56 protein-coding genes and 1 pseudogene (2 of these 57 cut by a window edge) are annotated in these 57,671 nt (G+C 38.0%); 41 read left to right on the plus strand and 16 right to left on the minus strand.

Translation table 11 applies throughout. From position 1 onward, the window contains the following. From kdpA to ACQKIC_RS15285, 4 genes are all read left to right on the plus strand, one after another. Positions 1-539, plus strand: the final stretch of a protein-coding gene (gene kdpA, locus ACQKIC_RS15270; RefSeq protein ID WP_427591829.1) for a potassium-transporting ATPase subunit KdpA. Its footprint begins 1,135 nt before the window's first position; the window shows 539 of its 1,674 coding nt (coding positions 1,136-1,674); the start codon falls outside the window, past its left edge; its stop codon occupies positions 537-539. A 22-nt stretch (positions 540-561) separates the two neighbouring features. Then, the gene (gene kdpB / locus ACQKIC_RS15275) at positions 562-2,601 is read left to right on the plus strand and encodes a potassium-transporting ATPase subunit KdpB (RefSeq protein ID WP_427591830.1); all 2,040 of its coding nucleotides are present in this window, start codon (positions 562-564) and stop codon (positions 2,599-2,601) included. A gap of 24 nt (positions 2,602-2,625) precedes the next feature. Further along, positions 2,626-3,183 carry a potassium-transporting ATPase subunit KdpC gene (gene kdpC, locus ACQKIC_RS15280; RefSeq protein ID WP_427591831.1) on the plus strand — a complete coding sequence of 186 codons (558 nt, stop codon included), beginning with the start codon at positions 2,626-2,628 and terminating at the stop codon, positions 3,181-3,183. Positions 3,184-3,246: 63 nt separating this feature from the next. Beyond that, positions 3,247-5,571 carry a histidine kinase gene (locus tag ACQKIC_RS15285; protein ID WP_427591832.1) on the plus strand — a complete coding sequence of 775 codons (2,325 nt, stop codon included), beginning with the start codon at positions 3,247-3,249 and terminating at the stop codon, positions 5,569-5,571. A gap of 482 nt (positions 5,572-6,053) precedes the next feature. Here ACQKIC_RS15285 and ACQKIC_RS15290 read toward each other — a convergent pair whose 3' ends face one another. From ACQKIC_RS15290 to ACQKIC_RS15300, 3 genes are read right to left on the minus strand one after another with little or no spacing between them, the layout of a single operon-like run. Continuing rightward, on the minus strand, positions 6,054-6,248 hold the full coding sequence (locus ACQKIC_RS15290) for a recombinase family protein (protein ID WP_427591833.1): 195 nt from the start codon (positions 6,246-6,248) through the stop codon (positions 6,054-6,056). Further along, complete coding sequence (locus tag ACQKIC_RS15295; RefSeq protein ID WP_427591834.1) at positions 6,205-6,333, minus strand: DUF7695 domain-containing protein; 129 nt, start codon at positions 6,331-6,333, stop codon at positions 6,205-6,207. Before ACQKIC_RS15295 ends, ACQKIC_RS15290 begins: the two co-directional genes overlap by 44 nt. Then, positions 6,326-6,565, minus strand: coding sequence for a hypothetical protein (locus ACQKIC_RS15300; protein ID WP_427591835.1), 240 nt, complete (start codon positions 6,563-6,565; stop codon positions 6,326-6,328). Before ACQKIC_RS15300 ends, ACQKIC_RS15295 begins: the two co-directional genes overlap by 8 nt. 167 nt (positions 6,566-6,732) lie before the next feature. Between ACQKIC_RS15300 and ACQKIC_RS15305 the strand changes: the two genes are divergently transcribed. Genes ACQKIC_RS15305 through ACQKIC_RS15320 form a run of 4 tightly spaced genes read left to right on the plus strand, consistent with a single transcriptional unit; the run spans position 6,733 to position 11,310 of the window. Next, positions 6,733-7,731 (plus strand): CBASS cGAMP-activated phospholipase, encoded by a 999-nt coding sequence (locus ACQKIC_RS15305; protein ID WP_427591836.1) that lies wholly within the window; start codon positions 6,733-6,735, stop codon positions 7,729-7,731. Positions 7,732-7,740: 9 nt separating this feature from the next. Continuing rightward, positions 7,741-8,724, plus strand: a complete 984-nt coding sequence (locus ACQKIC_RS15310) for a CBASS cGAMP synthase (protein ID WP_427591837.1) — start codon at positions 7,741-7,743, stop codon at positions 8,722-8,724. Next, positions 8,708-10,486: a ThiF family adenylyltransferase gene (locus tag ACQKIC_RS15315; RefSeq protein ID WP_427591838.1), complete on the plus strand. Its 1,779-nt coding sequence runs from the start codon at positions 8,708-8,710 to the stop codon at positions 10,484-10,486. Before ACQKIC_RS15310 ends, ACQKIC_RS15315 begins: the two co-directional genes overlap by 17 nt. Before the next feature lie 5 nt (positions 10,487-10,491). Next, on the plus strand, positions 10,492-11,310 hold the full coding sequence (locus ACQKIC_RS15320; RefSeq protein WP_427591839.1) for a ribosomal-processing cysteine protease Prp: 819 nt from the start codon (positions 10,492-10,494) through the stop codon (positions 11,308-11,310). Positions 11,311-11,432: 122 nt separating this feature from the next. On the opposite strand, the gene ACQKIC_RS15325 is transcribed toward ACQKIC_RS15320, so the two are convergent. The 3 genes from ACQKIC_RS15325 to ACQKIC_RS15335 form a co-directional block, all read right to left on the minus strand. Continuing rightward, a protein-coding gene (locus ACQKIC_RS15325) for an IS3 family transposase (RefSeq protein ID WP_427591840.1) occupies positions 11,433-12,553 on the minus strand; the annotation gives its coding sequence in 2 pieces (ribosomal slippage) (positions 11,433-12,304 and positions 12,304-12,553; 1,122 coding nt in all). Positions 12,554-13,308: 755 nt separating this feature from the next. Next, the gene (locus ACQKIC_RS15330; RefSeq protein ID WP_427591841.1) at positions 13,309-13,776 is read right to left on the minus strand and encodes a DinB family protein; all 468 of its coding nucleotides are present in this window, start codon (positions 13,774-13,776) and stop codon (positions 13,309-13,311) included. 84 nt (positions 13,777-13,860) lie between these two features. Further along, positions 13,861-15,276 (minus strand): PQQ-dependent sugar dehydrogenase, encoded by a 1,416-nt coding sequence (locus ACQKIC_RS15335; RefSeq protein WP_427591842.1) that lies wholly within the window; start codon positions 15,274-15,276, stop codon positions 13,861-13,863. Positions 15,277-15,482: 206 nt separating this feature from the next. Here ACQKIC_RS15335 and ACQKIC_RS15340 point away from each other — a divergent pair, with 206 nt between their 5' ends. Further along, complete coding sequence (locus ACQKIC_RS15340; RefSeq protein ID WP_427668680.1) at positions 15,483-16,181, plus strand: hypothetical protein; 699 nt, start codon at positions 15,483-15,485, stop codon at positions 16,179-16,181. A gap of 241 nt (positions 16,182-16,422) precedes the next feature. On the opposite strand, the gene ACQKIC_RS15345 is transcribed toward ACQKIC_RS15340, so the two are convergent. Further along, the gene (locus ACQKIC_RS15345) at positions 16,423-17,613 is read right to left on the minus strand and encodes an oxalate decarboxylase family bicupin (protein ID WP_427591844.1); all 1,191 of its coding nucleotides are present in this window, start codon (positions 17,611-17,613) and stop codon (positions 16,423-16,425) included. 154 nt (positions 17,614-17,767) lie between these two features. Then, positions 17,768-18,661 (minus strand): LysR family transcriptional regulator, encoded by an 894-nt coding sequence (locus ACQKIC_RS15350; protein ID WP_402989607.1) that lies wholly within the window; start codon positions 18,659-18,661, stop codon positions 17,768-17,770. A 235-nt stretch (positions 18,662-18,896) separates the two neighbouring features. Here ACQKIC_RS15350 and ACQKIC_RS15355 point away from each other — a divergent pair, with 235 nt between their 5' ends. The 8 genes from ACQKIC_RS15355 (at position 18,897) to ACQKIC_RS15390 (ending at position 29,150) form a co-directional block, all read left to right on the plus strand. Further along, positions 18,897-20,699, plus strand: coding sequence for an assimilatory sulfite reductase (NADPH) flavoprotein subunit (locus ACQKIC_RS15355; protein WP_427591845.1), 1,803 nt, complete (start codon positions 18,897-18,899; stop codon positions 20,697-20,699). Positions 20,700-20,726: 27 nt separating this feature from the next. Next, the gene (gene cysI / locus ACQKIC_RS15360) at positions 20,727-22,457 is read left to right on the plus strand and encodes an assimilatory sulfite reductase (NADPH) hemoprotein subunit (protein WP_427591846.1); all 1,731 of its coding nucleotides are present in this window, start codon (positions 20,727-20,729) and stop codon (positions 22,455-22,457) included. A gap of 1,085 nt (positions 22,458-23,542) precedes the next feature. Further along, the gene (locus ACQKIC_RS15365; protein ID WP_402872526.1) at positions 23,543-24,220 is read left to right on the plus strand and encodes a GntR family transcriptional regulator; all 678 of its coding nucleotides are present in this window, start codon (positions 23,543-23,545) and stop codon (positions 24,218-24,220) included. A gap of 26 nt (positions 24,221-24,246) precedes the next feature. Then, positions 24,247-25,143, plus strand: coding sequence for an isocitrate lyase/PEP mutase family protein (locus tag ACQKIC_RS15370; protein WP_403080169.1), 897 nt, complete (start codon positions 24,247-24,249; stop codon positions 25,141-25,143). Further along, complete coding sequence (locus ACQKIC_RS15375; RefSeq protein ID WP_402872532.1) at positions 25,136-25,585, plus strand: GlcG/HbpS family heme-binding protein; 450 nt, start codon at positions 25,136-25,138, stop codon at positions 25,583-25,585. Before ACQKIC_RS15370 ends, ACQKIC_RS15375 begins: the two co-directional genes overlap by 8 nt. 11 nt (positions 25,586-25,596) lie before the next feature. Continuing rightward, positions 25,597-27,018 (plus strand): FAD-dependent oxidoreductase, encoded by a 1,422-nt coding sequence (locus tag ACQKIC_RS15380; RefSeq protein WP_427591847.1) that lies wholly within the window; start codon positions 25,597-25,599, stop codon positions 27,016-27,018. Positions 27,019-27,031: 13 nt separating this feature from the next. Then, a complete protein-coding gene (locus ACQKIC_RS15385) occupies positions 27,032-27,760 on the plus strand; it encodes an SDR family NAD(P)-dependent oxidoreductase (protein ID WP_427591848.1) in 729 nt (242 codons plus the stop codon). Between the two features lie 76 nt (positions 27,761-27,836). Further along, positions 27,837-29,150 carry an MFS transporter gene (locus ACQKIC_RS15390; protein WP_402872540.1) on the plus strand — a complete coding sequence of 438 codons (1,314 nt, stop codon included), beginning with the start codon at positions 27,837-27,839 and terminating at the stop codon, positions 29,148-29,150. Between the two features lie 335 nt (positions 29,151-29,485). On the opposite strand, the gene ACQKIC_RS15395 is transcribed toward ACQKIC_RS15390, so the two are convergent. Beyond that, positions 29,486-30,013 carry a hypothetical protein gene (locus ACQKIC_RS15395; RefSeq protein ID WP_427591849.1) on the minus strand — a complete coding sequence of 176 codons (528 nt, stop codon included), beginning with the start codon at positions 30,011-30,013 and terminating at the stop codon, positions 29,486-29,488. 57 nt (positions 30,014-30,070) lie between these two features. After that, a complete protein-coding gene (locus ACQKIC_RS15400; RefSeq protein WP_427591850.1) occupies positions 30,071-30,190 on the minus strand; it encodes a hypothetical protein in 120 nt (39 codons plus the stop codon). 623 nt (positions 30,191-30,813) lie between these two features. Between ACQKIC_RS15400 and ACQKIC_RS15405 the strand changes: the two genes are divergently transcribed. Further along, positions 30,814-31,209, plus strand: coding sequence for a MerR family transcriptional regulator (locus ACQKIC_RS15405; protein ID WP_427591851.1), 396 nt, complete (start codon positions 30,814-30,816; stop codon positions 31,207-31,209). Between the two features lie 14 nt (positions 31,210-31,223). Beyond that, positions 31,224-32,042, plus strand: coding sequence for an SDR family oxidoreductase (locus tag ACQKIC_RS15410; RefSeq protein WP_427591852.1), 819 nt, complete (start codon positions 31,224-31,226; stop codon positions 32,040-32,042). 53 nt (positions 32,043-32,095) lie between these two features. Here ACQKIC_RS15410 and tnpA read toward each other — a convergent pair. Further along, positions 32,096-32,357 (minus strand): annotated as a pseudogene (tnpA, locus tag ACQKIC_RS15415) (IS200/IS605 family transposase); the annotation flags it as partial. Between the two features lie 385 nt (positions 32,358-32,742). Here tnpA and ACQKIC_RS15420 point away from each other — a divergent pair. From ACQKIC_RS15420 to ACQKIC_RS15445, 6 genes are read left to right on the plus strand one after another with little or no spacing between them, the layout of a single operon-like run. Further along, a complete protein-coding gene (locus ACQKIC_RS15420; RefSeq protein WP_427591853.1) occupies positions 32,743-33,672 on the plus strand; it encodes a sugar-binding transcriptional regulator in 930 nt (309 codons plus the stop codon). A 21-nt stretch (positions 33,673-33,693) separates the two neighbouring features. Beyond that, the gene (locus tag ACQKIC_RS15425) at positions 33,694-34,728 is read left to right on the plus strand and encodes a galactitol-1-phosphate 5-dehydrogenase (protein WP_427591854.1); all 1,035 of its coding nucleotides are present in this window, start codon (positions 33,694-33,696) and stop codon (positions 34,726-34,728) included. 5 nt (positions 34,729-34,733) lie between these two features. Continuing rightward, complete coding sequence (locus ACQKIC_RS15430) at positions 34,734-36,272, plus strand: FGGY-family carbohydrate kinase (protein WP_427668682.1); 1,539 nt, start codon at positions 34,734-34,736, stop codon at positions 36,270-36,272. Position 36,273: 1 nt separating this feature from the next. Beyond that, positions 36,274-37,737, plus strand: coding sequence for a sugar ABC transporter ATP-binding protein (locus ACQKIC_RS15435; RefSeq protein ID WP_427668684.1), 1,464 nt, complete (start codon positions 36,274-36,276; stop codon positions 37,735-37,737). Positions 37,738-37,755: 18 nt separating this feature from the next. Next, the gene (locus ACQKIC_RS15440; protein WP_427591857.1) at positions 37,756-38,733 is read left to right on the plus strand and encodes an ABC transporter permease; all 978 of its coding nucleotides are present in this window, start codon (positions 37,756-37,758) and stop codon (positions 38,731-38,733) included. Positions 38,734-38,745: 12 nt separating this feature from the next. Then, the gene (locus tag ACQKIC_RS15445) at positions 38,746-39,741 is read left to right on the plus strand and encodes a substrate-binding domain-containing protein (RefSeq protein ID WP_427591858.1); all 996 of its coding nucleotides are present in this window, start codon (positions 38,746-38,748) and stop codon (positions 39,739-39,741) included. A 201-nt stretch (positions 39,742-39,942) separates the two neighbouring features. Here ACQKIC_RS15445 and ACQKIC_RS15450 read toward each other — a convergent pair whose 3' ends face one another. Next, positions 39,943-40,965 (minus strand): hypothetical protein, encoded by a 1,023-nt coding sequence (locus ACQKIC_RS15450; protein WP_427591859.1) that lies wholly within the window; start codon positions 40,963-40,965, stop codon positions 39,943-39,945. 143 nt (positions 40,966-41,108) lie between these two features. Beyond that, positions 41,109-42,014, minus strand: coding sequence for a LysR family transcriptional regulator (locus ACQKIC_RS15455; RefSeq protein WP_427591907.1), 906 nt, complete (start codon positions 42,012-42,014; stop codon positions 41,109-41,111). A 317-nt stretch (positions 42,015-42,331) separates the two neighbouring features. On the opposite strand from ACQKIC_RS15455, the gene ACQKIC_RS15460 reads away from it, so the two are divergent. The 8 genes from ACQKIC_RS15460 to ACQKIC_RS15495 all read left to right on the plus strand — a co-directional run bounded on the left by ACQKIC_RS15460 (position 42,332) and on the right by ACQKIC_RS15495 (position 50,593). Continuing rightward, complete coding sequence (locus ACQKIC_RS15460) at positions 42,332-43,303, plus strand: TAXI family TRAP transporter solute-binding subunit (RefSeq protein ID WP_427591860.1); 972 nt, start codon at positions 42,332-42,334, stop codon at positions 43,301-43,303. Positions 43,304-43,364: 61 nt separating this feature from the next. Next, entirely contained in the window at positions 43,365-43,886 is a 522-nt protein-coding gene (locus ACQKIC_RS15465) for a DUF1850 domain-containing protein (protein ID WP_427591861.1), read from the plus strand. Further along, positions 43,879-45,867 (plus strand): TRAP transporter permease, encoded by a 1,989-nt coding sequence (locus ACQKIC_RS15470; protein ID WP_427591862.1) that lies wholly within the window; start codon positions 43,879-43,881, stop codon positions 45,865-45,867. The genes ACQKIC_RS15465 and ACQKIC_RS15470 overlap by 8 nt, the downstream gene beginning before the upstream one ends. A gap of 264 nt (positions 45,868-46,131) precedes the next feature. Continuing rightward, a complete protein-coding gene (gene ggt / locus ACQKIC_RS15475) occupies positions 46,132-48,204 on the plus strand; it encodes a gamma-glutamyltransferase (protein WP_427591863.1) in 2,073 nt (690 codons plus the stop codon). Positions 48,205-48,425: 221 nt separating this feature from the next. Further along, a complete protein-coding gene (locus ACQKIC_RS15480; protein WP_427591864.1) occupies positions 48,426-48,581 on the plus strand; it encodes a hypothetical protein in 156 nt (51 codons plus the stop codon). 23 nt (positions 48,582-48,604) lie between these two features. Then, a complete protein-coding gene (locus tag ACQKIC_RS15485; RefSeq protein ID WP_427591865.1) occupies positions 48,605-49,273 on the plus strand; it encodes an SOS response-associated peptidase in 669 nt (222 codons plus the stop codon). Positions 49,274-49,713: 440 nt separating this feature from the next. After that, positions 49,714-50,004 (plus strand): hypothetical protein, encoded by a 291-nt coding sequence (locus ACQKIC_RS15490; protein ID WP_427591866.1) that lies wholly within the window; start codon positions 49,714-49,716, stop codon positions 50,002-50,004. Between the two features lie 127 nt (positions 50,005-50,131). Further along, positions 50,132-50,593, plus strand: a complete 462-nt coding sequence (locus ACQKIC_RS15495; RefSeq protein WP_427591867.1) for a hypothetical protein — start codon at positions 50,132-50,134, stop codon at positions 50,591-50,593. 89 nt (positions 50,594-50,682) lie between these two features. Here the strand turns inward: ACQKIC_RS15495 and ACQKIC_RS15500 are convergent, their stop codons facing one another. Beyond that, the gene (locus tag ACQKIC_RS15500; RefSeq protein ID WP_427591908.1) at positions 50,683-50,844 is read right to left on the minus strand and encodes a Spo0E family sporulation regulatory protein-aspartic acid phosphatase; all 162 of its coding nucleotides are present in this window, start codon (positions 50,842-50,844) and stop codon (positions 50,683-50,685) included. A gap of 233 nt (positions 50,845-51,077) precedes the next feature. Between ACQKIC_RS15500 and ACQKIC_RS15505 the strand changes: the two genes are divergently transcribed. Continuing rightward, the gene (locus tag ACQKIC_RS15505; protein ID WP_402872569.1) at positions 51,078-51,350 is read left to right on the plus strand and encodes an HU family DNA-binding protein; all 273 of its coding nucleotides are present in this window, start codon (positions 51,078-51,080) and stop codon (positions 51,348-51,350) included. Between the two features lie 141 nt (positions 51,351-51,491). Here the strand turns inward: ACQKIC_RS15505 and ACQKIC_RS15510 are convergent, their stop codons facing one another. Together ACQKIC_RS15510 and ACQKIC_RS15515 are read right to left on the minus strand one after the other, a co-directional pair. Continuing rightward, the gene (locus ACQKIC_RS15510) at positions 51,492-51,692 is read right to left on the minus strand and encodes a cold-shock protein (protein ID WP_402872572.1); all 201 of its coding nucleotides are present in this window, start codon (positions 51,690-51,692) and stop codon (positions 51,492-51,494) included. Positions 51,693-52,070: 378 nt separating this feature from the next. Further along, positions 52,071-52,796, minus strand: coding sequence for a glycosyltransferase family 2 protein (locus ACQKIC_RS15515; RefSeq protein ID WP_427591909.1), 726 nt, complete (start codon positions 52,794-52,796; stop codon positions 52,071-52,073). 320 nt (positions 52,797-53,116) lie between these two features. On the opposite strand from ACQKIC_RS15515, the gene fbpA reads away from it, so the two are divergent. From fbpA to menB, 7 genes are all read left to right on the plus strand, one after another. Then, the gene (gene fbpA, locus ACQKIC_RS15520) at positions 53,117-53,278 is read left to right on the plus strand and encodes a Fur-regulated basic protein FbpA (protein WP_402872581.1); all 162 of its coding nucleotides are present in this window, start codon (positions 53,117-53,119) and stop codon (positions 53,276-53,278) included. Between the two features lie 61 nt (positions 53,279-53,339). After that, positions 53,340-53,540: a Fur-regulated basic protein FbpA gene (locus ACQKIC_RS15525; protein WP_427591868.1), complete on the plus strand. Its 201-nt coding sequence runs from the start codon at positions 53,340-53,342 to the stop codon at positions 53,538-53,540. A 186-nt stretch (positions 53,541-53,726) separates the two neighbouring features. Further along, positions 53,727-54,158, plus strand: a complete 432-nt coding sequence (locus ACQKIC_RS15530; RefSeq protein ID WP_402989540.1) for a hypothetical protein — start codon at positions 53,727-53,729, stop codon at positions 54,156-54,158. Positions 54,159-54,163: 5 nt separating this feature from the next. Further along, positions 54,164-55,495: a sigma-54 interaction domain-containing protein gene (locus ACQKIC_RS15535; RefSeq protein ID WP_427668686.1), complete on the plus strand. Its 1,332-nt coding sequence runs from the start codon at positions 54,164-54,166 to the stop codon at positions 55,493-55,495. Between the two features lie 399 nt (positions 55,496-55,894). Next, complete coding sequence (locus ACQKIC_RS15540; protein ID WP_427668689.1) at positions 55,895-57,046, plus strand: acyl-CoA dehydrogenase family protein; 1,152 nt, start codon at positions 55,895-55,897, stop codon at positions 57,044-57,046. Next, on the plus strand, positions 57,006-57,491 hold the full coding sequence (locus ACQKIC_RS15545) for a hypothetical protein (protein WP_427668691.1): 486 nt from the start codon (positions 57,006-57,008) through the stop codon (positions 57,489-57,491). The genes ACQKIC_RS15540 and ACQKIC_RS15545 overlap by 41 nt, the downstream gene beginning before the upstream one ends. After that, positions 57,482-57,671: the beginning of a 1,4-dihydroxy-2-naphthoyl-CoA synthase gene (gene menB / locus ACQKIC_RS15550; RefSeq protein WP_402989529.1), read on the plus strand. Its footprint extends 611 nt past the window's final position; only the first 190 of its 801 coding nucleotides appear in the window; it begins with the start codon at positions 57,482-57,484; the stop codon falls past the right edge of the window. The genes ACQKIC_RS15545 and menB overlap by 10 nt, the downstream gene beginning before the upstream one ends.

Raw genomic sequence — 57,671 nt, forward strand, 5'->3', positions numbered from 1 at the left:
TGAACATTCTTGTGTATTCCATATTGGCTGTATTCATTGCTGGACTGATGGTCGGGCGTACACCAGAGTTTTTAGGTAAGAAAATTGAAGGGCCGGAAATGAAATTAATAGCCATGACGATCCTTCTACATCCGTTAATCATTTTGGTACCATCTGCTATTGCACTAACGGCACAGATGGGGACATCGGCCATTTCAAATCCAGGTTTCCATGGGCTCTCTCAAATTGTATATGAGTTTACTTCAGCTGCAGCCAATAACGGTTCTGGTTTCGAGGGCTTAGGGGATAATACACCTTTTTGGAACATTTCCACAGGTTTGGTCATGTTGTTTGGCCGTTATTTTTCCATGATAGCCATGATTGCTGTTGCTGGGTCATTACTTGCTAAAAAACGTGTTCCAGAGACGATGGGTACATTTAAAACAGATAATCCTACATTCCTTGTCATTCTTTTATGTACGGTATTAATTATTGGAGCTTTGACTTTCTTCCCAGTGATTACCCTAGGACCTGTCGCAGAATGGTTAACGATTAGATAAACGATGAAAAGGAGTAGTACAGATGAATACGATGCGTAATGGAAAAGTAAATAATGAAATGCTTTTTGAAGCAATAAAAGATGCTTTCAAAAAAATGAATCCCAGAGCCATGGCACGAAATCCAGTCATGTTTGTGGTGGAAATAGGATTTGTCTTGACCCTTTTTCTAACTATATTTCCCGATTTATTTGGTGGAATATCAGATAGGGGATATACCAGTGCAGTGACTTTCATTTTGCTCCTAACGATCCTGTTTGCCAACTTTGCTGAAGCATTAGCGGAAGGTCGTGGTAAAGCACAAGCGGATAGTCTGAAAAAGACAAAGCTTGATTCAAAAGCAAAGTTAATCCAAAAAGATGGATCTGTAAAGATAATCGATGCCACGGAACTGAAAAAAGGTGACATGGTTTTAGTGGAGGCCAATGATTTAATTCCTAGTGATGGAGATGTCATTGAAGGGGTGGCTGCTGTTGACGAATCGGCCATAACTGGTGAATCCGCGAATGTCATAAAAGAACCGGGTGGAGACTTCAGTTCTGTTACTGGAGGAACAAAAGTAATGAGTGACTATATAAAAATAAAAGTTAGTAGTGATCCGGGGGAGTCATTCCTGGATCGAATGATTGACTTGGTAGAAGGAGCTAAACGGCAAAAAACACCGAATGAAATTGCACTTAGTACACTCCTTGTGAGTTTGACGCTTATCTTTTTGCTTGTTTGCGTGACACTCGTACCTATTGCTTCCTATATTAAAGTGACATTGCCAATCGCAACTTTGGTGGCATTATTGGTATGTTTGATCCCAACAACCATAGGGGGTCTTCTTTCAGCGATAGGCATAGCTGGAATGGACAGAGTGACACAATTCAATGTGATTGCCAAATCGGGCAAATCGGTAGAAGCTGCAGGAGACATCAATACTATCATTCTCGATAAAACAGGCACGATCACACATGGTAACCGGATGGCTCATGCCTTGCTGCCAGTACAGGGTGTGAATCAGAAGGAACTTACTACATTCGCAGCCTATTCATCCTTACATGATGAGACACCGGAAGGCCGCTCTGTTGTCGAATTTGCCAAAAGATCAGGATTACTTGAAAAAGAATTAGAAAAAAGTGACTCGGAAGGCATTGACTTTACGGCAGAAACGAGGATGAGCGGGACAGATTTTTCCGATGGAAGAATCGTCAGAAAAGGTGCCGTCGATTCAATAAAGAACTATATAAAGCAAGAAGGCGGAAACATTCCCAGCGATTTGCAAGACATTAGTGATGAAGTAGCAAGCCAAGGGGGAACGCCCTTAGTAGTCGCAGAAGGAAATCGGATCCTAGGTGTCATTTATTTGAAAGATACCGTTAAAGCAGGTATGAAAGAGCGATTTGATGAATTGAGGAAAATGGGCATCAAAACCGTCATGTGTACCGGAGATAATCCTTTAACGGCCGCGACGATCGCGAAAGAAGCCGGGGTAGACGATTACATTGCAGAGGCAAAGCCGGAAGATAAAATTGCCGTAATTAAGCGTGAACAAGCGGAAGGCAAACTTGTCGCGATGACCGGGGATGGCACGAACGATGCCCCTGCATTGGCACAGGCAGATGTGGGGCTAGCAATGAATACAGGAACAAATGCAGCCAAAGAAGCAGCAAACATGGTGGATCTGGATTCAGATCCTACAAAAATCATTGAAGTCGTGGCGATTGGAAAACAGTTGCTCATGACACGTGGAGCATTAACAACGTTCAGCATTGCCAATGATGTGGCTAAATACTTTGCGATCATACCAGCTATGTTCATGCTGGCTATCCCACAAATGAATACATTAAATATAATGGGATTAGCCACACCGCAAAGTGCGATATTATCAGCATTGATATTCAATGCCATTATTATCCCGCTCCTGATCCCGTTAGCCATGAAGGGTGTAAAATATGTTCCGATGAGCGCTTCAAGATTATTAACTAAGAATTTGTTCCTTTATGGATTAGGCGGAGTGGTCGTTCCTTTCATTGGCATTAAATGTATAGACCTAATACTTGAACTGTTTAAAGTAGCTTAAAATCAAATATAAGGGTGAGAATAGATGTTGAAAAATATACGTGTAGTTTTGGTGCTATTCATGATATGTGGTATGGCTTATCCGTTACTCATAACAGGACTTTCACAAGTGATGATGCCTGCACAAGCTGAAGGCAGCTTAATTAAAAATGAAAAAGGGAAAATCATCGGGTCAGAATTAATTGGTCAATCTTTTGAAGAGGCTGGCTATTTTCATGGCCGGGTTTCTTCTATAGAATACGACGCTGCAGGTTCAGGGTCGCCAAACTATTCACCATCTAATGAAGAAATGATCAAACGAACCAAAAGTGAAATGTCTGAATTTCTAAAAGCGAATCCTTCTATTAAAAAAGAGGAAATACCTTCTGACTTGATGACAAACTCTGGGTCAGGTCTTGATCCAAATATTTCTCCAAGAGGAGCACTTGTTCAGGTTCCGCGTATCGCAAAAGAGAGGGATATATCTGAACAAAGTTTATATAATCTAGTCGAAGAAAATACGGAAAATCGTTCATTTGGACTTTTCGGCGAACCTCATATTAATGTGTTGAAATTAAATATTGCTTTGGATGATCTAAAATAATCGAGTTTAGGAGAGTTCTATTCACTCTCCTATTAATCTAGAAAGGAATCTGGGGGTAGTTATATGAACGAACACTTTCGAAGGAAAACACCAGATGAAATTCTACAATCTATTTCCGACATCAAAAAAGGCAGACTGAAGATTATACTCGGATCTGTTAGTGGGTCCGGAAAAACCTATCATTTGCTTATGGAAGGAAATGAGTTGAAAGGGCGTGGTATTGACGTAGTTATCGGGATTATTAGTGATGGGTGTAACCAAATGACAATGGAGCAAGTGGGTTGCCTAGAGGCAGTGCCCACAATTGAATGGAAGAGTAATGGACTTATCAGGCAAGATTTACATGTAGATGAAATTCAAAAAAGAAATCCTGAAGTGGTTTTAGTTGACCAGTTAGCTCACAAAAACCGGCCGTCTGCTAAAAATCCGACTAGATTAGAAGATGTTATGGAATTAATAAAAAGTGATATCAGCGTTATCACAACAATAAATATTTATGAATTGAAAGGAGTAAAGAAAGTTGCTGAACACCTACTGAATCTCCCGCTTCATGTAAGTGAGATCCTACCCGAGAATACGTTGACGCTGGCTGACGAAGTACGCCTCCTGGATGTGACACCCGAAGCAATACTTAAACGTCTGCTAGAAGGAAAAATCATGGAAAACAACAAGAAAACAGAAGCCGATATGAAACTATATAATCGAGATAACTTAGCGGTTCTTAGGGAGCTGTCACTCCGTTTTTTGGCTGGAGAAGTAGAAGAAGATCTTACTGAACATAGAGAACAGGAAGGGTTAATGGGACCATCAGGTGCTTCTGAACGAATCTTGGTATGTGTACAATACCATTGGAATGGCTCCATTTTAATTCGAAGAGGCGATCAAATAGCCAAACGATTAGGCGGAGATTTAGTGGTGGTTAGCTTTATTCTAAGTCAGAAAGAGCTATCTAAAGAGGAGTCGTTATTTAAAAGTTCTATACAAAAACTTATCATAAAGCTAAATGGGAAGTTTGAAGAAAGAGCCATAAACGGGGGTGATATTGCAAAAGAAATCGTTGGGTATGCCATGAAGCACTATATAACCCGGATTATCCTGGGTCAATCCAAAAGGACGAGATGGGAAGAAATCATCCATGGTTCTATAGTCAATAAGATATTGGGCCAAACGAAAAACATTGATGTATGTGTTGTAGCGGATAGGACAAAAGGAGAAGGGGAAAGGGTATTGCCTGCCGTTCAGTCAAAAAAAAAGAAAAAGAATCCATACCGAAGACTCTCGTCTGAAGAAATAAAAGAAAAAATACAGGGAGTGAAAAGAGGAACATTAAAGGTGTATATTGGTTCTGCTCCTGGCGTAGGGAAAACATATACCATGCTGAGGGAGGCCAATCAATTAAAGAAAAGTGAAATTGATATTGTGATTGGATTATTGGAGACACATGGTCGTAAAGAAACGGCTTCCCAAGTTGACACGTTAGAAACAATACCCCGGAAACAGGTTCCGTATAAGAACGTCTTGTTAGAGGAAATGGATCTTGACAGAATCATCATCCGTAATCCTGAAGTTGTGCTGGTAGATGAATTGGCTCATACAAATGTGCCAGGAAGTAAAAACCAAAAACGTTATCAAGACGTTATGAACATATTGGAGTCTGGGATATCCGTTATTTCTACTATGAATATTCAACATGTAGAAAGCTTGAATGATAGTGTAGAGCAAATTACAGGGGTTCGCGTACGTGAAACGGTTCCTGACAGGATTCTACAATTGGCCGATGAGCTTGAATTAATTGATGTCTCCCCAAAGGCGCTTAGGCAGCGAATGCAAGAAGGGAATATTTATACCATGGATAAGGTGGAGCAGTCCTTGAATAATTTTTTTAAGACTCGAAATCTTATAGCCTTGAGAGAACTTGCACTCCGTGAATTAGCAGATGATGTAGACGATAGGTTAGAATCATTCAAGCGAAAAGAAGGAGTAAGGGGCCCTTGGAGAAAAGCAGAAGTAATCTTTGTTTGCATTAACCTTAAACCAGACTCTGAGCGTTTGATTAGGAGGGGCTTTCGGATAGCCTATCGACTTAAAGCAAAGTGGTATGTAGTGTATGTGAAGGATCAACGAACATTACCTAATGACAAGCAAATTATATTGGATAAAATAAAGAACCTTACGAAACGATTAGGTGGTACTTTCGAAATGTATTCAACAACCAACAGGCGAATGGTGGTAAGTGAAGTCACTAAACAATTACAAGACAAAAAAGCTACACAAGTCATCATTGGACATTCAACAAAAGAAAGGTGGCAAGAAATCATTCAAGGTTCGATTGTCGCACAACTTTTAAGAGAAGCAAGACACCTCGATGTTTTAATTGTGGCGGATTGAATGGACGTTCACGAGTGATGTATATTCATAGAATGAAGTTCCTGCATTAATGAAACCTAATGAACATTCAACAGGCGGTGTGTTCCCAGACACTTTCTTTCTGATTGCTTGTGTTTGAATGAATATCGCTCCAATTAACTCTAACTGATTTATGTCAAAATATTGAGTTATAGGGAATGGCTATTTGTATTTTAATTGACAGGAATGTATCAAGGTTTACGGTTATTGAAAATTATCTGCTTAGGTAACTACGAGGCAGCTTTCTGTAATATATGAGTCTTCCGATGTCATAAACATGGCAGAATATTATTTTTAGAAGGATTCATACTTTGATTTAAAAATAAATATCACAAGAACGAAGTATAGAGAAACCCCAAACAATGCAGGTTTCTCTTATTCTGATTAAATGGACCAATAGCAAATCGATCTATATTTTCTTTTGCTTTCCCGTCTATTATTAACTCGCATAAAATCCATATCCTCTAGTTTATATCCGTTTTTGCTTTTAAAGCATGCTTCCACTGCTTTGAACGAATGCGTTTACGAGATTTTATTAGCTGCTGAACTAACTCAAAATCTTCATTGCTTATAATGGCCTCATGCGTATTCTCTCGCACAATCCAGTCCTCTTTTTTATTGATAATACGTTTTGTACTTATATTCTGATAAATCCACATAATCCTCTTTTAGTTGATGTGAACGGTAAATGTGCTTTGGATATTTCAATCTCCCATCAATTCCTACAGTTCCGCATTTACACATTATCTTCTAATGTCTCAGGAATTGATAATGAAGAGATTTCATTTTGCACATGCGTTTGTAGTGCATTTTTAGATTGATAATGAAGGTTATAAAAATCCTTAGATAATTCAAAGAGGATTTGAGCGTTAAATTTATCAAATGTAATTGGACCGTTAAAAGCTTTAAAAAAATCTGTTGGAAAGATTTCAAATAAAATTAACTTTAGGTTGTTTTGAAATTCCTGAATCTCCATTAGTGATCTCCTTTAATTTATGTGATTAAAAAGGTTCAATTTCACTGACAGTAATCATTTTAACTTTACTTTAGATAAAATGAGGAAACGTTAGTTCTTTTTTGTTTTGCAATAGATTTATAGTATAATAAATATATACTATTATTCCAAAAAAAGGGTGTTTTGATTTGACGAATGAAGAAAACCTTAAGATTTTATCAATTGATGGGGGAGGTATAAAAGGTTTATATTCAGCCGTTATTTTAGCAGATTTTGAAGAGGTATATGGTAAGTTAAGTAATCATTTCAATTTAATCTGTGGAACGTCAACGGGTGGTATTATTGCATTAGCGATAGCAGCGGGGATACCAGCAAAACAAATAGTCAACCTGTATCTAGAAAATGGGCCTAAGATATTCCCTTACAAATTAAAATGGTTTAGAGCATGGGGAGGGTTTAAACAGGTAGTTATTAACTCGAAATATCCAGAGAAAAACTTAAAAGAAGCACTGACTAATGTATTTGGTAACAAAACATTGGCGGAGTGTGAAACAAATGTATTAATACCTGTTTCTAATATAACAACAGGGCTACCACGTATTATTAAGAATGATCATAGCCCAAATTTAACCTTAGACAATAAACATACGTTAGTAGATATTGCAATGGCCACTACCGCAGCACCTACATATTTCCCAATTCAAAGTATATCAACTATGACAAATCCAGAGCATCAATTTGTTGATGGTGGAATATATGCTAATAACCCATCTTTACATGGTATTCAAGAAGCATATCGATACTTTATTAATAATCCCAACACTAATTATAAAAATTATAGTCTTTTATCTATTCCTACTTTACATGAGAATTTTTCATATAAGAAAAAACTAAAAAAACTTGATCGTCCAGTAATTCTTTGGGGGACCAAGTTAATTCCTTTAATAATGGATTTTCAATCCGTTTCGACGGATTATCATATTAAGTACTTAAATGAAACTTTAAAAGGTGAATATTTAAGGATAGAGACACCTGTGCTAACTAAAAGTGAAAGTAAATTAATAACATTAGATAATGCAAGTAAAAAATCTCTGGAGATATTAATAGAAAAAGGTCAACAGAGTTCAGAAAAATATATAAGAAATAAAGAAATTGAAAAGTTTTTCAAAAACAATAATTTGAGGTGAATGCGTTTTATGGCAGAATGCAATGATTTATTCTTGAAATTTAATGAAGAAATTAAACTCAGTTCAGAAAAGAAGAAGTCTTTACGTACATCGAGAAATTCAATTGGTAAAGATATTCAAAAATACTTTGATGAAACACTTAAAGTGAAGAAGCCAAAATTTTGGGGGCAAGGCTCGTATATGATGAATACAATTATCAAGCCTATTGATGGTGAGTATGATATTGATAGTGGTGTGTACCTAATGCATTTATCAGATACAGAAGAAGAAAATTGGCCAGCGACAAGTACCGTTCATAGTTGGGTTAAAAAAGCAGTAGAAAACTGTACTTCAACACCACCAGAAGATAAAAATACATGCATACGTGTAATTTATAAAGATGATTATCATATAGATTTACCGATTTACATTAAACATAAGGATATGGATCACCCTAAACTAGCACATAAATCGAAGGGCTGGGTTGATAGTGATCCGAAAGAGTTAACTAATTGGTTTAGAGATGAAGTACAAGACAAGAGCGATCAATTGAAACGAATTGTTCGTTATTTCAAGGCGTGGAAAGATTTTAAGGCTAATGGAGATATATTCCCAAGTGGAATGATTTTTACCATTCTTGCTGCTAATAATTATGTCGATGGTTATGAAGAAGATGATGATTCTGCATTCATTGCTGTTGCAAAGGAAATCTATGAAACTTTGGAAGAGAGTTTTACTTTAGAGAGACCAGTATTTCCAAATGAAGAATTGTTGGATGATTGGTCGGATTCTGCAAAAACAAAATTTATGACTAAATTGTCTTCATTAATTACAAACGGTCAAAAGGCTTTAGAGGAAGAAAACAAAGAAAAGGCGTCAGAAACTTGGATAAAAATATTTGGAGATAGATTCCCCAAATATACATCACCAAAGGGAGAAAATAAAATGGATAGAGGTTATGCTTTACAAACGTCGGAACCACCTGTACTAGGAAATTATGGACGGTCTTCATAATTTAAAAGCCATTTATGCAAGCCAAAGAGATATTGCGATAAATTATCTTCAAGAACAATATGATGCAAGAATTCTAGTTTCTGAAAACGTAGATAAGTACCCTGTATCCTTGGCTATTGAAATCCCTCTAAAAACATTAACAATTGGCTTAATTGTTAATATTCCATTTAATTTTCCAGATACTTTCCCAAGGGTTAAATTAGAAGAAAAAACTTTCAAAAAAATCTTTCCGATTCCACATTTAGATAATTCTCAAATTTTATGTTTATTTGATGATGTCGAAGCGAGTCCTAATCCTAAAAATCCACAGGGGCTTTTAGATGCTACGATAAATAGAGCAATAGAGGTTGTAAGAAATGGTATCTCGAAAAAAAACAATCATGATTTCATAGAAGAATTTGATGCGTATTGGCTTCAGGAAAGTGGTAATGGCATATATATATCATTAGTTGAACCAGCAAATGATATGAAAACAGTCTATTTATTATCCTGTGAGTTGACACCCCAAAAAAGAAGAGGTATTTTTGCTGACAGAAAATCAAAAGCAATTACTTGGATTCAAAATGTTGGAGCGAATTATAGAGAAGAAGATATAGTGGAAGTTTTGTATGTACCGCTACAAAAAACAGTACCGTATCCATTCCCAAAAACCAATAAGGATATCTATAAATTATTGAAAGCCGAACAATCGCTTGACATAGAAAGGTATTTTAAATATCTAGATCAAAGCCCGAGACCATCTAAAGTATTATTTTCGATTGAAAGAAACGGTGAGTATATGTGGGGGATTTGGGAACATGATGAACTTTTTAAAGCAAACACTTCTATGTATAAAGGTAGAAAAAGAAGACAAAAGAGCCTTAAAGGTTTTAGAAAACAGACACGTAATAGCAAGGTTGAGTTAATAAGGGATTTTTCTAATCAAGAAATAAATAAGTATTATGTTGAGGATATTAGGTCTAGAAGGTTAAAGGTAAGAGGTGGAGACGGTAACTTGACTAATATTGATAAGAAAGTTGCTGTGATTGGTTGTGGTTCTGTAGGGAGTCATTTAGTTCAAGGGTTATTTGATATCGGAATCCAGCAGGTTCTTCTAATAGACCCCGATACTCTAAGTTTTGAAAATATTAATCGTCATGTTTGCGGTGCTACGAATGTAGGTAATAAAAAGGCGGAGGCTTTAAAAAAGCAATTACGTGGACATTACCCCACTAGTAAGATACATGTTTGTAATGAAGATGTTTTGAAATTTTTAACTTTATATCCAGAGGGCTTAAATTCGTATGATTTAATAATATCGGCTATCAGTAATACACCAGTTGAGCAGCGTCTGAATGAATTGCAATTAAAGGATACAATTACTCCGCCAATATTAAATGTATGGGTAGAACCTTATTTGGCGGCAGGACATGCGCTATGGGTAGATTCTGTTAATGCAATAAATATTAATCAACTTTTTTATCAAGGGAAATATAAATATCAGGTTCTAAGAGATAGCAACCAATATACTAAGAGAGAATTAGGCTGCAGTACTTCGTTTGTTCCTTATGGAGTATTAGAATTGAAGAAATTCATAACAGATGTATTATTATTTATTTGTCACCAGTGGGAAAAAGATGCGAATAATAGTGTTGCATTTACTTGGTTAGGGAGTTTAAAAGAACAACGAAAAAACGCTAGATATTTAGAACCACGTTGGGCTGGAGCAAATGATTTTTCAACAAGAATTATTGCTTTAAAAAATGAAGAAGAAAGCGGATAGTTCATATGATATTTAAATATGGAGACAAGTCTGTTGTATTTACATCAGAAGTAATATCACTTTTTGAAAAGTATAAGCAAATTGAGAAAAAGCAACATGAATCCGGGGGAATCTTACTAGGAAAGATTTATAATGATTTGATTATTATTGACCAAATTTCAGAGCCTTCAAAAGAAGATAGATCAGGTCGTTACTATTTCTATAGAGATGTTAAGAAGGCGCAGATGATTACAGAAAAGGTTTGGCAAGAGTCGAATGGAGAAAGAATTTATTTGGGTGAATGGCATACTCACCCGGAGGATATCCCTACGCCTTCTAGGGATGATAAAAAGTTAATTAAAAATATGTTGCAACATTCCCGTAGGGAAATAGATCTTCTATTCATGGTTATTATAGGACGGGTTAGTCCCTACATTGCTGCTCTTAGTAAAGGAATGAATCATATGAATGTATTAGAGAGAGTAAACGTAGAAAGTGGTTTGCATATTATTTTTTATAAAAATCAAAGTGGACAAATTTATGGTTTTCAAGCAGGCGGTTATTTGAAATTTGCTCCAAATGGCTATGATATTTATAATGCTGCTTTTACACAAATTTTTTTAGGTACAATCAATTCTATACATCATCTTGCAGATGTGAAAAATTATATTCTTGAAAAAGAAACCGCGTTTATAAGATATATTATTCCAGAGATTGAGCATGTAAATGTAAAAGTAAAAACTTTATTAGATGCAATGGAAGTGCAGATAGTAATGTTAATGCAAGAAATGGAAAGTAAGGGTTTAGATAATTATGTTCAGCTAGAGATTAAGTTTAATAAATGAAATAGTGTTGCATAGAGCGTTCGAAAGATTTCTGTATAAACATTAAATTCAATTAAGAAGCGATAAATATTATAAACTTTGTTTTGAAATGTATTTAATTAGTTTGGATTGTCAACACTAAACTAGACAGTTTTCTTAAGGTGCGAAAGTTTGTATTCCACTGGACTTAAATAATCTAAAGTACCATGGATGCGTATGTGGTTAAACCAGTGCACATAGTCTGTAAACTCTCTGTGTAACTCCTCTAAGCTATCAAAATGACGTTTCTTTACGAACTCTGTTTTGATGATTTTGAATGTTGCTTCTGCTACTGCGTTATCATATGGGCAACCTTTCAAACTTAGAGACCGTTTGATTTCAAACGATTCTAGTGCCTCATCAATGACCTGGTTCTTAAACTCTCTTCCTCTGTCCGTATGAAACATTTGTATCCTATGCAGATTACCTTTAATTGATGATAGAGCACGATAAACTAGTAAGGCATCTTTGTTCTCTCCTGTGCTAAATCCAACAATCTCCCGATTATAGAGATCAACAAATACACATATGTAATGCCATTTTTTATGGACTCTCACATAGGTTAGATCACTGACCACAACGTTCCACTCTTCCTCTTGTGTAAATTCACGATTTAATTCATTCGCATCATTACTTTCATTTGGTTTATCTTTATGTGGTTTGAATTGGGCCACCGTATAAGCTGAAACAAGTCCTTGTTCGTTCACAATTCTGCCGATCCTACGCCGAGAAACCACCTTCCCTTGTTTCCATAGCTCATGCTTTATCTTTCTTGTACCATAATTTTGGCGGCTTTGATGGAAAATTTCTATGATATCTGAAGTGATATCCTCTTCATTCTTTCGTTCTTTTACTTCATAATAATACGTACTTCTAGGGAGCTGTAGGACCTTGCACATTGTTGATATCGAGTATTTGTGCAGGTTATTCTTAATCACATTTACTTTCGTCCTAGTATCAGCGCGGCTTGCTTTAAAATATCATTCTCCATTTCTAATTGCCTATTACGTTTTCTAAGTTCCTGTAGTTCTTTCTGGTCGGGGCTAAGGTTCTCCTTTTCTTTGGAGGAACCGGAAGTCTTACTTTGATTAATCCACTTATCAAGTGAAGAAGGGGTTAACTCATACTCTCGAATGATGTCTTTGCGAGGCTTGCCATTATTATATAGCTGCACGATCTGTTGCTTAAATTCTTCGGTAAACGATCGACGTACTTTTTTTGTCATGTAGACTCTCCTCATAACTGATTAGTATAGTTAATTAATTCTACTTGACCTTAAAATTTCTGTCTAACTAAGTGTAGCCAATCCAGTTCTATAGGTTATAGTATAGGTCTAGACTCACTCTTAAAATGACTGAAGATGTCTTATTATGGTATAAGCAAATTTTAGCAAATAAAGAAAATGCCAATTCATTTGATAATTTACTGTTTTAAAATGAAGGTGATTCTACTACATCATCTTAATATTTTGCACCACCCTCAACACTCACCACATGTGGAGTGTGTGAATAACGTTAACAGACTATCTGTTTGAAATTGCTAACATTATACTAACGCAATCCAATGAAAAATGGTTAAAAGTCCTTAAAGATATTACAGTAAGAATTTAATATAACCCTGATTTTTCGCACTCTACGCCACAAATTAAAAATTACACCACTACAACCTACGGGCGGCATGATGTAAAACCCCATGATAATAAAGGGTTAGAAAGTTCATATGAACGATATACAAAACTACGTCGGACATAACCTGAACCGCCGTATACCGAACGGTACTGACGGTGGTGTGAGAGGTCGGAGGCTAAGCGCCTCCTCCTACTCGATTATTCAACTAACGCCCCTGTTTGTTTAAGTACAATGCTTCACAAACACCTTTTGCTCCACAAAAAAAAGTCCCGTCAGTAAACAATAAAGGTGATGTACTTTAGAGCATCGTAATCCGTTAATAAACAGAGAAATAAACTAATATCTATTTGAATTATTTTTTAGAATAAGAGGAAAGACCCCGTCCGATAAGGTTTGCGGAAACAGGCTTTCTTCCCAATTCTCTTGCCCAAATTGATAGTTGTCCTATATGATGAATTTCGTGAACAATGCTATGTCTCATAACTTCGCCCCAAGTATCCGTTACAATTTTTCCATCTGGCAGGGTATCGTAAAATGATTTATTTTCCATACTTACATCCCAGTTATTCACATGAAATTCTGCGTCCAATTTTCGAACCTTATTCAAGCTTTTATAATTATGGAAACTCTCCTGAAAATCAGTTTTCCCCTGTAAGAGACGTATCCAGCTCCACTCGACATCAATAATATGGAAAAGTGTATGTAATATACTTCCCATTCCACCTGTTCGGTTTTGCAAAAGCTCATCTTCACTTAACTCTTCACACCAACGATACCAGTCTTCTCTTACCATCCAGTTATATCTGAAAAGTGTTTTCAATAAAAACCCTCCACAATAAGAAAATAATAAACTGATTTCACAAGCCCTCAATGGCTTCAGGGTGTTTTTGCTTTGATAAGTTCGTCACGGAATAATTTCAAAAATAGTACCTTGGTTAAAATCATTCACTTTCATCGAACCATAAACCCCTAAATATAGTGTAGTTTGATCAAGATTTGTTCCCAAGCTCACATAATAAGCTGATTGGGAACCAAAATTATAATCGGTTTGAATCACGTTATAATCATTTAGTTTACAATCTTCCCTTATACTAGTGTAAGCTAAAACCCCTCTAGCCGGAGATTGACTTTCTTCCTTCCGGGCAAGATCAGTAAACACAACATTTCCTGCTAAGGCGGGGATTTTATCCCCCATATAGGGTTGCACTCCTGTCAGTGCAGTTCCTCCAAATTTATCGGGTCGGGGATCTTTATGAAAATAACTAGTCACAGGTTCAAGACGATTTCCTGAAACTTTTAGTGCCTCATCATAATAAGCCATTGTTTTCTCTTCCAAAGTTGGATTCGCAGAGCAACCCTTTACAATTGGAGTAGGGAGGATACCTTCCCACGCTCGCCAGCCAAAGTTAATCAATCCTTCTTGACCCGCTTCAGATTTCATGAGGAAAGCTCGAACAAGATGGGTAACCGGTATTGGTTTATACGGACCAAATGAAAAAATGGACTCTACCACATCCTGTCCGACATTTCCCGCATATTTGATGTACTGATTATTAAATCTTTGAAATGATATGCCAGGTATATTCCGTACGCCTTTAACAATCATCGTAAGTGTTTCCTGAATAGGTAGGGGAAGTTCATTGAACCGTGTGACGATGGGGGGATTTCGGATGAATGTATTCTTACCTACATCAATTTCAATTATTTTACCTGCGATTTCCATGTCGTTCTGGCTTAAATTGAATGGATCAAAGCCTGACCCACCATCCCCTGTGGTTAAAACGAGTTTTCCTGTTTCAGGTGAAAAGTTTAAGCTATTTACACCATTATGATTAGAAAATGGTCTTCTTATGTTTAGTAATGTCCGTCGTTGTTGAGGTTCACCATTCGAAGGTAAAACCCATTCTTCCAAAGTATCAATATGGTCATATTGAGTTTCTCTATCGTCCCACTTTAGGTTTAACGTCCTTAAATCGCACGGGTTAGGTGAAAAAGAATCAGGAAGAGCACCAGGGCCCTGTGCTCCAGCTACTGAATAATGAAGGTAAAACAGACCTTTATCATAAAATTGGGGATGAAAAGCTAGTCCTAGCAAACCGCGTTCATCATATCCACCTCTAGAAGCACCTAGTTTTACGATACGCAGGCGAATATCAATAAACGTCCGTATAACTCCGTCTCTTATATAAAAAATTTCCCCTACTTGGGTTGCGATGAATATTGTTTCTTTTGAGTCACCCGGGAGTATCGCTGTTTTCAAAACAGTCGGTAAATTTATCTTACTTACAATGGGCCGTAAACCAACCTTCACTCTTTTCAATAAATTTACACTCCTTCTTCGTTTTTCTTTTATTAAGATATGATTAGACCTGTTTTATTAATACCAAATAATGAAGGAGCGAACTAGGAGTTGACCATCTTTTCGTAGCCAGCTAGAAAAAGAGGTTGTCATAATGTACTATGCCTTCATAAATCAGTTATCTATCGTTAAGTTGGATAGATATCCAGTGATTTTTAGATAAAACAGTGAATAGTATAAGGTTAGGTTACTATTTGATGGAGGTGGGATTTCTGAAGAGGGTAAAAAGTATAGCCGTACAGTATTGGCAGCATCCTTTTTTTGAAATCAAACGTGACCTTACGGAATGGTTACCTACCACTAAACTAATACTCACCGCGATATTAAGTTCGTTTGCAGCCATATTTCAATCAGCAGGGGGATATATGCCCGGCATTGGTTTTGTCGTAAGTGCGATGACGACATTACCTATATGTTTAGCAACGATTGTATCGGTCAGATACGGATTTCTTTCTTATTCTGTGACAATCCTTCTGGTATTGTTTATCCAGCCTAGCGAACTACTTATTTTTTCCTTCACAACGGGTATTCTAGGATGGGTACTTGGTGTTTCCTTCTATAAGTCGAAAACAAGGCTTATGGTTGTTTTCTTGTCGGGAGTTACCTTATTTATGGGAATCATAGCGATTCTTTTCATTTTCCGCTTTCCTGTGTTAGGCTCAGGCTTTGGTACGTCTTTTCATTTTCCATCCTTATTTCTCATAGCGGTTTTCAGTATTCTGTATGCATGGATAGCAGCAGAAGCTTGTTCGTTTGTTCTGAAACGATTGGCTCAAACCCTGCCTGATAGAGTGATCAAGCCGGTGAATGATGTTCAGGACAGGAAAATCAAGAAAAAATGTAAAAGTGAAAAAATAGAGCCGTAGCGAACCTGCTTGGGCTCTATTTCCTGTGAAACTTAAGAAAAATGGTTTGGCTATCGAGAATAGACTCCTGGAGTACTTCATTTAACGAAGCAACAGATCCACCTACAAGTAAAGTGAGAAAGTAAAGCATCAGGCGTTCGAGAGAAACAGAGCGTTCTAACAAGAGGAAACAGGGTTCCTTTATTAAAGGGACCCTGTTCAAAGAAGTAATCGTATTTGTTAGATGAAAGGTTTCTTATCATTATTCGAAATCATTGTACGTATATCCAGGGAATTTGACCACTTCCCATTTCTTTTTCCTTAATGCGTCCATCACTTCAGATGCCACATTTAAATTACTTTCCACAATTTCTTTAGGAACCAATGCCATCCACTGTGTTAATGAAATATCGGCATATTTGGGGCTTTTGAATACTTCTAGGTACGTAAGCGTCTCGCTGCCTGTATTTTGGATATAATGTCCAAAGCAGAACGGCATGTACCCAACATCTCCTGCTCTTACATCAAACGTACGAGCTGTTCCATCAGCTGCATACCCGGTCATCCGTCCTTGGCCAGTGAGGAAGTATTGCCATTCATCATTATTCGGATGCCAGTGTAATTCCCTCATGGCTCCCGGTAAGACTTCGACAAGAGCTACAGATATATTTTCCGACACGGGGAAATTGGTGGAATCCGCAACACGGACTGATCCCCCTGGAGATGTAACAGGTTCTTGACCAAGGAGGCTATGCGTAAAATTCCGGGTACCGAAAGGATCTGGAATCGCTACTTGATCGATTGGACCGGGAACTTCCCCTTGATAAATGTACTTTTCCTGCTTCGGGATATCTTTAAATGCACTTTCTGGTACACCAAAATTAGCAGATAGAACTTCTTTAGGGGTATGGGCGAACCAATCTGAGATTGCGAAGGTGTCTAAATCCGAGAAAGCCCCGTTATCAAACACCAATAAAAACTCACACCCTTCCTCCAAACCTTGAATCGAGTGGGGGATGCCAGGTGGGAAATACCATAGGTCGCCAACACCAACGTCTGCAATGAAGTTTTTCCCATTCTGGTCTACAGCGGTTACCCTCGCTCTGCCTGCAAGCATAAAACTCCATTCGACTTCTTTATGCCAATGCAGTTCCCTTACGCCACCTGGCGTTAAACGCATATTAACTCCTGCAAGTGTCGTGGCGACCGGCAATTCACGTATTGTAATCTGTCTTGACCATCCACCGTGCTTTAAAACCATATTCGTGTCGGAGAAGGAAAACCGTAAATTCGGAACAGTTCCCTCATCCGTCACTGGGGGCACAAGCATATCCGGATTTTCCAATGCTCGTAAAATATCACGTGGTCCGAGATCTGTTGCACCAGCACCGTCAGCTCGAATCGGTTCAGGTATTCTATCCGCATAAACTGTAAAATCAATCGGCTTCGTCAATGATTTACCTCCTTAATCCATCCCGTTTAATTGAAATTAAACAGTACTACATGATGTATATTACTCACATTACTTTTCAATGCCAGTAAGAACAGGTTGCATTTGGAAGTTAATACTTATATGACGTTTCCTCCCTTTATATTTCGTTTGATTCTTATTGTGTTGGCCATTTTTGTTTTAACGAACTTATAAAAGTTTGAACGTTTTTCTTATCTTTCATAATAGGAGAGTAAACATAGGAAAGCGTACGTGGAAACGTCTCATTTTTCACCTGTAAGATAGAAAGGATATGATGCTGTACATCTCTTTCTATGACACTACGGGACAGGAGAGAGAGACCCATTCCATTTTTTATAAGTGTTTCTTTAATTCCTTGGTTACTACTGATGGTCAGGAGCGACTTGACTTTCAGCCCGTTTGAACGGATAAGGTGGTTCAGGTATTCACGGGTACCCGATCCTACTTCTCGAGTGACCCATGCCTGATTTTGCAGGTCGGATATCGTTAGATCTTTTTTATTAGCTAGTTCATGTTTGTTGGAGGAAACGATAAATAATTCATCTTGCATGAAGGAGTGCACGGAAAGCTCCTTTTCATTGGTCTGGCCTTCAATCAAGCCTATATCCACTTTGTATAACTGGACGGATTGAACGATTTCTTCCGTATTTCCTATCATGACTTGAAGCTCGAGTTCGGGATAGTCATTTTGCAGATCGATGAGTAAAGAGGGGAGTATATACTCGCCAATTGTAAAACTAGCACCAATCTTTAATTCTCCTTTTATCGTGTTGTGACGCTCCTCGATGTCTCGTCTCGTTTGTTCGTAAATCGTGATCATCTGCTTTGCCCGCTCGTATAAAATTTCTCCGGTTGGGGTGATTTTTATATATTTTGGCGATCGCAGAAGCAATTTTGTCTGAAACTCTTGTTCCAGTTTTTTTATATGTAAACTAACATTGGGCTGTGACATTAGAAGTCTATCGGCAGTTTTTGTGAAATTTTTGACTTCGACAAGGGTTACAAACGTTTTTAATGCATCGTAATACAAATATATCCCACCTAATCATTAGTATTCCTAATAGTTTAAATAACATATATATATTTTACTAATGATTTTACATCTGGTAAAGTTTAACTAGAAATATATAGAATTGAAAAAATGTCGTTTCATTATTGTTATGCTTGTATACTAGAATAAAAGGTTATGCGACTATAACAATAATTATTTGAATATTCGTTATACATAAAATGATAGTTATTATTCTTTTGCGAGGTGGAAATCGTTGCAACTTCAGGTAATGAACAGTCCGTTTAACCAAGAACAAGTAGAACTTCTTAATCGTCTTTTGCCAACTTTGACAGAAACGCAAAAAGTTTGGCTGAACGGTTATTTGTCTGCGACGCAGTCTTTTTCTGCGATAACAGAGGCACCATCACAAGAACTTCTTGTTAGAAAGACAATATCAAAAGAAGTGACCATTCTCTACGGGTCCCAGACAGGCAATGCCCAAAGGATTGCGGAGAACGCGGCTAAGAAGTTAGAGGAAAAAGGCTTTCAAGTAGCCGTTTCCTCCATGAGTGATTTCAAGCCGAATCAGTTGAAGAAAGTCAAAAACCTTCTTATTGCAGTTAGTACACATGGTGAAGGTGACCCGCCGGATAATGCTTTGACGTTTCATGAATTTGTGAATGGAAGACGTGCACCGAAACTGGATGATCTCCATTTTTCCGTGTTGTCGCTTGGTGATAGCTCGTATGAGTTTTTCTGCCAAACGGGCAAGGACTTCGATGAGCGTTTGGAAGAGCTTGGTGGCAAAAGGCTTTATCCTCGCGTTGATTGCGATTTGGATTATGATGAACCTGCAACGGAGTGGCTAGAAGGTGTTATTGCGAGCTTAAGTGAGGCCGGGGAAGCGGCTATTGTTGCTCCTGCTGAGCAATCAGTTGCTGGTGAATCCGTATATTCGAGAAAAAATCCATTCAAAGCCGAAGTTCTGGAAAACTTGAATTTGAATGGCCGAGGTTCAAATAAAGAAACATGTCATCTGGAGTTGTCGCTAGAAGGCTCTGGACTCACATTTGAGCCTGGTGATAGTCTTGGTGTATATCCAGAAAATGATCCTGCTCTTGTAGACCTTATTCTTGAGGAGATCGAGTGGGAGCCTGAAGAAAAGGTGACCGTAAACAAACAGGGAGATGTTCTTTCGCTTAAAGAAGCACTCAGCTCCCATTTGGAGATAACTGTTTTGACTAAATCGCTTCTTGAACAGGCGGCACAGCTTTCAAGCAATGAAAAATTACGGGAGCTAGTGTCACCAGGAAATGAAGAAAAACTAAAAGCCTACCGTCAAGGAAGAGATTTGCTTGATTTAATCCACGACTTTGGTCAATGGGGGGAATCGGCACAGGAGTTCGTCTCCACTCTTCGGAAAATGCCGGCCCGTCTTTATTCGATTGCGAGCTCTTTATCCGCGAATCCAGATGAAGTCCATTTAACAATCGGAACAGTGCGGTACAATACGTATGGACGTGAACGAAATGGAGTTTGTTCTATATTATGTGCGGAACGGTTACAACCAGGTGACACCCTGCCGATCTACATTCAATCTAACCAAAATTTCAAGCTGCCGAGTAATCCAGACACCCCAATCATTATGGTAGGACCAGGTACAGGTGTTGCTCCATTCCGTTCGTTTATGCAAGAACGTGAGGAAGCGGGAATACAAGGTAAATCGTGGATGTTTTTCGGGGATCAGCATTTCGTCACGGATTTCCTTTATCAGACCGAATGGCAAAAGTGGCTGAAATCAGGTGTGTTATCTAAGATGGATGTTGCGTTTTCGCGTGACACCGACGAAAAAATATATGTACAGAACCGCATGCTTGAACATAGTGGCGAGCTATTCAATTGGTTGCAAGAGGGTGCTGCTGTTTATATTTGCGGTGATGAGAAAAATATGGCACATGATGTCCATGAAACCCTTATAGGAATTATCCAAAAAGAAGGCAGCATGAGCTATGAGGAAGCGGTAAGCTATCTTAGCAACATGCAAAAAGAAAAACGCTATCAGCGAGATGTATACTGATTTCGGACGGAAAGGAGATAAAATAATATGGTGGATCCTTTATTAAAATCAATACTAAAAGCACCAGACGGCCCGCCTAGTGACGTCGAGGAGATAAAAGAAAGAAGTAATTACTTGCGTGGAACGCTCATGGAAGTGATGCAAGACCGAATAAGTGCCGGTATTCCCGATGATGATAATCGTTTGATGAAGCATCACGGCAGTTACTTGCAGGATGATCGGGATCTTCGAAATGAACGACAAAAACAAAAGCTTGAACCAGCTTATCAATTCATGCTCCGTGTTCGCATGCCTGGAGGTGTGGCCCAGCCAGCTCAGTGGCTTGTCATGGATGAACTTGCCCAAAAATATGGAAACGGCACGTTAAAGCTGACAACACGTGAAACGTTTCAAATGCATGGCATTTTAAAATGGAATATGAAAAAGACGATACAGGATATTCATGCGTCCATGCTTGATACGATTGCAGCATGCGGTGACGTGAACCGAAACGTCATGTGCAACTCGAATCCCTATCAATCAGAGATACATACGGAAGTATATGAATGGTCAAAAAGGTTGAGTGACTACCTATTGCCTCGAACAAGGGCCTATCATGAAATTTGGCTTGATGAAGAGAAAGTGGTCGGAACACCGGAAGTAGAAGAAGTGGAACCGATGTACGGACCGCTTTATTTACCACGGAAGTTCAAAATTGGAATCGCTGTTCCGCCATCGAATGACATCGATGTATATTCACAAGATTTAGGCTTCATTGCAATCGTTGAAGATACTAAACTTGTAGGATTCAATGTAGCGATAGGCGGGGGCATGGGCATGACCCATGGCGACACTGCGACATATCCTCAGCTTGCCAAGGTAATCGGCTTTTGTACACCAGATCAAATTTTGGATGTGGCGGAAAAGGTCATTACGATTCAACGGGATTATGGGAACCGTTCCGTCCGAAAAAATGCCCGCTTCAAGTATACGGTTGATCGACTTGGCTTGGAAAATGTAAAAGCCGAACTGGAAAACCGTCTTGGCTGGAACTTGGCTGAAGCCAAGGAATACCATTTCGATCATAATGGGGACCGCTATGGCTGGGTGAAAGGCGTGCAAGGTAAGTGGCATTATACCCTGTTTGTCCAAAGCGGCCGTATTGCCGATTTTGATGATTACAAGCTGATGACCGGCTTGCGTGAAATCGCGAAAGTCCATACAGGGGATATCCGGTTAACAGCCAATCAGAATCTGATCATTGCCAACGTCTCCAGCCAAAAAAAGAAAATAATCAATGAACTGATGGAACAATACGGTTTGACGGATGGCAAGCATTATTCAGCACTCCGTCGCAGCTCACTTGCATGCGTAGCTCTTCCTACATGCGGATTGGCGATGGCGGAAGCTGAGCGTTATTTACCGGATTTACTTGAGAAAATCGAGAGCATTGTTGATGAAAATGGTCTACGGGATAAAGAAATCACCATCCGTATGACGGGCTGTCCTAACAGTTGTGCTCGTCCAGCCCTCGCGGAAATAGGCTTTATCGGGAAAGCCCCCGGCAAATACAATATGTATCTCGGAGCGGCCTTTGATGGCAGCCGACTCAGTAAAATGTACCGCGAAAATATTGGCGAAGAAGAAATATTAAGCGAATTGCGTGTACTGCTTTCACGTTACGCAAAAGAACGGCAAGAAGGAGAACACTTTGGAAACTTCGTCGTCCGCACGGGAGTCATAAAAGCAACAACAGACGGTATGAATTTTCATGCATAACCAAATATGTATTTGAGACAGGACTTGTGCCTGTCTCTTTTTTTTGTGATTTTTGTTAAAAAATCCAAGAGGAACTGATAGTTGAGGGATGAGGTTTGAAGCAGGTTCTCAATAATCCCAGAAGGAGAATCAAGAACAACAAAAAAGAAAAGTATGAACGGGCATAAAAGAAAAGAATGCAGGAGAAATTGGAACGAATCAAAGAATATCCTGATGTAACGAAGCCCCCCAAAAGGATTTCATTGCAAGGCGAATCATGAGATATTTCAGTAAATAAAAAGTATGCCAGCCAAATAGAAATGCAGCATGAGGAGGGCACCCTCTTACAGGATATTGGTACAAGCAAGCATATAAAAAAAGCTAGGGGAATAAGCGATGAGTAAATGCAGTAACGCTATCTTATAGATGAAAAAGCTATCTTTTAATCGGATTCACTAATTTCATCGGAAAGATGTTTCATAAAATGGTTATCGATTATTTAAGAGTAGATTTTTTTTAAGATACTCAAGATTTATTGGAAACGGAGTATCTATTTAGGTTATTTTCGTTCAAAAACGAAACAAGAAAAGTGACTGGCTTGCCACTGTAAACACAGATGGCACCCCTTCTGAGCAAAAAATCACCCGTCTTTAGATTGGTTTTTCAAGACAATAATCAAATCTTTGTTTACTAAAAGAGTTTCAAGGACGCTCATATGATTTACTTATCACCATACGACTTTGTTCTCGCTCGTTACGCTGTACTGGCGTGGGAAAATTACGGTCACACCGAAACACACTCGGTGGTTTTTTATGACTTTTAAACGAAATACTCAATTGGGCTGTCGCATTGCAGCAGTTAACTGAGCTTCTTCAAGAGAACGAATAAAAAAATACAGAAATTATTTCAATGGCTTGTAGGTTTACCTAGCTATATCAGGGCCTACCTGCCAAATTTGGTGTGCGAAAACTTAAGTTAATAATTTAGTTTTAATTAAAAAAATAAATATTCAAGAAAGAAGTTGACAATTAATGGAAAAATATGTTTAATTTAATTAAGGTATAAATGTATACAATTATACTAAATACAGAGAGGAGGGGGTTACAATGGATCTTTCCTCATTGGAAAGTAAAAGGTATTCAGCAAAAGATTTTGTCTATATGGAATTGAAGAAACTTATAATTTCTGGACAGTTAGAGCCTTCTCAACAAATCAATGAAAAAGCCTTAGCGGAACAACTTGAGATTAGTCGTACACCTATTCGCGAAGCTTTACATCGAATTGAGCTCGAAGAATTAATCGTACGCCTCCCAAATGGTCGTATTAAAGTAGCTCCTGTTTCAGTCCAAGAAGCAAAAGAAATCTTTACAGTTCGTAGTTTATTAGAGGGTCAAGTCGCAAAAGAAGCTGCAATAAAGATTTCCGAAAGGGAATTATCTGAACTGAAATTGTTCACGGATTTATTAGTTCAAGCTGCTGAGCAATCTGACAGTGATAAAGTAATTTTATATGGGGATAAAGTACACCACTTGTTGTACGATATTAGCGGAAATCGAACAGTTGTAAAAATCTTAAATAATATGAATGATCATATTATGCGCTACCGTGGACTAGGTCCTAAGACAAATAAATATCGTAGTTCTGCTGCTGCGAAAGAACATCTAGCGCTTTACAAAATTATTGAGCTAAAAGATGGCGAACAAGCTGAATTATTAATGAGAGAACATATCGAAAATAGTTTAGATGCAGCAATTCAATCAATAAAAGTTCATCTAATCAAATAGATAAAGCTTAAAAAGGAGGTTCTATATTGGATAAAAAATTACGTTTACGTGAACTCATAAATGCCCCTAACTCATTTATGTTACCTGGTGCATATGATTCAATGTCAGCTTGTTTAATTGAAGAGTTAGGATTTCAAGCAATTTATGCTACAGGTGCAGGTATTTCTAATGCCCAACTCGGTTGGGCTGATGTAGGTCTTACTAGTATGAAAGAAGTGCTAGATATCGTAGCGCGTATGACTGATGTTACTAATATACCAATTATCGCTGATCTTGATACAGGATTCGGTAATGCTATTAACGTAATCCGTTCGGTTCGAGAGTTTGAACGAGCTGGGGTAGCTGGCATACAAATTGAAGATCAAATATCTCCTAAAAAATGTGGTCACTTTAATAATAAAAGTGTTATTTCTAAGGAAGAAATGATTTATAAGATTCATGCTGCAGCAGATGCACGACAAGATGAGAATCTAGTAATTGTCGCAAGAACAGATGTACTAGCTGTTAATGGTATTGAGGATGCTATTGATCGAGCTAAAGCGTATAAAGAAGCTGGGGCGGATGTTTTATTTATTGAGGCTCCTACTTCAATCGAACAAATGAAAACGATTACAAGCTCATTGAAACATATCCCGCAACTTATAAATCTAGTTGAAGGAGCTAAAACCCCACTCATTACGCTAGATGAAGCTCATGAGTTAGGATATCAAATTGTACTTTGTGCTAATACCGTTTTACGCGCATCAATACAAGGAATTAAAAACGCTTTAAATATTCTGAATTTTGAATGTTCTCAAAAAAATCTAGGCGAAGCTATCTGCTCTTGGGAGGATCGTCAAAAACTATTTAAACTAAATCAAATTAATATTTGGGAAGAAAAATACTTATCTATCGATCCTAAGGAGGAAATAAAAAATGTCTGAATTACAATTAGCTGTTGAATCTAAAAATATTAGCATTGAACTTGCAACAAAAATGTTAGAAGTCGCCAAACAAAAAGGAATGGAACTAGGTATCAACTTTAGCATCGCAATTGTAGATAAGCCAGGTAATTTAAAAGCATTTGCAGCAATGGATGGTGCACCTGTATTAAGTTTAGAAATTGCCCAAAACAAAGCCTTTTCTGCCGCTACCTATAATCGCGCTACACATGAATGGTACGATAGATTAAAAGATGATCCACCTTTACTGCATGGTATTGTACACACAGAGCGTCTTGTGATTTTTGGAGGTGGATATCCAATTAAATTAGGCGAGGAATTAATTGGAGGAATCGGTGTTAGCGGCGGACATTATTCACATGACATGCAAGTATGCAAAGCTGCTTTAGCGATTATTGAAGAACTTACTTTAAGCAAAGAATAGGGGGATAAAATATGACATCAAATCTCGACTATGACATTGTTGTAATTGGTTGTGGAGTTGCAGGAACTTCTGCCGCTTTAGCTGCAGCAGAACAAGCTGAAGTTTTAAATAAGAAACTTAAAATTGCTATTTTAGAGCGCTCTGATTTTGACCATCGTGGAGGAAATTCGCGTTGGACTGCATCATATATGAGAATGAAAAACTTGAATGAAGTAGCAGACAATTTTGTGGAAGATATGCTTGCTTTTTCCGATAATTTTTCAGATCTTCGTTATGTGGAAACACTTGCTCAAGAAGCAGGACCAACACTTCAATGGTTAAATCAACATGGGGTCGAATTTGATTATTTACCGACCATGTTTTTAACTTCAAATAAACCGAGGCTACTACCCGTTGGAGGCGGCCGTGCCATCATCGATACGTTAGCTAGAAAAGCTGGGATCCAAGGGGTTGATATCATTTATGAAGCAACAGCATGGAATATTTCATTAAATGAAGATGGTGCAGTAAGTCGGTTGAATATCCGAGTTAAAGGTGGAAACTCACTTGAGTTAAAAGTGGGGTCGGTTGTTTTAGCTGCTGGTGGTTTCCAAGGGAATCAACGTATGATGGCTCAATATATCGGTAGAGATGCTCACAAAATTCCTGCTGTGTGTAAAGGTGGATATTTCAATAGAGGTGAGGCTATTGAAATGGCACTTTCAATCGGAGCAAAAAGCGCGGGACAGTTTGATTCTTTCCATGCTGAACCGGTAGATCCTCGAAGTAAACGAGAAGAAGCTGCTGTAATGCTCTTCCCCTACGCTATTTTAGTAGATCAAAATGGTAAGCGCTTCCTTGACGAAGGGAAAACAACTATTGATGAATATTACGAAGAAGTCGCTAGAAAGATTTTCTATGATTTACCTGGACATGTTGCCTATATGATTAGTGATCAAACTATGTATGATATTCCAAATTATGAACAAGCTCTAGAAACAGATAAACCTGCAATTGTAGCTAATACTTTAAGTGAATTAGCTGAATTACTTAATATTTCTGCTGAAAATCTAGAGGAAACAGTTCAAGAATTTAATATGGCTGTACAAGACGGGATTTTTGATCCTCTTCAGAAAGATGGCAAGAAGGCGATTGGTATTACACCTGAAAAATCAAATTGGGCTATACCAATTACAACGGGACCCTTTATTGCGTATCCTATTGCTTGCTCAAATGTATTTACTAATGGCGGTCTTGCGACAAATACTGATGGTGCTGTCTATTCAAACGATGATGAGTCAATTCCTGGATTGTATGCTGCCGGCGAAACAGCAGGTCTTTACTATGGAAAATATCCTGGTGGAACATCTGTATTACGTGGGTTAGTTTATGGAAAACGTGCAGGTACTCATGCTTCATCTTATGTGATAGATACTTTAGGTGTAAAAGTATAAGGGGGAAGATAGAATGTCAACTTTAACAGGAAAAGTTGCCGTTGTAACTGGCGGTGGTCGAGGTATTGGTAAAGAAACAAGTATTCTATTAGCGCAATTGGGAGCCACACTAGCTGTTTTATCAAATAATCAAGAAGAGATTAACAATACAGTTACCCAAATAATTTCTAATGGAGGCAATGCTAAGGCCTATTTTTGTGAATTAACCTCACGAGATACCATCGAACAAACGTTTAAACAAATTGAGACTGATCTGGGGCATGTTGATATTCTAATTAATAATGCTGGATCTATGGTTATCAAACCTTTCTTAGAAACTAGCATTGAAGAATGGGATAGCATGCAAGATTTAAATGTTAGAGGTATGTATTTAGCGACTCGTGCAGTAGTTCCAAACATGATTAAACAACTTGAAGGTATTATTATAAACATTTCCTCTATATGGGGATTAAAAGGCGGACCGGATCGTAGTGCCTACATTACAGCAAAACATGCGGTTATCGGTTTCACCAAGGCATTAGGAGAAGAGTTCAAGCCCTTTAACATCCGTGTAAATGCCGTATGCCCTGGACCCGTAGCCACAAAAATGATGGAAGACTTAGCGCCTACTGTTAATAAAGATAATTGGTTACACCCTATTGATATTGCTGAAATCATTGTTGATTTATGCCTTGAAAAAACCAAAGCTGTTACAGCAACAGCTATTGAAGCGTTTGGAATTGGAAGACCAGTAAATACATGAGAAAACTTTACGCTCTTTAGTCGAACTGCTAAAGAGTGTATACACTTTCTAATAATCAATCAGGGGGGACTTGTTTATGACGAGTAACGTTCAACCACATAATGAAAAAATGGATAAAGGAAAATATAAAATTTTTTTTGGTGCTTATATTGGCTGGGTTTTTGATTATTATGAAGTGTTTGTGTTAAGTTTCCTTGTAATTCCTATGGCAACTGCTTTACAGCTAACTACTGGACAAATAGCGTCAGTTTTTTCAGTTCAACTTGCTTTCCTAGCGATTGGTGGTGTTTTTTTTGGTTATTTAGGAGATCGAGTAGGGCGTAAGAAGATTTTAATCGCAACATTAGTTATTTTCTGTATAGCCACGTTAATGCGTGGATTTACATTCAATTATGAGTGGCTAATTGTTTGGACTGCTATCGCTGGGTTTGGTTTAGGAGGTGAATACGGTGCAGCTCAGGCACTCGTAAGCGAATCAGTTCCTTCTAAACAACGTGGATTTTGGAGTAGTATGCTATATGGTGGCGCCTATTTGGGGATTTTCTTGGGAGCAACTATGGGTGGATTTGTACTCCCCTTAATCGGATGGCGTTGGACATTCATTATCTCTGCTCTTCCAGTTTTATTTGCTCTTTGGCTCAGAAAAGATGTAGAAGAATCAAAAGTTTGGGAGGAAGAAGTGAAAAATAAACAAAAAGCTAGTGAAAAAGTCGATTGGCGTAAAAAGTACGGTTTAAGACGCTTCTGGAAACCATTCACAATTGCTTTAATTGCTGCAGTATTACAATATTTCGCTTACTATGGAATTACAAATTTTCTTCCAACGTATTTAGTAAAATACGAAGGATTTGAAATGGGTGCGGCGGGATGGTGGCTATTCTTTACTGCATTCGCAGGTCTAGTTGGATCATTTATTGCCGGTTATACAGCGGACAAATGGGGAAGAAAAATAACTTTAAGTTACCTTGGCCTTGTTGCAGCTCTTGGTGGTATCGCCCTTTACTTTACATGGTCTAGTTTAATTAACTCACTATGGATTTTAGTTCCTATTTTCTTTTTATACTTTGGTTCAAATGGAGCATCTGTATTTGGGTCATTATTTAGCGAAATCTTCCCTACAGATGTTCGGGCTACAGGTATTTCATGGGCTTTACAAATTGGACGCGGACTTTCAGCGATACCCCCCTTAATCACAGTAGCTATATTCCCTGTGTATGGGTATGAACCAATTATCTTAGGCGGGGCCGGTTTATTCTTCCTATTAGCTATTTGGGCTTGGGTATTCCCAGAAACCAAAAATCGTCGTTTGGATTATCTAGATGACGAAACACAAAAAGTGGAAGAATCCAGTGGAAATCCGGAACTTCAAAATAGGACATCATTAACTTAATTTATTAAAATTGTCATAAATCTTTTCTGGATGAGTAAGTTTAGGTGATAATTTTCACTTACTAAGTGCTATTTTGCACATGCGACTTTAAAACCCAGCTACCTTCACAGGAGATTAGCTGGGTTTCTTCAATATGCAGAAGGAAACGCTATGAAGTTGGTTTACGCTGATCAGAATGAAACGTTAGGCTTATTTCCATATACAACCCCCGAATGCACAGACAGAAAAGTCTTCGATTCGGGGCTTACGCTATCTTTAGGTTGGGATATTTTTAAAGAATAGCAGAGGCATTCATATAGCAGTTACTTATAAATGGATATGTCGTTTGTCTAGACTCATATTGGTACAAATTCAGATTGCTGACTGTTTCTTGGCAGGCCGATGTCAGCCATGGTAAGTAACCCTGGTTTTCGAATCGCATCAATTTGTTTAGCTGTATTAATAACCATGGAGGCAGTAGCAGTATCACCGAATACTCCATTTGGTATGATTAATCTTTGTGTTTCGTTTCCTTCAATTATAATCTCATCCTCTTGGTTAATTCCTACAGACATGTTCAAGTCCAAGCAGATTTCCTTTCCGGTAGAGGTCAAAGCTCTTGATACTTGGTGTAGCCCACTAACCGCCCCTTTTTTTAGAGACTTAAGTGGAACGGTTATATCTTCGGTGGCAATTGTTGGCTCAATGGTATTATTTATACTGGTAAGTTCCCAATCTAGCCCATATGCAATTAATCTAACAGATTCTTCAAGCCCAACATGGCCGATCTTATCTTGTTCAGCCAGTCCCTCAAATTCTCCTTTTGTCATACCGATTCCAACTTTTTTTGTAAGGACCTTCTGCATAATTGGCTTGTTCTGCATCGATTCGATCCTTTTCACAAGCTAACTGCGTTTCAATAGGAATGGGAAGGGGTATAGCTATTGATTTATTCTCACCATGAGGATAGTCGAAAGTTTATGAATTCCTGAAAAATTAGTTACCTCTTGGAAGTCCCCTTGATTAGAAGACCCTTTTGAAATAAGGTTTTCCCTTTCCATTTTAGCGGCTAATGCGAAGCCAACTGCTTTGTACCATTTTCAGATCTCGATAATAGGGAAGGACGTAATCTTTTTCACGAGTCGATGCAAATGTAGCCCCCTACTTGAGCGTCCTCCTGCCCTTGGTATGAAACCATAAATAGAATTATTCCTGGGCAATTCAATTGGCCCAGGCAACTATTAAAGCTTTTGAAGACCCAGCATCTTCCATCAATAGATTTGTTCATCACTTACGGTGCGGGACCTCCACCCTGTGAATCGGTTTCTTTAAGCTTAATCACATGTGTATAATACGTGAGCGTTCCACTTCCAGCAAAATAAGCACGGAGGCAATATGATAATGCCCTTGACTGATGTACTACTGGGCAATTTCAGTCTTCAGGCGGCTAAAAAGACGCCGCACCAGGTAAGAAAATTTTGTAAAAGGCATCTTAGGTTCCGGCATTCTGTCAGACAATAGACACTTCGTAAAGAGTATGATTAGGTCGTCTCCCTAACACTTTCAGCAAAACACTGATTATTACCTCCTCGCAAAATAAGTTTCTGTCTTATCCCCCTGAAAGCCTTGACATAGAGTGCACTCTAGATGATATGTTTTAAACTAATTACATTAGAAAGGGGAAATGACCGATGTCAAAAAACGAGTGGATCATCTTATGAGTCTTCAAATTAGTCAACTCGCCAACGAGACTGGATTATCAATTCACACGCTTCGTTACTATGAAAAGGAAGGTATTTTTCCGCCCGTAAAGCGTAATGAAAACGGTAGTCGCATTTATGATTCCAAAGATATTGAATGGATCAAATTCGCTTGCCGCCTTCGCGAAACGGGAATGGGTATTGCCGATATGAAGAAATTCGCGCAACTCGTCATTCAGGGAGACGAATCTAAAAACGAGCGTATTAAAATGCTTCGTCAACAAAACATGCGGGTCAAAGAACAAATTGAGCAACTAACGCACTGCATGGAACTCATAAATCGTAAAATCGAATTATATTCATCCCCAGCTGGGGATTAGAGGAGGAAATAAGGATGAAAACTATATTAATTACTGGTGCATCGGCAGGAATCGGGAGAGCAACAGCCTTACATTTCGCGAGCAAAGGATGGAATGTAATTGCAACAATGCGTTCGCCTGAAAAAGAAACGGAATTTACCAAGGCCGAGAACATTTTGGTCACCCATCTCGACGTTGAAATCAAGGAATCCATCCAAAATGCCATTGAACAAGGGATTACGAAATTCGGGAATATTGATGTGATTGTAAACAATGCAGGTTATGGTTCATTCGGTATCTTTGAAGCTGCAACAGAAGAACAAATCCAAAGACAGTTTAACGTCAATGTGTTTGGCCCTATGAAGGTAATAAAATCGATCCTGCCTCACTTCAGAAATAATCATCAGGGACTTATTATCAACATTAGCTCTGGCGGAGGAAGACTCGCACTTCCGTTGTTTTCTCTTTATAATGCTTCCAAATTCGCCCTAAACGGACTTACGGAAGCTCTATTGTACGAGTTGGCCCCACTCAATATTCGGGTAAAGATCGTGGAGCCCGGACGCACTAATACCGATTTTGCAGGGAGATCTATGGACCCGCTGCATGATACCCAATTGACGAATTATAGTGAAATCGAGCAAAAAATCGGATCAGTGTACCAAGGCTTGTTTGACCCTCAACAAGTCGATTCTCCGAATCATGTTGCCGAATTGATTTACAAGGCGGCAACTGATCCTTCCAGCCAATTGAGATACCATACCGGCGAAGAATTAATGAAGGAACGTGAAGAACTGAACGAAGATGAATTTATTAGCAATTTGGCACAAAGCTTCGGTATTGATATTCCATAATATTGCAACAAAAATGTTCACGTACATCACATGGTAGCAAGGACAAAGATGAACATCAAACTACTCTTCCCTTTTAAATAACCCACAAATGAAGATACACTTATTTCTGGTGGAATACTCACAAGCCACATGGTATTTACAAGCCGTTGCTTCAATGATTTCTACGCCTTTCCTTTCACATAGCGTGCGTAATATTTGACCGATATCTTTTTTTATCTTTCCATATATCACTTGTCTTCTGTACTTCGGTGCAAATACGATATGATGCTTACAATTCCAGGTAGTGTGTGCTAAACTATTAGTGTCTTTTGACATAAAACTCTTCCGTGATGCTGATATTTTGGTTGGCGAACCAAAAATATTTTTGCACCATGGGAGAGTTTTTTTAATACCACGCTGAAAGCTTTTTAGAACTATCGGCCTATCCAAGGGTTTCTTTTCTACATAAAAAAGACAGGCACAAGTCCTGTCTTTTTTTATTTTTCTCGAAAAACTGTTATTAAAAAAACCGAAGATTTACCGCTTGTTAAATATTTGAACCTATTTCTCTATTTAGACAGATAAGTTGTTTCTAAATTAGACACAATTGAAATTATGTTCAAAAATTAATAAAGCGTTTTCATTTATCTAAAAATTACATATAATCTAAATATGAAATTAATTTTACCTATTGAACATAATTTCTTGGCAGGGGGAAGAAATGTACTCAAATGAAGAAATGATTGTTGTAGCAAAGATGTATTATGAGATGAACTTTACACAAAAGGAAATAGCAGAAAAACTAAGTTATTCAAGAGCAACAATCAGCCGGATTATTGATGCAGCATTTAAATCAGGCATTATTGATGTCAAAATAAATTATCCACTTAATTCGGTTCAAAAGCTGGCGAATAAAATTAAAGAAAAGTATAAGTTGAAAAAAGTCTTCGTTTTACCGGTTTATGTAGATGATGTACCACTCATTCAAAATGATATAGGTAAAGCGATTGCAGAATATTTATATGATATCTGTGAGAGCGACTCTATTTTAGGTGTTTCTTGGGGGACATCTATGAGTTATGTTATTCCTCATTTAAAGGAAAAAAAATTACCCCAAATGAAAATCGTTCAATTAAATGGTGGAATAGCAAAGAGCAATTTTTCCACAGGATCAGGGGCGCTACTTGAAAAATTTTCAGAAGCGTTTTCAGCGGACCATTACCTCTTACCTGTTCCATCCATTGTGGATAGTTCGTTTATAGCGGAATCAATTATGACTGATTCTAGTATTGAACAAGTATTAAATCTTGGTAAAAGAAGTAATATCGCGGTATTTGGAATTGGGAATGTGTCTTATGAATCGGTTCTCTATAAAGGTGGGTATTTTAAAGGAGATTCGTATGAAAAGTTAATAAATCAAAAAGCAGTAGGTGATATTTGTTCAAGATATTTTTCGTTAGCGGGGGATATTGTTGATAATGATTTGAACAAACGAACCATTGGTCTAGAGTTAGAAGAATTAAGAAACAAAGAGTTTTCTATTGCTTTAGCCGCAGGCAAGGCAAAAGCTCGGAGCGTAAAGGGCGCATTAAATGGTGGGTATGTAAACGTTCTCTTTGTAGATGAAGAATTAGCGAAAGAAATTGTGTAATTTTTAATAGGGGGGAACATGATGAAAGCAGTCAAATTATACGAGCCAGGTAACTTACAGGTAGAGGAAGTAGAGTTACCTTCTATTTCAGAAACAGAAGTATTAATTCAAGTAAAAGCGATAGGAATTTGTGGATCTGATATTCCTAGAGCGTTAACAAAAGGTGCTTATTATAAAGGATTAACATTAGGACACGAATTTTCAGGACAAATAGTAGAATGTGGTTCAAAAGCTACGGAATGGTCCATCGGGGATCGTGTAACAATTGCTCCATTAGAACCTTGTATGAATTGCGTTTATTGTAAACAAGGGAAATTTGGTTTGTGTGATACATACAATTATTACGGTTCAAGAACAGATGGTGCAATGGCGAACTTTATAAAAGTAGGGAAAGCAAATATCCTGAAACTTGAAGATACCATTTCATATGATGCGGGAGCGATGGTTGATCCAGCTGCGAATGCTGTTCATGGACTTTGGAGAGGAAACCTGAAAAAAGGTGATACAGCTGTCGTGATGGGTCTAGGGGCAATCGGAATGTTTGCGGTTCAATTCGCTCGTGAAATGGGTGCAAAAGAAGTTATTGCTGTGGATATTTTCGAGGAAAAACTTGAAATAGCCAAAAAGTTAGGAGCAAATCGTGTAGTCAATTCAAAAAAGGAAAATATAGTAGAGGTATTGGCGGACACACATATAGACTTTGTTATTGATACCTCCGGTTCAGCCATTGCACAGGATCAAGCTGTATTGATTACTGGAAAAATGGGAAGGGTTGTATTTCTCGGTATCTCTAACCAACCCTTAACTCTATCTGCTAAAACTGTTGATCGCTTATTACGATATGAAATTGGAATTCATGGCTCTTGGAATTCTTTCTCAGACCCATTCCCAGGTAAGGAATGGTCATATGTGATAAACAGTATGGCACAAGGAAAGATCAAAACTGAGGAAATTGTTTCTCACCGTTTTGGTCTAGAAGAAACACCGGCTGTGTTTGAAAAAATAAAAAACAAAGAAATTGTTTTCAATAAAATTCTGCTTTACCCCGGAGAATAACAATGATGAATGATCTCGTATTAGGTATTGATTTTGGAACACAGTCCTTAAAAGTCGGTGTTTATACTATAGAGGGAAATCTTGTTTGTACAGCAAGCGCATCTTATCCTACCTTTCATAGAAAAAATGGGTATTCTGAGCAAGATGCGAATGACTGGTGGTCAGCACTTCAAAAAGCTTTGATATCTGTTAAGTTAATGATCAATCCGAAGTTAATTAAAGGAATTTCGATTTGCGCAACATCTTCTACCGTAGTTTTAACCGATGAGAGCCTGAAGCCTCTAGCACTAGCACAATGCTGGATGGACCAACGAGCTACTGAGGAAGAAGAAGAAATTAATAGTAATCAGCATTTTCAAGTCGAAAATCATCTACTATTCTCCGGGAAAAAAACTTCAATTGAATGGATGACTACAAAATCCTTATGGTTGAAAAAACACCATGACTTAACAGGTAAACGAATAGTTGAACAAATTGATTGGATTAATTTCCAATTAACAGGCGAACTTGTGGCATCAAAATGTAATGCCAGTTGTAAATGGAATTATGTTGATCGGCTAGAAGGGTTTTCGGAGTCCTTCTTTAAAGAAATTGGTCTTGAAGGGATTACCAAACATTGGCCTTCGAAAGTATTGAGTGTAGGTGAACAAGTAGGCACCATCACGCCGAATGCAGCAGAGTATTTAGGTTTAGAAGTGGGTGTACCAGTATTTCAAGGTGGCATTGATGCTCATATAGGGATGATTGGCTCAGGTGCCCTTGAACCTGGTCAACTTAGTATGATCACTGGAACTAGTTTTGTTCACTTAATGCACCACGATAAACCAGTTTTCAACGATTCCCTTTGGGGCCCCTATGATTCACCGCTTCTGGATGGACATTGGCTTCTTGAGGGAGGGCAGTTATCATGCGGCTCTATCATTTCCTGGTTTTTACAGGAGTTTTATGGACACCGTACGGATAAAGAAGAAATCTATAAAGAACTTGAAATAGAAATAAATAAAATGGAACCGGGTTGTGATGGATTAATCGTTTTGGATAGCTGGAAAGGGAATCGAACGCCCTATAAGACTCCTTATGCAACTGGTTCTTTTGTTGGCCTTACACTATCGCATAATAAATTTCATATTTATAGAGCTATCCTTGAGGCGATTGCGTTTGGTACAAGAAACGTTATCCAAACGATGAATGACTATTCAATCCCAGTTGAAAGAATCATTGCAGGTGGTGGTGGAACTCACAATCATTATTGGATGCAAATCATCAGTGATGTCATCGGCCTTCCTATCTCGATTCCTAGTGATATAGAAACCGGTTCAAAAGGGGCTGCCATCATAGCTTCTCATGGTCTAGGATTTTATTCTAATTTGAAGGAAGCTTCAAAATACATGGTGAAGATGGAAAAAACATACTACCCAGATGTAGAGAAAACAAAAAAATATGATGAGTTATTTGAAGTCTATATCCATTTAAATAAAGTATTATTTCCGATTATGAAAAAATTGAAAAATGGGGGGGATGACCAGAGTGTCCAACATACTTGAAATGAAGCAAGTGTCTAAATCTTTTCCAGGTGTAAAAGCATTGCAAAATGTAAACTTTACTCTAAAAAAAGGAGAAGTGCATTGTCTTATTGGGGCGAATGGTGCTGGTAAATCTACTCTAATGAAAATTTTATCAGGTGTCTATACCAAAGATGAGGGAGATATTAATTTGGAAGGGCAGCCGGTAACAATTAAGACACCTTTAGATAGTATGGCACTTGGAATTTCAACCATTTATCAAGAGCTATCCCTAGTAGAGGAATTGAGTTTAGCAGAAAATATTTTCCTTGGAAACTATCTAAAGCGAAAAGGCGGCATTATAAAATGGAGACAGATTAATGATGAAGCAAAAAGGCTCTTTTCTTTACTTGGAGTATCTGTTTCCCCAACCATGCAGGCATCTCAGGCAAGTATGGGTTTAAAACAAATGACGGAAATAGCGAAAGCCATTGCTGCAGAATGCAAAATAATAATAATGGATGAACCCTCAACAGCATTGTCTAATGATGAAGTACTAAAACTATTTGACGTTATCAAACTATTAAAGGAACAGGAATATACAATTGTTTATATTTCTCATAAACTTGAGGAATTATACGCGATAGGAGACCGAGTAACGGTTCTTAGAAATGGGAAATGGGTGATCACAGATGAGATGAAGAATCTGGCACAACCTGATTTAATCCGCCACATTACTGGACGAACTATAGAAAAAAAAGCGAATATTCATACAGAAACAAAAAGAGAAGAATTCCTAAAAGTGAAAGGGTTTACAAATCAAAAAATAAAAAATGTTTCTTTCTCAGTCAGTAAAGGAGAAATCGTTGGCTTATATGGACTAGTGGGTTCTGGAAGAACGGAACTACTTAGAGCAATTTATGGGGCAGATCCAATACAAACAGGAGAACTACAGATAGATGGTAAGAAAAAGAGTATAACTTCTCCTCAAAAAGCAGTAGAAGTCGGTATGGGGCTTGTACCGGAAAATAGAAAAACTGAAGGGGCCAACCTAGACTTGTCTATTTTGGAGAATGCCTTCTTGCCTTCACTTCACTCCTTTTCTAAGAATAGTTTTGTAAACCTACGGAAAATGAAACAGGTTATGAAAGATATGATTGAGAAATTAAATATTAAAACAAGTGGTAGTGATGTACCTCTGAGAAATTTAAGTGGGGGTAATCAACAAAAAGTCATAATTTCTAGGTGGCTTATTAATAATTCTAGACTTTTATTGTTCGATGAACCAACCCAAGGCATTGATATAGGAGCAAAAGATGAGATTTATAGCATTATGAAGGAACTCTCAAATGGAGGAACAAGCATTATTATGGCAACTTCGGAAATTGAAGAGTTACTCTCAGTTTGTGACAGAGTTCTGGTAATGTTTGAAGGTAAGTTAATTAAGGAGTTTTCACAGCCTTCACATTATAAAAGTGAAATTATGAATATTGCCGTATCTGGTTAATACAAAAGGAGGCGTACTATGGATGCCAATATAGATGCAACACAGGTAAAACAATCAAAATCACTACCTATTAAGAATGTATTACAGAAATACAATCTTTTCTTAATTTTTCTAGGGTTTATCCTGATTGGTAGCTTGCTATCCGATCAATTCCTCTCTGTTCAAAATTTACTTAATCTTCTTCAACAGTCTTCTTTTGTTGGAATTGTTAGTATAGGAATGACTTTTGTTATATTAGTTGCTGGTATTGATTTATCGGTTGGAGCAATTTTAGCATTAACAGGTATGTTGGTCTCGATTTTATTGGGTACAGGAATGAATCCGATACTAGCCATAACCATAACCCTGGTAGGAGGAACATTCTTAGGTTTCGTGAACGGGTTTATTTCAACTAAGTTTAAAGTTCCTGCGTTCATCACGACACTTGCTATGATGGTTAGTGCAAGAGGACTTGCTTTATTATCAACAAATGGAGAGCCAATTTATGACCTTCCTGAAAGTTTTATAGCTTTAGGTGGAAATGTTTTAGGCAAGATTCCATTAACGGTAATTGTTTGGATCGGATTAACGATCATAGCCATGGTAGTTTTAAAATACACAACATTCGGAAGAAAAATATATGCAGTAGGTGGAAATATAGAATCATCTAGACTTTCTGGCATTCCAGTAGAGAAGTATATTACATGGTGTTTTGTAATCGCAGGGTTGCTATCGGCAGTGGCTGGTGTTCTCATGAGTGCATGGTTAACCGTCGGACAACCTACAGCTGGTACTGGGCTTGAGTTAGATGTTATTGCCGCAGTCGTTATAGGTGGAACGAGCCTTATGGGTGGAAAAGGTAGTGTAGGTGGAACCTTTATTGGAGTATTGATTATGAGTATGATTGTTAATATCTTCAATCTATTGGGTTTATCTTCTTACTATCAATCTATATTCATGGGAATAATCATTGTTCTAGCATTAATTATGAATCAATATATCATAAACAAAAAATAAGGGGTGGTTTATTTGAAGAAAAAATGGATGACGGGTTTATTTGCAATAGCACTTATGTTTGCATTAACGGCATGTGGAGGCGGAGCAGCAAAAGACTCTGGTTCAAATACAAGTAAAAAGGGAGTTGGAGAATCATTAGTTATCGGCTTCTCTCAAGCAACTCTTGAATCTCCTTTTTATACATCATTGGTTGATGGAGCCAAAGCAGAGGCTAAACAAGAGAATGCAAAATTAATCGTCGTAGATGCACAAAATGATATAGAAAAACAAAATACTGATGTTCAGTCTCTCATTACAAAAGGAATTGATGTATTACTTATTAACCCTGTTAATCCATCAGCTGTAGCACCTGCTTTAAAAGCAGCTGAAAGAGCAGGTATACCAGTTATCACAGTGGATAGACAAACAAAAGAAGAGGTTGTTTCTTACATTGGTAGAGACAATGTAGAAATGGGACGTCTTGCTGGAAAAAAAGCTATCGAGCTTCTTGGTGGTGACGGAGCTACAGGTAAAGTGATTGAATTGCAAGGGGATGCAGGAGGTACCGTTATGAAAGCTCGTCACGATGGTTTTCATGAAGTTGTAGAGAAGGAAAAAGGTATTAAGATTATCGAAGGGCCTTACAGTGAGTATATACGTGCGAAAGCTGTTACATCTATGCAAGACTTATTGCAGGCTCATCCGGATGTAAAACTAGTATACGCTCATAATGACGATATGGCACTTGGAGCATTGAAAGTATTAGAACAAGCAGGGAAACTAAAAGATGTTAAAATCGTTGGTATTGATGGGTTAATGGAAGCTGTTAAGAAAATTAATGCAGGTACGTTCCATGCAACAATTATAAACGATCCAATATCCCTTGGTACACTAGCTATCCAAACAGCAATCAAGACCGGGAATGGAGAAGATGTTGAAAAAGTAATGAATGGAGAAACAGGCTTAATTGATGAAAAAAATGTAACGAACTATCTAGATGACTCGAAAAAATTTGCGGAAGTAAAATAAGGGTCTCCAATTGGCCGGTTTACACAGATTCATCCGTGATCAAATGAAACGTTAGGCTTATTTCCATACAGAACCCCCGAATGGACAGACAGAAAAGTCTTCGATTCGGGGGTTAATCTATCTTTAGATTTGAATATTTAAAGAATAGCAGAGACATTCATATAGTAGTTACTTATAAATGCAAATGTCGTTTGTTTAGACTTATATGGGTACAAATTCAGATTGCTGGCTGTTTCTTGGCAGACCGATGTCAGCCATGGTAAGTAACCCGGGTTTTCGAATCGCATCAATCTGTTTAGCTGTATTAATAACCATGGAGGCTGTAGCGGTATCGCCGAATACTCCATTTGGTATGATTAATCTCTGTGTTTCGTTTCCTTCAATAATAATTTCATCCTCTTGGTTAATTCCTACAGACATGGTCAAGTCCAAGCAGATTTCCTTTCCGGTAGAGGTCAAAGCTCTTGATACTTGGTGTAGCCCACTAACCGCCCCTTTTTTTAGAGACGTAAGTGGAACGGTTATATCTTCGGTGGCAATTGTTGGCTCAATGGTATTATTTATACTGGTAAGTTCCCAATCTAGCCCATATGCAATTAATCTAACAGATTCTTCAAGACCAACATGCCCGATCTTATCCTGTTCAGCCAGTGCCTCAAATTCTCCTTTTGTCATACCGATTCCAACTTTTCTTTGTAAGGGGAGGCGGCGTTTCGAAACATCCACTTTACGATTGACAAGGACTCTGTTTACCGTTGTAACAACCGTTGAAAAACAGATTGCCATGGTATCCATGATGAAACCTGGATTAATGCCAGTCCCGATGACACTGAGCCCTTTACTCTTTGCATATATATCTATCTCCTTTGCCAGCTCAGGATAGCGCTGCCACGGGAAAGAAAGCTGTTCACAGGTAGAAACCACTGAGAACCCATGATCTAAAAGTTCCTTGATTTGCGGCCAAACGTGGTTTGCATTGGAACCGGTCGCATGAAGGGCAATTGGATGCTCTACACTGGTTTTTACTTCATGAATACTGGAGACCACATGTACATCCATTTTATTTTCATTTATGATCAGCCCAATATCCTTTCCAACCTTTTGGGGATCAATATCTACAGCACCAATAATCGATTGAGGATTTGTAAGATATGCACTACGCAGAATTTCCATGCCGATAGGACCCAAGCCAAATACGGAAAATTTCGAAATACCACTTACCATTTATTTATCATCCTTTCAAATGTTGTATAACCAAATGCTAACATTGAAGGGAACATAACAAAAATAGTAAATTTTTATATACATATAAACCTTGATTATAAAAGGGACAAGTTGTACTTACTTTAGTTCTTTATCCTTATAACTCACAACGAAGCATTAGATTGGAGGGTATGTATGATTTGATTTATCAAGAAAGGTGTATGTTCGCTACTTTTCCAAACAGCTGATATTGAGCTAGACAGATTCATATTTTCGATGTTTAAGGCCTTCACCTTTTTAGTTCCTAACAAATCAATCATATCTTTGGGCATGAGGGCAACACCTAAATTATTTGAAACTAGGTTTGCAATCGTTAATAGCTCGGATCCTTCACATAATTTTTTTGGAGAAAACCCAGCAATCGAACATGCCTTTTCCAAAAGAAATTGAAGAGAGTGGGCTTGTACTGTATGATAATGAATAAAGGGTTCATTCTTTGCCTCAGTTAAATGTATGGATTCTTTTTGAGCTAACCGGTGTTCAAAAGAAACGACTAATTGCAATGGAGATTTGTTGAATTCAATCATATTTAGCCCTTCATTTGTCAGTATATTGGCATGTATGGGTGTTCGGATAAAACCAATTTGATATTTTTGCTGTTTGACTAGCTTGACTGCTCTTGCGGAGGTTGTCTCTTGAAGATCCACTTCTACTTCAGGAAATTCAATACGTATCCTTTTCAATAAATTTGGTATATAAATACTTGCTGCTGATGGTATTGTGGCAATTTTTATTTTTGGTTTGGGGACAATTTTGTTTTCAACGATATTGCTAACTGTTTTTTCGATGTCATCGAAGGAAGGAGCGAGCTTCTTGTAGATATATTCCCCTTCTTCAGTCAATGTGATTTTTCTTGTTGTGCGATTTAGAAGCTTAAAACCTAATTGTTTTTCAAGTGATGAGATTTGTTGGCTTAAGCCAGGTTGGGAGATATGAAGGATCTTGGAGGCTTTGCTGAAACTAAGGTGGTTTGAAACCTCAATAAAATAACGTAGGGATAGGAAATTGATAAAATCACTCCTTTTTGTTTAAGTGGTATCAGAATAACTGGATACAGCCAATAAGAAGGTATTTTATAATCAATAGTTATAAGTTTATAACAATAATATATTTCTCAAATGCAAGAGTCAATATTATCTTTAAAGAAGGGTGTAAAAAAACTGAAAATTTAGTCAAATATTAAGTTGGTTAAAAAAACGCGCGTTTATGACTGTAAGGATATGGGTTAAATTCCCATATATAAAAGGAAGGAAATTAGAGTTGGTCACAGAATACTATTAATATCGTCGCATTTAAAGATGATGAAATTGAAAAAGGAGGGATTTTTGTGAAGGGATGTAAAAGCCTTTTTTTATTCGGAATGATCATGTCCTTACTACTTATTACTGCTTGCAGTAAGGGGAATGAAGGGGCCTCTGGAGACGAAAGACAAAACTTGAGTCTATTAACAGGTGGGACTGGTGGTACATATTACCCACTCGGTGGTCAGATCGGAAATATCATCACGGATAATACCAATGCGAATATTACACCACAAACCTCCGGGGCTTCTGCAGAAAACATGGAAACCTTAAGAGCTGGAGAAGCTGAGATAGCTTTCTCGCAAACGGATATTGCTGCATATGCAGTTGAGGCCAAAGAAATGTTCAAGGGGAACCCCATTGATAATATCCAGGCAATTAGCTCTTTATATCCAGAAACTGTACAGCTTGTAACAACAGCTAAAAGTGGGATTAAATCAGTGGAAGATTTAAAAGGAAAGAAAGTATCGGTCGGTGCCCCTGGATCAGGTGCATACATTAATGCCATGCAAATTCTAGCACTTCATGGGTTATCAGCTAAAGATATAAAAGCCCAAAACCTCTCCTTCGACGAGTCAACGGACGGAATACAAGCTGGGAATATTGATGCAGCATTTATAACAGCAGGTACTCCAACTGGTGCAGTAGAGGCACTTTCTGTTCAAAATGATATTGTTGTCCTACCAATTGCGGATGAAAAGATTAAAGAGTTGGTTAAGAAATATCCATATTATGCGGAGGATACCATTCCGAGCGGCACTTATAAGATTAAATCAGATGTAAAGACCGTTGCCGTGAAAGCCATGTTGGTTGTAAGAAAAGACATGGACAAAGACTTGGTGTACGAAATGACTAAGGCTATTTATGACAATACAGACAAAATCACGCATGCAAAAGGAAAATTAATTACGGCAGAGACGGCACTTGAAGGATTAGGGGAAATGGAGTTGCATCCTGGTGCAGCTAAATATTTCGAAGAAAAGGGAATTACCAAATAAATGCTACGATAATCGATAGTTCGCTATCGATTTCGTTGTTTCTTGAAGTTTGGAGGTTTCGATGAGCAGCAATTTTTTTAAGAGATTCGTGTTTTTTATTATCCCTCTATTTCTGTTCAGTGCTTTACTTGGTTTTATACCATATAAACAAGTCCTTGCGTTTTCCTATCAAGATCAAGAAGAGTTGTTGGCTTATTTACCTTTGAAAAGAGAAAAGACGTTTCAAATAGAGTATACACATTCCATTCACCTCTCGGACGTTCTTGAAACCTATCAGCTATCAAGGGACTCCATTAAGCAAACCGAGCTGGCATATGAAGACTTTGCTGTAGGTATGCCTTCTAATGCAGAGGGAGAGGAAGTGTTTGAAGAAAAAGATGGTGTGTATCATATCAAAAATATGAATCGAACATTTGAATATATTGATTTAAGAATAGGGCAGGTTGAGGCCAATCATCGCTTAATCTATAGAAAACAAACTGTATTATTATCACGATTTATTAAGCCGGGAACATGGATCAGAATTTCAACTAAAAAAATTTCCTTTTGGGAGCAATTGGATGGGGTGAATATCAATGGATGATGATAAAGGAAAAGTGCAGTACTTAACGGAGGAAGAGCAGCAGAAACTTTTAGAGAAATACGATCCTGAAGCAGGGACCAGGAAATTAAAAGGCATATTGGGGTATATTGCTTTTTTCGGTCTCTTAGCATTTTCTTTATTCCAATTGTATACAGCCATCTTTGGGGTTTTTACAGCACAAATTCAACGGACGATTCATTTAGGTTTCGCGCTATCTTTAATCTTTTTATTATTTCCTGCAAATCGGAAGAAACGCCAAAAAGGCAAGCTTCAAATAGCATGGTACGATATGATTCTAGCAGTATTAAGTATCGGAGTCGGAGCGTACTGGCCCTTGTTTTTCGACGATTTGGTCATGAATGTCGGTCGTTTAGGTGCGTTGGATTTCACGGTTGGTTTACTGGCCATTTTACTGGTGTTAGAGGCAACGAGGCGTGCAGTAGGGATACCTATAACGACTATAGCGGTGCTATTCATTTTATATGGTCTATTTGGTCAATATATGCCTGGTTTCCTTTCGCATCGCGGTCTAACTTTTGAACGGATGGTCCAAACGATGTTTTTCTCTACAGAGGGGATTTTAGGAACACCGCTGGCGATTTCATCTACCTTTATTTTCCTATTTTTACTATTTGGTGCCTTCCTTATACGAACCGGGGTTGGTCAATATTTCAATGATCTCTCAACTGCGATTGCAGGTAGAAGAGTCGGCGGACCTGCGAAGGTTGCCATTTTTTCAAGTGCATTACAAGGAACAATCAGCGGTAGCTCGGTAGCGAATGTTGTCACTTCAGGGTCATTTACGATTCCCATGATGAAAAATCTGGGTTACAAAAAGGAATTTGCTGGGGCAGTAGAGGCATCTGCTTCAACAGGTGGACAATTAATGCCACCGATAATGGGAGCGGCAGCGTTTCTAATGGTCGAGTTTATTGGGAATGGCATCACGTATTGGGATATAGCAAAAGCAGCCACCATTCCAGCCATTCTTTACTTTACAGGGATTTGGATCATGACCCATTTTGAAGCAAAAAGGCTTGGATTAAGGGGATTGACGAAAGAAGAAATGCCGAACAAGAGAGAAGTGATAAGAAAAGTTTATTTATTGATACCAATCGTTGCTATCGTTCTCCTTCTGATGTCGAATATAACAGTTACACATGCCGCATTGTATTCCATTCTTATCTCGATTATTGTAGGGTTCATTAACAAAGATGTACGGATGAAATTTAGTGATATCATTCATGCCTTAGTAGATGGGGCTCGAACGGCATTGGCAGTAGCGGCTGCAACGGCTAGTGCGGGTATTATCGTAGGGATTGTCACAAAGACAGGACTAGGTCTAAAGCTGGCGAATGGATTAATCGATTTGGCTGGTGGCTACTTAATACCAACACTTATGCTTACAATGGTCGCGGCCTTAGTATTGGGAATGGGGTCACCGACAACTGCTAACTATGTAATTACCTCTACCATTGCGGCACCTGCCATCATTTTACTGGGTGTACCGGATTTATCCGCGCATCTATTCGTTTTCTATTTTGGGATTATTGCAGATATAACACCACCAGTGGCACTAGCCGCTTTCGCAGCAGCCGGGGTTTCTGGTGGAGATCCCTTAAAGACGGGGATCCAATCGTCTAAATTAGCCATAGCGGCCTTTATTATTCCTTACATTTTCGTACTATCCCCACAAATGCTGATGATTGATTCAACTTGGATGGAAGTGGTATGGGTCGTTTTTACGGCAATGACTGGAATGATTGCTATCGGGGCCGGGGTCATCGGTTATTGGATACGCGGAATGCATTGGTTAGAAAGATTCCCAGCCATTATTATCGGCTTACTATTAATTTATCCTGAAACCATTACGGATATCATTGGATTAGCTTCCTTTGCCGTCTTGCTTGCTTTCCAATATTTCAAGAAGCAAGACAAAAGGAACATGCCGACCATTTTAGATAATAATCATAATATTTAGGTAATGGACTGAAGACACTAGACGGTGGCTTTTACCCAACTACATCATTTATCAGTTAAGGAGGTGAGTGTGTAATATGAGGTTGAGCCACCGTCTTTAATTTATATAGTTTATAATTTTGATGTTTAAAAAGTCTGAAGTCTACTTGAGTTATCTCCATGATAAACATAGGAACTGTCTCCAACTTTAGAATCTTAACCAGAAGAAAGGTATAGGTTTTTCTAAGTGAACAGGATTAATATCCGTTTTGAAAGGGGACTTTATATGACCTATTTTAAGAGTTTAATTATAGCTGTTTTCAGTATCTTTTTAGTTGTCTCTACCGTTATTGCAAGTGTGCCCGGGGTAGATAAGTCAATGAAGCAAGGAACAAAAAAGGGAATCGTTTCGGTTTCCCATCCCATAGCAGCGGAAGCTGGTAGAAAGATTTTAGAGCAAGGCGGAAATGCTGTTGATGCAGCAGCAGCCATTCAGCTGTCATTAAATGTAGTGGAACCGATGATGTCGGGAATTGGCGGAGGGAGTTTCATCATGATTTACAGTAAAGAGGAAGATAAAATTACGATGATTGATAGCCGTGAAACGGCTCCAAAAAACGTTACACCTAAACTTTTTCTAGATAAAAACGGAAAAGTTATACCTTTCAGTAAACGTCATATTACAGGAAAGGCGGTAGGGGTCCCTGGAACCTTAAAGGGAATGGAAATGGCTCTTGAGAACTATGGCACGATGAGTTTATCAGAAGTAATAAATCCTGCGATCAAACAAGCGGAAAAAGGAGTGAAAGTAAATTGGTCCGCAGCTCAATATATTGATGAAAATAAAGCGAAGCTTCTAAATAATCCTGCAGCTGCCAAAGTGTTCATTCCCGGGGGAGAACCATTAAAAGAAGGTGATAAGCTCATCCAACCGGATCTTGCCAAGACATTCAAAATTATTCAGAAACAAGGGCCGGATGCACTTTATTCAGGGGAAATCGGTGAAGCGCTTGTCAAGGAAGTTAAAAAACGAGAAGGCGTCATGACCACGGATGATTTGAAAAGGTATGAGGCGAAAGAAAGGGAACCGATTCGATCGAATTATAGGGGATTTGAAGTCGTGGGTGCCGCTTCGCCGAGTTCAGGTAGTTTGACGGTCCAACAAATTTTAGAATTGATGGAAGGGTATGATGTGAAGGAGATGGGAATTAATTCCCCTGAATATCTTCATTATTTAACGGAAGCCATGCATTTGGCATTTGCCGACCGTGCAGCATACATGGCTGATGAAGATTTTTATGAAGTTCCTAAAAAAGGGCTTTTAGATGAGGAGTATATAAAGGAAAGAAGAAAACTAATTAATCCTAATAGATCAACTGCAGAAGTAAAAGAAGGAGATCCATGGGAATATGAAGGAAAAGAACCTTCTTCCATGCCAACTGTGGTGGAGAATCATCCTGAAGGTCAAACCACCCATTTCTCGGTGATGGATAAGTGGGGGAATATGGTGTCATATACGACAACGATTGAACAAGTGTTCGGTACGGGCATAATGGTACCGGATTATGGTTTCATGCTAAATAATGAAATGACAGATTTCGATGCTACACCGGGAGGCGTTAATCAGGTAGAAGCAGGAAAACGCCCTAGAAGCAGTATGTCACCAACTTTTGTCTTAAAAGATGGAAAACCTTTTCTTGCCTTGGGCTCTCCTGGGGGAGCTACCATTATTGCATCTGTGTCTGAGACCATCATGAATGTAATCGATCATGGGCTACCAATCCAAGAAGCCATCTTATCACCTCGTATATACTCTGCGAACTATCCCACTGTACGATGGGAGCCGGGAATTGAACAAAATACAAAATTGGAGTTAATGGCAAAAGGTCATGTCTATGAAGAAAAACCTCAGCATATTGGAAATGTGCAGGCCGTCGTATTCGATTATGAAACGGGAAAAATGTATGGTGGGGCGGATAATACGAGAGAAGGAACAGTTCTTGGAGTAGATAAGGGATACTATAAGTCGAAAAAAGCTCCAGAAATTAAAGAAGAGAAGCCAGGTCCGTTCACATTAAAAGTAAATGGTGTACCTTTTCCGTATACAGCTAAACAAATGAAGATAATAGATGGTAAGCCTTATATTCAATCGGATAAATTGCTACTTGGTTTAGGCGTAATAGGCACAAAAGATTTAAAGACATATAAACCAGATCAAAAATCATTCCTACCCGTTTTAAGGGTCGGAAAAGTAACAGGATTTAAAGTGGAGTGGAACGAAGAAGATAAAGTAGTATTATTGGAAAAGGATCCAACTGATTACGAGGATATAGACGATGATGGGTCCATCACAAACTAAGTTGATTAAAAACCCTCCATTAAAGCCAGCCATGCTTTTATGGAGGGCTTTTTCATGCCCAATGATAAGGAATGGGTCCTGGAAACATGGTCATATTTGTCCAATTTGAAAAGGAACAAGGAGCAATGAAACAAGGGGGACGATCACTAATTCGTTTTGTTTTTACCTTTGGTGGATAATGTATATAATACGGGTAACAACCAATTGAAGGGAGACTTATTATGAATGAATATAAAGTGACAGTGAAGAATGGTAGTATGGTAATTCTTACAGATGTTATTAAAGCTGAAGATGAAAGGGAAGTTCTGGGTACACTATTGATTAACAGTGAATTGTTCAATCAACCATTTACAGATATTAAGATTCTAGAGCGTTAACAAATAATACAGTAGGTGATAGTATGTGTGGACGATTTACCCTTTTTACGGGCATTGAAGAAATCATTGATCGCTTTGATATACAAGCTGCTTTTAATGAAGAGTACCAGGCTAGCTATAATGTAGCTCCGACGCATTCCGTTCTATCTGTCATTAATGATGGTACTAAGAACCGGTTAGGGTATCTCCGATGGGGATTGATTCCGTCCTGGGCTAAAGATGAAAAAATTGGCTACAAGATGATAAATGCCAGGGCCGAGACAATTGCCGAGAAAGTAAGTTTCAAGAATGCTTATAAAAAGAAACGGTGCTTGATTCTTGCCGACTCCTTTTATGAGTGGAAGAAGGATCCTGAACGTAAAATACCAATGCGGATTAAACTTAAGAATAATGATCCATTTGGAATGGCAGGTCTATGGGAATCATGGAAATCACCGAAAGGTACGGTTTATTCTTGTTCAGTTATCACCACGACGTCAAATGAATTGATGACAAGCATTCATGATCGTATGCCGGTCATTCTTAATCCTGAAGATGAAAAGGTTTGGCTTGACCCGACCATTCAGAATACGAACTATCTCCAACAATTCCTAAAGTCTTTTGACGCCGAACAAATGGAAGCGTTTGAGGTATCATCGGATGTGAATTCTCCTAAAAACAATTCCTCCAACCTCATAGAACGGATTTGTTGAGAACTTTTATAATGTAAAATAATATACTGCATATTTTGATGGAAATCGGTCCATAACAAATTCTAGCCTATTGAATTTCTAAAAAGTTGTTATAAAATCTTGTTAACAGAAAAAACAAAAAATATCTCTGTATTTGCGACAATCCGGTGTAAACCGGTATTATTTTCTATTTCAATAAGATGAATGGGGGTGTAAAGCATTCATATCTAGTTAATTCAACCTTAACTCTTGCAGTTAGGGTTTTCATTTTGTTTTTACGTTTGTAGTAAAATTCAAATCAAGGATGTTCACTATTATTTAGATATCGCACACATATTAAAATAGTTATATATGGGACAAGCCTTTAAGGTGAAATATTAGTTTGCTTCGGGACACTTGCCTTATTGGATGATGATGAGCGCAGGTGTGTAAAGGCAATTATCATCAATTAATTTCGGGGAATGCGTGAGTTACTGGATAATGGCCTCGAGTGGTTGGAAAAGGAAACGTGGCTCCCAGTCTTAGGTGTGTTACCTTATATGGACGTGAATATTGAAGCGGAAGATTCTTTAGCACTTTCTTCCTTACGTTTTAAAAACCCTAAAAAAGAGGAGTTTTCGCTAGATGTCTCCTCAATTAGATTTCCGCATATCTCTAATTTTACAGACCTGGACCCATTCTTTGATGAACCTGATGTCCGGGTGGTGAGACTAGTAAAAAGTGCAGACGAATTAGGACCCCTGACCTCCTAATTTTACCGGGCACGAAAAAATACTATGGATGATCTAGCTTGGTTAAAGGGTGTTGCTCTAGACAGGACTATCAAAGAATTAAGGGAACAAGGGACGATGATATTTGGGGGCCTGTGGTGGTTTTCAAATGCTTGGATTGAAGATTCTTGATCCTGATGCTGTAGAGGGCAATGAAGGAACTGCGATAGGACTTTCTCTTCTCCCGGTTCAAACCGTTTTTCATAAAGAAAAGATAATCGTCCAAATGGAGGGGATACCTTCCTCAGTAGTCATTGAAGGAGATATGAAGCTTACTGGTTTTGAAATACACTTAGGGAGAACAACATTAGAATCTTCAAGTGTAACTCCTTTACTTTTGTTAGAGGATGGAAATAGCATGGATACCTATTTTCATGGCATCTTTCATAATCGTCTGTTTACTAGGTCCATATTTAATCAAATTCGTCGGGAAAAAGGGTTGGATGAAATAGAGGATAATGTGCAAAGTGATTCTGAACGGAGAGAGGAGGCGCACGAACGCTTGGCTGCCCATTTGGAAGAAAATATTGATATGGATACAATCTATCAATGGCTGCAAATCGAAAATTAAAAATGACATCTGGAAATATAATGGTTACATACTCTAGTAGAAGAGAGTCTAGAGTATGTAATTTTGTAATGGAAAGAGCTCTGTTGTTTTTACTGATAGCTTATTGGATCTTGGTTATGTAAAAGTAAGTTGTGTAGCTTATCAAGTTCTTGGCTTATATGTAATGTTTTTGGAGCGGTGAATCCATGGTTTAAAGCTGTATAGATTAACTCCTTCCTCAAAATTTCTATTTTTGTATGTAGTAGTTCCATACTTTCCAATGAAAATCCCTCAAGTTCTTATACTTTTTTGTCATGTATCTATTATTACATAAATTAGGATGACTTGCCGGTATTTTGCTTCAAATCATTTTCTACCATCAAAATGAATAAGATAAGGATTAAATTTCCTTTTTTCGGCCATATTAAGTGACAGACCTTTAGTTAATATGGTATGGTGTGTTTTCTACATACTTTATAGAATTAAAAGGATGAGGTGTTTTGATATGAATAAAACAGAACTAGTCACAACTGTAGCAGCACAAGCAGAATTAACAAAAGACGACGCTAAAAAAGTTGTGGATGCATTGTTTGAGACAATCACGACTACGCTAGCCAAAGAAGAAAAAATCCAATTAGTTGGATTTGGTACATTTGAAGTACGCGATCGTGCAGCACGTACTGGTAGAAATCCGCAAACAGGTGAAGAAATACAAATTGCAGCTAGCAAAGTTCCTGCATTCAAAGCGGGTAAAGAATTAAAAGAAGCCGTAAAATAAGGGGTTCCCTTTATTTTCAAATCTCTGGAGTTAGTTAGTCTCTAGAGGTTTTTTTGTTTTTTAATTGCTACATAAGTGGACTTTTATTGATTTAGAGCATAAAAACAGGCCCTGATTTTCAGGGCCTGTTTATTAGTTTAATTAAAGTTTGTTTACGTTTGTTGCTTGAGGCCCACGTTGACCTGATTCTACTTCAAATTCAACTTCCTGGCCTTCTTCAAGAGATTTATACCCTTCCCCTTGAATAGCTGAGAAATGAACGAATACGTCGTCTCCATTTTCACGCTCGATAAATCCAAATCCTTTGTCACTATTAAACCATTTTACTTTTCCACGTTCCATTTAAGTACCTCCTAGCATGGTAAAACCTGCATTATTATCTTACATCATTATAATATCCATTTTAAAAGCATTTAAACTTAAAAAATAAATTTCCTTCAAATAAAGGTAGATCATTTCTTTACTTTTTCTTCTTATATGGAATGAACTCAGAGATGAAGCATTTTTTTGAACGTTATAAAATGAAATGTAATAAATTCCATTCGTAAAATGATTGTGTGTAATTATTTGTATATTTTCTTTGCGAGAAAAATAACTTACATGATTGTCGATTGAGTAACTCCAAACCAGTAGCACCAGCTCCGCATCCAATATCCAGAATCTTTTTTGAATCCAGCGGTACGAGATTAACAATTTCAGGTCTTGGATGAACGTAATAAGTTAGATCAACTTTCCACTTATCAAGAAATCTCTCCCGTTTAAATGATACAAATGTTGGATGTTGATATCTTGATTTGCTGTAAAGGTGGCATGGCCATGATGATGTACAAATGAATCATAGGCTATTCTCAATTGATAACCTTCTATAAGTGTACGAAGACATAAATCGTCATCCTCAAAGGAACCATATTCAAACCGTTCGTCAAAACCACCGATTTTATCAAGCACTTCTTTTTTCACTAGTAAGCAAAATCCTACTAGACGCATGACTTGCTTAGATTTGCCAGCATTTTTTTGACAGAAATCCGCTGAAAAATCATCGATTCCGTCAATGTCTATATAATCCACTGCAATTTGCTGTGGGCCACTTACATAATTACTCACGGGTCCGACCATGCCTATTTTTTCGTCACTGTAAAGCAAGGTGAGCATGGATTGTAGCCAATTTTGTGTCACGATTGTATCATTATTTAAAAATAAAACCGTATCGCCCGTTGCGATATCAAGCCCTTGGTTACAGCCTTTTGCAAACCCGGCGTTCTTTTCATTGAAGATGGTCTTTAAAGAGGGAATACTTTTTAAATGGTCGACTGTCCCATCTGAAGAGCCATTATCAACGACGATAATTTCTATATCTTTGTCATCGGTATGTTTTTTAATGCTGGTAAGGCACTGTTTGGTTAAAGGTAATTCGTTATATGTGAGAATAACAATACTGGTTTTCAGTATTACCTCCACCTTTCATAGTTAATATTCAATTAAATATATGTGGGCGTTAAAGATTTAGTGAATCCTTCCAGGTGTTCGTTAAGCGACATAGGTGGAAAAGATAGAAATTTCTTAGGGCAAGATTCATGCATCCACCTATAATTCGCACTTGACAAATGGGTTTAATGAGCTTAGTATTTACTTACAATTACTAAGACTGCTGACCAGATTACTGGAGGCTTCCCATTCAAGTGGATGGAAAGCCTTTTACATTTTTATGCCTTTGAATGATTAAATTCATAGGGGAACAAAGGACGAATCAAAGGAGGAAAGAAATATTGGGGATATTGCTTGAAAAGACTTTAGAAAAGAAAAAGTTTCTAATTGATCAATTAATAAGTAAAGGCATTTATAAAAAAAATAATATACATCTTTATGAATTAAGGTTATGTGAATTAGAAGAAGAGTATCTTAAAATTCAAATCCAAGAAAATAAATAGATTATGGACGTGGAAATACATGTAGGTATTTTAAATATGTGATAAAAAAGGAGAGGGTTGTGTGGGGGATACGATAAGGAAGGGTATGGAAGAAAGACGAAAAAAGTTAATTAATAAACTGAGTATCGCTTATCAAGATGAAAGCATGAAGCAACTGTTGAAGTTATCTTTAACTGAATTAGAAAATATGCATAGCAAACTTTTGTTAGAATACCATCCACATAATGATGTAGGTTCTCTTCGCTGGTCGAAAAAGAAATAAAGTCATTTTTGTAAACGCTTTCTTACTGTGTCTGGATAGGTAGCATCCATTAAGGATGCTGCTTTATTATTTGTTCCGAACGATGTATTTGCATTCTATTTCGGCTTTCCTTTGTTTTTAAAACCATGTATAGTTATCGTTATATAATTGAATATTTTGAAAGTTCAAATAGAAAGAAGGGGAAGCATGAACTTATCGATCTCTGAAATGTTCATCGGGCAGATTGCAAGGTTGCAACGTACATTTAGTATTTCAGACGTAAGGATATGTAGTGAATTAACAAATGACTATAGCCCGATTTATCAATTGAATAAAGAGGAGTGGAAAAGCAATTACGACCAGCCAGTCATTCCTGGTCTCCTAACGGAAGGGTTAATCACCCAAGTGATTAGTGAAAAACTTCCGGGTAGTGCCTGTGTTTTATTACAAAAGGAATTAATCTTTTATCATCCAGTGCACGTTGGTGATTTAATTACGGCGGAACTTGAAGTAATTGATATTAATATCGATAGAAATTGGGTTACACAAAAGGTCACTTGCTATAATCAAACGGGAATCGAAGTGATTAAAGGACAAGTTGTGATTCTACTCTTAAAAAACGATCAAGTTGTTTTGTGATGTATATGGAAAAAGTGATAAATGAATTAAAAAGTTGGGGCTCAATAGAAGTGAACCTAAAAGGGAAAGTACTTGGTGTTAGTCCAGATTTTTTAGAACATTTTAGTGTTATGAAGGATGATGTAATAGGTAAATCAATCATGAATATCATTCAAACCTCTCTGAAAAGTCCTTTAGAAAGTCGTGATCCGAGGAAAGTCTTCTCTGGTGTCATTTTTGGACATGCGTGTTTTATTAAGATTACTAGAAAAGATCAAAATAACGTTTATCACGTCATCATACGGCAAGAAGAGTTAGAATATACCGATTTGTCATTTTATGCAAATGCATTGGAAAAATACAAAAATAGGAAAAAATCCAGTGTTGAAACAAATCAGTATGATTTCGAAGGGATTATAGGAAATAGTCCTGCAATCGAACGGATTAAGGAACTTGCGGCTAGAATTGCAATAAGCAATTCAACTGTACTCATAACTGGGGAAACGGGAACAGGAAAAGAACTGTTTGCTCAAGCAATACACGGTTTGAGTACAAGAAAGGCCCACCCTTTCATACCCATAAATTGTGCTGCCATTCCGGACGAATTATTTGAATCTGAGGTCTTTGGGTACGAACCTGGTGCCTTTAGTGGAGCAAAAAAGGAGGGGAAGCCAGGGAAAATAGAATTAGCTCAGAACGGTACGCTTTTCTTGGATGAAATATCAGAGCTTCCTTACCAGGCCCAAGGAAAGCTTTTACGTGTTTTGCAGGAACGGGAAGTAGAAAGACTGGGTGGAACAGGGAGTAAAAATATCGATGTTCGCATTATTGCGGCAACGAATAGGGATTTAAAAACGCTCATACAAGAAGGAAAGTTTCGTCAGGATTTATATTATCGTTTGTATGTGTTTGAATTGAAACTTCCATCATTGAGAGAGCGAAAGGAAGATATTCTTCCATTAGGCTATTATTTTATCAATCACTTCAATAAGATTTTAGGATGTGATGTAAGGGAGATAGATCCCACGCTTCAAGAATGGTTGACTTCCTATAATTGGCCTGGGAATGTCCGTGAGTATCAAGCATTTATCGAACGCGGGATGAATTTTGCTGAGGGGGCGACATTGAAAATGGATTCTTCACTTCTGGCTCCTCACATGAATGTGCGAGACTCATATGACGGCTCAAAAGAAAACGCTTACTTTGGGAGTTTGGATGAAGTGGTAAGAAATGCTGAAGCATTGGCTATCCGGCGTACATTAAAGGAGTGTGGCGGAGATCGTTCTTTAGCCGCTCAAAAACTTAAGATTCATATTGCGAGCTTATACAGAAAAATATCGAAGTATAACCTGAAATAGCATGGTTATTAAATGGTTTTTACACAAAGGGGCTGTCTAATAAGTCCTTATTCCAGTGAATTTCGCAAAAACAAAGAGGCAGAAATGTTGTTAAATCAACGTTTCTGCCTTTTACTATTTATTCAATTTCGGTGTAATTACACCTTTTGGGACAGCCCCTTTGTATTTCGCATTTCTGTTTTGCAAGTTTGCGAAAAGTAGTGAAACTGATAAAATAGTTTTCTTTTAAAACGCTCTAATGCACAAATCCATCTTGGCACGCATCTTGCAATATAGAATAACAACAAGGGAGAATTTCCTCTTCCTTTTTAAGAGGGATGAAACGATATGCAGATTCGTTTTGAACAGTTGATGTTTTTCACCAGACTTACAAATCTGAAAAAAGGGAGGAATAAGATGATGGATTTTACATTTACGGAAGAACAAGAGTATTTTCGAAAAATGTTGAAGGAATTCGCAAAAGAAGAATTGTTACCACACTATACTAAGTGGGACCGAGAAGAAGTCACGCCAAGGCATTTGTGGAAGAAGCTTGGTGAATTAGGGGTAAATGGTTTACGTATACCCATTGAGTACGGGGGTAGCGGAGCTGACTGCGTCACCACCGGGATTGCTGCTGAAGAGATAGGGCGTGGGGATTTCAATCTAACCTATGCAGTCATGCTGAATGCATTGATTGGCGAAATTATAACCAATCATGCTAGAGAAGAATTGAAAAACGAATGGTTACCCAAGATTGCAAGTGGGGAGAAGATTGTTGGCATTGCCATTACGGAGCCTTCAGCAGGTACAGATGCCGGGGGAATCAAAACAACAGCAGTACATAATGGAAATGTATATGTCCTTAATGGTGAAAAGTCGGGAATAAGTGTAGCGACTTGTGCAGATGCTTTCGTTTTATTCGCCAAGACAGAACCTGATTTGGGGAATCGAGGGATAAGTGCATTCATTGTTCCATCCGATCTTCCTGGAGTGGAATGCAAAGGGTACAAAGATATGGGGAATATACCAATTGGCAGGGGCTCCATTTATTTGAACGATGTTGAAGTTCCAGAGGAGTATATGATTGGACTTCAAAATAAAGGTTTTTCCCAAGTGATGAATGGGTTTGATCTAAGTCGTTTATTAATTGGGCTGCAATGTGTAGGGGCTGCTTCGCAAAGTCTCGATGAGACGATTGAACACGTTAAAGTAAGACAATCTTTTGGTAAACCATTGGCGACATATCAAGGTGTTTCATTCCCCATCGTGACTCATTTTACCCAATTGGAATTGGTGAAATGGCAGGCTTATCGTGGACTTTGGCTTCGTGATCAAGGTTTGAAACATAGTAAAGAATCCGCTTCAGTAAAGTGGTTAGGCCCCAAATATAGTGTGGAAGCCATTCATGAGTGCCTATTGTTGAATGGGCACTATGCTTATACGAAGGAAATGCCCTTAGAACAACGTATGCGGGATGTGATTGGATTAGAGATTGGTGATGGAACTGCACAAGCCAATATGATGGTCATTGCAAAAGACATTATCGGAAAAGAATTCCGGTCTTATTAGGATAGTGGACGAAGGAATGGATCATTTAAATCGCTATTTTATCGGTCAAATCGCCAGAGTGCAAAAAACCTTTACAGAAGATGATGTGACAGGGTGGAGCTCTCTGACACATGATTACAATGATGTGTATGGTCTTGATATTTCTAAAAGGGATGGAAGGCCCTCGATGGTCCCAGGAATTTTAAGCGAGGGGCTCATCACGGAGGCAATCAGTAAGGAATTACCTGAAGGACCATGTGTCATCATTCAAAAAGAACTGGTGTTCATTCAACCGGTACAAATGGATAGCACGATTACTGCCGAGATAGAGATCATTGATGTCGATGTACAGCGACATTGGATAACGATGAAAGTGAGATGTATGAATGAACAGCGTATTGACGTCATTCAAGGGAAAATCATGATAAAGCTATTAAGTGAGGGAGGAATTAAACGATGGAATTAACTGATGTTTTATATGAAAAAATGGAGGGCATAGCAAAAGTTACGATTAACCGTCCTAAAGTCTACAATGCTTTTCGTGCAAGAACGATCCAGGAACTAATCTGGGCTTTCCGTGACGCATGGGATGATAACAGAATTGGGGCAGTAATTTTGACGGGGACCGGTGAAAAGGCGTTTTGTG

It is taken from the genome of Peribacillus sp. NPDC046944, from assembly GCF_050272735.1.
Classification (GTDB): Bacteria; Bacillota; Bacilli; order Bacillales; family DSM-1321; genus Peribacillus.

What these genes read in the sequence shown, in the direction of transcription:
- ACQKIC_RS15315 (WP_427591838.1), top strand. Translation starts at nt 8,708, where the DNA reads ATGGACGGTCTTCATAATTTAAAAGCCATTTATGCAAGCCAAAGAGAT.
- ACQKIC_RS15310 (WP_427591837.1), top strand. Translation starts at nt 7,741, where the DNA reads ATGGCAGAATGCAATGATTTATTCTTGAAATTTAATGAAGAAATTAAA.
- ACQKIC_RS15465 (WP_427591861.1), top strand. Translation starts at nt 43,365, where the DNA reads ATGAGCAGCAATTTTTTTAAGAGATTCGTGTTTTTTATTATCCCTCTA.
- ACQKIC_RS15430 (WP_427668682.1), top strand. Translation starts at nt 34,734, where the DNA reads ATGAATGATCTCGTATTAGGTATTGATTTTGGAACACAGTCCTTAAAA.
- ACQKIC_RS15295 (WP_427591834.1), bottom strand. Translation starts at nt 6,333, where the DNA reads ATGTGTAAATGCGGAACTGTAGGAATTGATGGGAGATTGAAATATCCA.
- ACQKIC_RS15535 (WP_427668686.1), top strand. Translation starts at nt 54,164, where the DNA reads ATGGAAAAAGTGATAAATGAATTAAAAAGTTGGGGCTCAATAGAAGTG.
- ACQKIC_RS15425 (WP_427591854.1), top strand. Translation starts at nt 33,694, where the DNA reads ATGAAAGCAGTCAAATTATACGAGCCAGGTAACTTACAGGTAGAGGAA.
- ACQKIC_RS15440 (WP_427591857.1), top strand. Translation starts at nt 37,756, where the DNA reads ATGGATGCCAATATAGATGCAACACAGGTAAAACAATCAAAATCACTA.
- ACQKIC_RS15395 (WP_427591849.1), bottom strand. Translation starts at nt 30,013, where the DNA reads ATGCAGAACAAGCCAATTATGCAGAAGGTCCTTACAAAAAAAGTTGGA.
- ACQKIC_RS15450 (WP_427591859.1), bottom strand. Translation starts at nt 40,965, where the DNA reads ATGGTAAGTGGTATTTCGAAATTTTCCGTATTTGGCTTGGGTCCTATC.
- ACQKIC_RS15540 (WP_427668689.1), top strand. Translation starts at nt 55,895, where the DNA reads ATGGATTTTACATTTACGGAAGAACAAGAGTATTTTCGAAAAATGTTG.
- ACQKIC_RS15390 (WP_402872540.1), top strand. Translation starts at nt 27,837, where the DNA reads ATGACGAGTAACGTTCAACCACATAATGAAAAAATGGATAAAGGAAAA.
- ACQKIC_RS15400 (WP_427591850.1), bottom strand. Translation starts at nt 30,190, where the DNA reads ATGGAAAGGGAAAACCTTATTTCAAAAGGGTCTTCTAATCAAGGGGAC.
- ACQKIC_RS15485 (WP_427591865.1), top strand. Translation starts at nt 48,605, where the DNA reads ATGTGTGGACGATTTACCCTTTTTACGGGCATTGAAGAAATCATTGAT.
- ACQKIC_RS15285 (WP_427591832.1), top strand. Translation starts at nt 3,247, where the DNA reads ATGAACGAACACTTTCGAAGGAAAACACCAGATGAAATTCTACAATCT.
- ACQKIC_RS15420 (WP_427591853.1), top strand. Translation starts at nt 32,743, where the DNA reads ATGTACTCAAATGAAGAAATGATTGTTGTAGCAAAGATGTATTATGAG.
- ACQKIC_RS15530 (WP_402989540.1), top strand. Translation starts at nt 53,727, where the DNA reads ATGAACTTATCGATCTCTGAAATGTTCATCGGGCAGATTGCAAGGTTG.
- ACQKIC_RS15470 (WP_427591862.1), top strand. Translation starts at nt 43,879, where the DNA reads ATGGATGATGATAAAGGAAAAGTGCAGTACTTAACGGAGGAAGAGCAG.
- ACQKIC_RS15490 (WP_427591866.1), top strand. Translation starts at nt 49,714, where the DNA reads ATGCGTGAGTTACTGGATAATGGCCTCGAGTGGTTGGAAAAGGAAACG.
- ACQKIC_RS15495 (WP_427591867.1), top strand. Translation starts at nt 50,132, where the DNA reads ATGCTTGGATTGAAGATTCTTGATCCTGATGCTGTAGAGGGCAATGAA.
- ACQKIC_RS15290 (WP_427591833.1), bottom strand. Translation starts at nt 6,248, where the DNA reads ATGTGGATTTATCAGAATATAAGTACAAAACGTATTATCAATAAAAAA.
- ACQKIC_RS15510 (WP_402872572.1), bottom strand. Translation starts at nt 51,692, where the DNA reads ATGGAACGTGGAAAAGTAAAATGGTTTAATAGTGACAAAGGATTTGGA.
- ACQKIC_RS15385 (WP_427591848.1), top strand. Translation starts at nt 27,032, where the DNA reads ATGTCAACTTTAACAGGAAAAGTTGCCGTTGTAACTGGCGGTGGTCGA.
- ACQKIC_RS15405 (WP_427591851.1), top strand. Translation starts at nt 30,814, where the DNA reads ATGACCGATGTCAAAAAACGAGTGGATCATCTTATGAGTCTTCAAATT.
- ACQKIC_RS15480 (WP_427591864.1), top strand. Translation starts at nt 48,426, where the DNA reads ATGAATGAATATAAAGTGACAGTGAAGAATGGTAGTATGGTAATTCTT.
- ACQKIC_RS15500 (WP_427591908.1), bottom strand. Translation starts at nt 50,844, where the DNA reads ATGGAACTACTACATACAAAAATAGAAATTTTGAGGAAGGAGTTAATC.
- ACQKIC_RS15435 (WP_427668684.1), top strand. Translation starts at nt 36,274, where the DNA reads ATGAAGCAAGTGTCTAAATCTTTTCCAGGTGTAAAAGCATTGCAAAAT.
- kdpC (WP_427591831.1), top strand. Translation starts at nt 2,626, where the DNA reads ATGTTGAAAAATATACGTGTAGTTTTGGTGCTATTCATGATATGTGGT.
- ACQKIC_RS15505 (WP_402872569.1), top strand. Translation starts at nt 51,078, where the DNA reads ATGAATAAAACAGAACTAGTCACAACTGTAGCAGCACAAGCAGAATTA.
- ACQKIC_RS15410 (WP_427591852.1), top strand. Translation starts at nt 31,224, where the DNA reads ATGAAAACTATATTAATTACTGGTGCATCGGCAGGAATCGGGAGAGCA.
- ACQKIC_RS15380 (WP_427591847.1), top strand. Translation starts at nt 25,597, where the DNA reads ATGACATCAAATCTCGACTATGACATTGTTGTAATTGGTTGTGGAGTT.
- ACQKIC_RS15375 (WP_402872532.1), top strand. Translation starts at nt 25,136, where the DNA reads ATGTCTGAATTACAATTAGCTGTTGAATCTAAAAATATTAGCATTGAA.
- ACQKIC_RS15365 (WP_402872526.1), top strand. Translation starts at nt 23,543, where the DNA reads ATGGATCTTTCCTCATTGGAAAGTAAAAGGTATTCAGCAAAAGATTTT.
- cysI (WP_427591846.1), top strand. Translation starts at nt 20,727, where the DNA reads ATGGTGGATCCTTTATTAAAATCAATACTAAAAGCACCAGACGGCCCG.
- ggt (WP_427591863.1), top strand. Translation starts at nt 46,132, where the DNA reads ATGACCTATTTTAAGAGTTTAATTATAGCTGTTTTCAGTATCTTTTTA.
- ACQKIC_RS15320 (WP_427591839.1), top strand. Translation starts at nt 10,492, where the DNA reads ATGATATTTAAATATGGAGACAAGTCTGTTGTATTTACATCAGAAGTA.
- ACQKIC_RS15300 (WP_427591835.1), bottom strand. Translation starts at nt 6,565, where the DNA reads ATGGAGATTCAGGAATTTCAAAACAACCTAAAGTTAATTTTATTTGAA.
- kdpB (WP_427591830.1), top strand. Translation starts at nt 562, where the DNA reads ATGAATACGATGCGTAATGGAAAAGTAAATAATGAAATGCTTTTTGAA.